Annotated in this window: 56 protein-coding genes; 29 read left to right on the forward strand and 27 right to left on the reverse strand. The window is 72.6% G+C overall.

Annotated elements, in window-relative coordinates; translation table 11 throughout:
• Positions 1-402 precede the first annotated feature (402 nt).
• Entirely contained in the window at positions 403-1,209 is an 807-nt protein-coding gene (locus AH6_RS33825; protein ID WP_067488377.1) for an ABC transporter permease, read from the reverse strand.
• Complete coding sequence (locus tag AH6_RS33830) at positions 1,206-2,195, reverse strand: ATP-binding cassette domain-containing protein (protein WP_067488379.1); 990 nt, start codon at positions 2,193-2,195, stop codon at positions 1,206-1,208. The genes AH6_RS33825 and AH6_RS33830 overlap by 4 nt, the downstream gene beginning before the upstream one ends.
• A 284-nt stretch (positions 2,196-2,479) precedes the next feature.
• Between AH6_RS33830 and AH6_RS33835 the strand changes: the two genes are divergently transcribed.
• A complete protein-coding gene (locus AH6_RS33835; RefSeq protein ID WP_067488381.1) occupies positions 2,480-3,040 on the forward strand; it encodes a PH domain-containing protein in 561 nt (186 codons plus the stop codon).
• A complete protein-coding gene (locus AH6_RS33840) occupies positions 3,037-4,479 on the forward strand; it encodes a PH domain-containing protein (protein ID WP_083983749.1) in 1,443 nt (480 codons plus the stop codon). Before AH6_RS33835 ends, AH6_RS33840 begins: the two co-directional genes overlap by 4 nt.
• 39 nt (positions 4,480-4,518) lie before the next feature.
• Here AH6_RS33840 and sepH read toward each other — a convergent pair whose 3' ends face one another.
• Complete coding sequence (sepH, locus tag AH6_RS46830; protein WP_067488383.1) at positions 4,519-6,357, reverse strand: septation protein SepH; 1,839 nt, start codon at positions 6,355-6,357, stop codon at positions 4,519-4,521.
• A 433-nt stretch (positions 6,358-6,790) separates the two neighbouring features.
• Here sepH and AH6_RS33850 point away from each other — a divergent pair, with 433 nt between their 5' ends.
• Both AH6_RS33850 and AH6_RS33855 read left to right on the forward strand, forming a co-directional pair.
• Complete coding sequence (locus tag AH6_RS33850) at positions 6,791-7,795, forward strand: hypothetical protein (protein ID WP_067488385.1); 1,005 nt, start codon at positions 6,791-6,793, stop codon at positions 7,793-7,795.
• A 120-nt stretch (positions 7,796-7,915) separates the two neighbouring features.
• Positions 7,916-8,326, forward strand: coding sequence for a hypothetical protein (locus tag AH6_RS33855; protein ID WP_157431892.1), 411 nt, complete (start codon positions 7,916-7,918; stop codon positions 8,324-8,326).
• A 58-nt stretch (positions 8,327-8,384) separates the two neighbouring features.
• Here AH6_RS33855 and AH6_RS33860 read toward each other — a convergent pair whose 3' ends face one another.
• Entirely contained in the window at positions 8,385-9,695 is a 1,311-nt protein-coding gene (locus AH6_RS33860) for a D-arabinono-1,4-lactone oxidase (RefSeq protein WP_067488389.1), read from the reverse strand.
• 43 nt (positions 9,696-9,738) lie between these two features.
• On the reverse strand, positions 9,739-10,914 hold the full coding sequence (locus tag AH6_RS33865; RefSeq protein WP_067488391.1) for an MFS transporter: 1,176 nt from the start codon (positions 10,912-10,914) through the stop codon (positions 9,739-9,741).
• Positions 10,915-11,053: 139 nt separating this feature from the next.
• On the opposite strand from AH6_RS33865, the gene AH6_RS33870 reads away from it, so the two are divergent.
• The 3 genes from AH6_RS33870 to AH6_RS33880 all read left to right on the forward strand — a co-directional run bounded on the left by AH6_RS33870 (position 11,054) and on the right by AH6_RS33880 (position 14,168).
• Positions 11,054-12,307 (forward strand): lytic transglycosylase domain-containing protein, encoded by a 1,254-nt coding sequence (locus AH6_RS33870; RefSeq protein WP_067488392.1) that lies wholly within the window; start codon positions 11,054-11,056, stop codon positions 12,305-12,307.
• 68 nt (positions 12,308-12,375) lie between these two features.
• Entirely contained in the window at positions 12,376-13,347 is a 972-nt protein-coding gene (locus tag AH6_RS33875; protein ID WP_067488394.1) for a ferrochelatase, read from the forward strand.
• Positions 13,344-14,168 (forward strand): inositol monophosphatase family protein, encoded by an 825-nt coding sequence (locus tag AH6_RS33880; protein ID WP_067488396.1) that lies wholly within the window; start codon positions 13,344-13,346, stop codon positions 14,166-14,168. Before AH6_RS33875 ends, AH6_RS33880 begins: the two co-directional genes overlap by 4 nt.
• A 67-nt stretch (positions 14,169-14,235) precedes the next feature.
• On the opposite strand, the gene AH6_RS33885 is transcribed toward AH6_RS33880, so the two are convergent.
• Positions 14,236-14,424: a hypothetical protein gene (locus AH6_RS33885; RefSeq protein ID WP_067488398.1), complete on the reverse strand. Its 189-nt coding sequence runs from the start codon at positions 14,422-14,424 to the stop codon at positions 14,236-14,238.
• Between the two features lie 154 nt (positions 14,425-14,578).
• On the opposite strand from AH6_RS33885, the gene AH6_RS33890 reads away from it, so the two are divergent.
• Both AH6_RS33890 and AH6_RS33895 read left to right on the forward strand, forming a co-directional pair.
• On the forward strand, positions 14,579-15,232 hold the full coding sequence (locus AH6_RS33890) for a response regulator transcription factor (RefSeq protein ID WP_067488400.1): 654 nt from the start codon (positions 14,579-14,581) through the stop codon (positions 15,230-15,232).
• Positions 15,229-16,554 carry a sensor histidine kinase gene (locus AH6_RS33895; RefSeq protein ID WP_067488402.1) on the forward strand — a complete coding sequence of 442 codons (1,326 nt, stop codon included), beginning with the start codon at positions 15,229-15,231 and terminating at the stop codon, positions 16,552-16,554. Before AH6_RS33890 ends, AH6_RS33895 begins: the two co-directional genes overlap by 4 nt.
• Positions 16,555-16,610: 56 nt before the next feature.
• On the opposite strand, the gene AH6_RS33900 is transcribed toward AH6_RS33895, so the two are convergent.
• Both AH6_RS33900 and AH6_RS33905 read right to left on the reverse strand, forming a co-directional pair.
• Positions 16,611-19,322: an ABC transporter substrate-binding protein gene (locus AH6_RS33900; RefSeq protein WP_067488404.1), complete on the reverse strand. Its 2,712-nt coding sequence runs from the start codon at positions 19,320-19,322 to the stop codon at positions 16,611-16,613.
• Between the two features lie 94 nt (positions 19,323-19,416).
• Positions 19,417-21,102: a serine/threonine-protein kinase gene (locus AH6_RS33905; protein ID WP_067488406.1), complete on the reverse strand. Its 1,686-nt coding sequence runs from the start codon at positions 21,100-21,102 to the stop codon at positions 19,417-19,419.
• 500 nt (positions 21,103-21,602) lie between these two features.
• Between AH6_RS33905 and AH6_RS33910 the strand changes: the two genes are divergently transcribed.
• Entirely contained in the window at positions 21,603-21,899 is a 297-nt protein-coding gene (locus AH6_RS33910; RefSeq protein WP_067488409.1) for a DUF4193 domain-containing protein, read from the forward strand.
• A gap of 112 nt (positions 21,900-22,011) precedes the next feature.
• Positions 22,012-22,803 (forward strand): hypothetical protein, encoded by a 792-nt coding sequence (locus AH6_RS33915; RefSeq protein WP_067488473.1) that lies wholly within the window; start codon positions 22,012-22,014, stop codon positions 22,801-22,803.
• A 62-nt stretch (positions 22,804-22,865) separates the two neighbouring features.
• Here AH6_RS33915 and AH6_RS33920 read toward each other — a convergent pair whose 3' ends face one another.
• Positions 22,866-23,465, reverse strand: coding sequence for a maleylpyruvate isomerase family mycothiol-dependent enzyme (locus AH6_RS33920; RefSeq protein WP_245679583.1), 600 nt, complete (start codon positions 23,463-23,465; stop codon positions 22,866-22,868).
• Between the two features lie 86 nt (positions 23,466-23,551).
• Positions 23,552-23,839 carry a DUF4235 domain-containing protein gene (locus tag AH6_RS33925; RefSeq protein WP_067488474.1) on the reverse strand — a complete coding sequence of 96 codons (288 nt, stop codon included), beginning with the start codon at positions 23,837-23,839 and terminating at the stop codon, positions 23,552-23,554.
• A 129-nt stretch (positions 23,840-23,968) separates the two neighbouring features.
• On the opposite strand from AH6_RS33925, the gene valS reads away from it, so the two are divergent.
• A complete protein-coding gene (gene valS, locus AH6_RS33930) occupies positions 23,969-26,512 on the forward strand; it encodes a valine--tRNA ligase (protein ID WP_067488413.1) in 2,544 nt (847 codons plus the stop codon).
• 26 nt (positions 26,513-26,538) lie between these two features.
• Here valS and AH6_RS33935 read toward each other — a convergent pair whose 3' ends face one another.
• Positions 26,539-27,165, reverse strand: a complete 627-nt coding sequence (locus AH6_RS33935; protein WP_245679584.1) for a TetR/AcrR family transcriptional regulator — start codon at positions 27,163-27,165, stop codon at positions 26,539-26,541.
• A gap of 90 nt (positions 27,166-27,255) precedes the next feature.
• Between AH6_RS33935 and AH6_RS33940 the strand changes: the two genes are divergently transcribed.
• The 4 genes from AH6_RS33940 to AH6_RS33955 all read left to right on the forward strand — a co-directional run bounded on the left by AH6_RS33940 (position 27,256) and on the right by AH6_RS33955 (position 31,391).
• A complete protein-coding gene (locus AH6_RS33940) occupies positions 27,256-28,167 on the forward strand; it encodes an alpha/beta fold hydrolase (protein WP_245679585.1) in 912 nt (303 codons plus the stop codon).
• The gene (locus tag AH6_RS33945; RefSeq protein WP_067488416.1) at positions 28,164-29,048 is read left to right on the forward strand and encodes a metal-dependent hydrolase; all 885 of its coding nucleotides are present in this window, start codon (positions 28,164-28,166) and stop codon (positions 29,046-29,048) included. Before AH6_RS33940 ends, AH6_RS33945 begins: the two co-directional genes overlap by 4 nt.
• Positions 29,049-29,121: 73 nt before the next feature.
• Positions 29,122-30,309 carry an acyl-CoA dehydrogenase family protein gene (locus tag AH6_RS33950; protein WP_067488418.1) on the forward strand — a complete coding sequence of 396 codons (1,188 nt, stop codon included), beginning with the start codon at positions 29,122-29,124 and terminating at the stop codon, positions 30,307-30,309.
• Positions 30,306-31,391 carry an acyl-CoA dehydrogenase family protein gene (locus tag AH6_RS33955; RefSeq protein WP_067488420.1) on the forward strand — a complete coding sequence of 362 codons (1,086 nt, stop codon included), beginning with the start codon at positions 30,306-30,308 and terminating at the stop codon, positions 31,389-31,391. The genes AH6_RS33950 and AH6_RS33955 overlap by 4 nt, the downstream gene beginning before the upstream one ends.
• A gap of 52 nt (positions 31,392-31,443) precedes the next feature.
• Here the strand turns inward: AH6_RS33955 and AH6_RS33960 are convergent, their stop codons facing one another.
• From AH6_RS33960 to AH6_RS34010, 12 genes are all read right to left on the reverse strand, one after another.
• On the reverse strand, positions 31,444-31,764 hold the full coding sequence (locus tag AH6_RS33960) for a hypothetical protein (RefSeq protein WP_067488422.1): 321 nt from the start codon (positions 31,762-31,764) through the stop codon (positions 31,444-31,446).
• Between the two features lie 58 nt (positions 31,765-31,822).
• Positions 31,823-32,650 (reverse strand): helix-turn-helix domain-containing protein, encoded by an 828-nt coding sequence (locus AH6_RS33965; protein ID WP_067488424.1) that lies wholly within the window; start codon positions 32,648-32,650, stop codon positions 31,823-31,825.
• 75 nt (positions 32,651-32,725) lie between these two features.
• Positions 32,726-32,911, reverse strand: a complete 186-nt coding sequence (locus AH6_RS43050) for a hypothetical protein (RefSeq protein ID WP_157431893.1) — start codon at positions 32,909-32,911, stop codon at positions 32,726-32,728.
• 77 nt (positions 32,912-32,988) lie between these two features.
• Positions 32,989-34,269, reverse strand: coding sequence for a cytochrome P450 (locus AH6_RS33975; RefSeq protein WP_067488428.1), 1,281 nt, complete (start codon positions 34,267-34,269; stop codon positions 32,989-32,991).
• Positions 34,270-34,349: 80 nt separating this feature from the next.
• Positions 34,350-35,045 carry a YidC/Oxa1 family membrane protein insertase gene (locus AH6_RS33980; protein WP_067488430.1) on the reverse strand — a complete coding sequence of 232 codons (696 nt, stop codon included), beginning with the start codon at positions 35,043-35,045 and terminating at the stop codon, positions 34,350-34,352.
• Positions 35,046-35,085: 40 nt separating this feature from the next.
• Complete coding sequence (locus AH6_RS33985) at positions 35,086-35,370, reverse strand: DUF6412 domain-containing protein (protein WP_067488432.1); 285 nt, start codon at positions 35,368-35,370, stop codon at positions 35,086-35,088.
• Between the two features lie 61 nt (positions 35,371-35,431).
• Positions 35,432-35,989: a hypothetical protein gene (locus AH6_RS33990; protein WP_067488434.1), complete on the reverse strand. Its 558-nt coding sequence runs from the start codon at positions 35,987-35,989 to the stop codon at positions 35,432-35,434.
• An 18-nt stretch (positions 35,990-36,007) separates the two neighbouring features.
• The gene (locus AH6_RS44880) at positions 36,008-36,175 is read right to left on the reverse strand and encodes a hypothetical protein (RefSeq protein ID WP_169807957.1); all 168 of its coding nucleotides are present in this window, start codon (positions 36,173-36,175) and stop codon (positions 36,008-36,010) included.
• Entirely contained in the window at positions 36,163-36,717 is a 555-nt protein-coding gene (locus tag AH6_RS33995) for a hypothetical protein (RefSeq protein WP_067488436.1), read from the reverse strand. Before AH6_RS33995 ends, AH6_RS44880 begins: the two co-directional genes overlap by 13 nt.
• Positions 36,714-37,178, reverse strand: a complete 465-nt coding sequence (locus tag AH6_RS34000; RefSeq protein WP_067488438.1) for a thioredoxin domain-containing protein — start codon at positions 37,176-37,178, stop codon at positions 36,714-36,716. The genes AH6_RS33995 and AH6_RS34000 overlap by 4 nt, the downstream gene beginning before the upstream one ends.
• A complete protein-coding gene (locus tag AH6_RS34005; RefSeq protein ID WP_067488440.1) occupies positions 37,175-37,702 on the reverse strand; it encodes a MauE/DoxX family redox-associated membrane protein in 528 nt (175 codons plus the stop codon). The genes AH6_RS34000 and AH6_RS34005 overlap by 4 nt, the downstream gene beginning before the upstream one ends.
• Complete coding sequence (locus AH6_RS34010) at positions 37,699-38,391, reverse strand: hypothetical protein (RefSeq protein WP_067488442.1); 693 nt, start codon at positions 38,389-38,391, stop codon at positions 37,699-37,701. The genes AH6_RS34005 and AH6_RS34010 overlap by 4 nt, the downstream gene beginning before the upstream one ends.
• Positions 38,392-38,513: 122 nt before the next feature.
• Here AH6_RS34010 and AH6_RS34015 point away from each other — a divergent pair, with 122 nt between their 5' ends.
• Genes AH6_RS34015 through AH6_RS34025 form a run of 3 tightly spaced genes read left to right on the forward strand, consistent with a single transcriptional unit; the run spans position 38,514 to position 40,345 of the window.
• Positions 38,514-39,059 carry a PaaI family thioesterase gene (locus AH6_RS34015; protein WP_067488444.1) on the forward strand — a complete coding sequence of 182 codons (546 nt, stop codon included), beginning with the start codon at positions 38,514-38,516 and terminating at the stop codon, positions 39,057-39,059.
• A complete protein-coding gene (gene dut, locus AH6_RS34020) occupies positions 39,056-39,532 on the forward strand; it encodes a dUTP diphosphatase (protein WP_067488446.1) in 477 nt (158 codons plus the stop codon). The genes AH6_RS34015 and dut overlap by 4 nt, the downstream gene beginning before the upstream one ends.
• Before the next feature lie 3 nt (positions 39,533-39,535).
• The gene (locus AH6_RS34025) at positions 39,536-40,345 is read left to right on the forward strand and encodes a DUF3710 domain-containing protein (protein ID WP_067488448.1); all 810 of its coding nucleotides are present in this window, start codon (positions 39,536-39,538) and stop codon (positions 40,343-40,345) included.
• Here AH6_RS34025 and AH6_RS34030 read toward each other — a convergent pair.
• The 3 genes from AH6_RS34030 to AH6_RS34040 are packed head-to-tail and all read right to left on the reverse strand — an operon-like array spanning position 40,329 to position 42,366.
• Positions 40,329-41,609, reverse strand: coding sequence for an RNA polymerase sigma factor (locus AH6_RS34030; protein ID WP_083983753.1), 1,281 nt, complete (start codon positions 41,607-41,609; stop codon positions 40,329-40,331). The genes AH6_RS34025 and AH6_RS34030 overlap by 17 nt on opposite strands.
• Entirely contained in the window at positions 41,606-41,977 is a 372-nt protein-coding gene (locus tag AH6_RS34035; RefSeq protein ID WP_067488451.1) for a YciI family protein, read from the reverse strand. Before AH6_RS34035 ends, AH6_RS34030 begins: the two co-directional genes overlap by 4 nt.
• Positions 41,978-41,979: 2 nt before the next feature.
• Positions 41,980-42,366 (reverse strand): VOC family protein, encoded by a 387-nt coding sequence (locus tag AH6_RS34040; protein WP_067488453.1) that lies wholly within the window; start codon positions 42,364-42,366, stop codon positions 41,980-41,982.
• Positions 42,367-42,505: 139 nt separating this feature from the next.
• On the opposite strand from AH6_RS34040, the gene AH6_RS47155 reads away from it, so the two are divergent.
• Positions 42,506-42,586 (forward strand): 50S ribosomal protein bL37, encoded by an 81-nt coding sequence (locus AH6_RS47155; protein WP_373861848.1) that lies wholly within the window; start codon positions 42,506-42,508, stop codon positions 42,584-42,586.
• Here the strand turns inward: AH6_RS47155 and AH6_RS34045 are convergent.
• Positions 42,583-43,287: a PIG-L deacetylase family protein gene (locus AH6_RS34045; RefSeq protein ID WP_067488455.1), complete on the reverse strand. Its 705-nt coding sequence runs from the start codon at positions 43,285-43,287 to the stop codon at positions 42,583-42,585. The two genes, AH6_RS47155 and AH6_RS34045, sit on opposite strands and share 4 nt — an antisense overlap.
• Before the next feature lie 251 nt (positions 43,288-43,538).
• On the opposite strand from AH6_RS34045, the gene kdpF reads away from it, so the two are divergent.
• From kdpF to murJ, 9 genes are all read left to right on the forward strand, one after another.
• Complete coding sequence (kdpF, locus tag AH6_RS44350) at positions 43,539-43,634, forward strand: K(+)-transporting ATPase subunit F (RefSeq protein WP_067488457.1); 96 nt, start codon at positions 43,539-43,541, stop codon at positions 43,632-43,634.
• Positions 43,631-45,295 (forward strand): potassium-transporting ATPase subunit KdpA, encoded by a 1,665-nt coding sequence (kdpA, locus tag AH6_RS34055; RefSeq protein ID WP_067488459.1) that lies wholly within the window; start codon positions 43,631-43,633, stop codon positions 45,293-45,295. The genes kdpF and kdpA overlap by 4 nt, the downstream gene beginning before the upstream one ends.
• The gene (kdpB, locus tag AH6_RS34060) at positions 45,292-47,358 is read left to right on the forward strand and encodes a potassium-transporting ATPase subunit KdpB (RefSeq protein WP_067488461.1); all 2,067 of its coding nucleotides are present in this window, start codon (positions 45,292-45,294) and stop codon (positions 47,356-47,358) included. Before kdpA ends, kdpB begins: the two co-directional genes overlap by 4 nt.
• A gap of 1 nt (position 47,359) precedes the next feature.
• On the forward strand, positions 47,360-48,238 hold the full coding sequence (locus tag AH6_RS34065; RefSeq protein WP_067488463.1) for a potassium-transporting ATPase subunit C: 879 nt from the start codon (positions 47,360-47,362) through the stop codon (positions 48,236-48,238).
• Positions 48,239-48,242: 4 nt separating this feature from the next.
• Positions 48,243-48,974, forward strand: a complete 732-nt coding sequence (locus AH6_RS34070) for a DsbA family protein (RefSeq protein ID WP_169807958.1) — start codon at positions 48,243-48,245, stop codon at positions 48,972-48,974.
• Positions 48,975-49,072: 98 nt separating this feature from the next.
• A complete protein-coding gene (locus AH6_RS34075; protein ID WP_067488467.1) occupies positions 49,073-49,843 on the forward strand; it encodes an ABC transporter ATP-binding protein in 771 nt (256 codons plus the stop codon).
• Positions 49,840-51,204, forward strand: coding sequence for an FtsX-like permease family protein (locus AH6_RS34080; protein ID WP_067488469.1), 1,365 nt, complete (start codon positions 49,840-49,842; stop codon positions 51,202-51,204). The genes AH6_RS34075 and AH6_RS34080 overlap by 4 nt, the downstream gene beginning before the upstream one ends.
• 119 nt (positions 51,205-51,323) lie before the next feature.
• Positions 51,324-52,181 (forward strand): hypothetical protein, encoded by an 858-nt coding sequence (locus tag AH6_RS34085; RefSeq protein ID WP_174555150.1) that lies wholly within the window; start codon positions 51,324-51,326, stop codon positions 52,179-52,181.
• A 148-nt stretch (positions 52,182-52,329) separates the two neighbouring features.
• Positions 52,330-54,108, forward strand: a complete 1,779-nt coding sequence (gene murJ / locus AH6_RS34090) for a murein biosynthesis integral membrane protein MurJ (protein WP_083983758.1) — start codon at positions 52,330-52,332, stop codon at positions 54,106-54,108.
• The last annotated feature ends 295 nt before the right edge of the window (positions 54,109-54,403 follow it).

A 54,403-nucleotide genomic window follows, 5' to 3' on the forward strand; every position in this document is an offset into this window, starting at 1 on the left:
CCGAAGGGCTTCGCCCTGCTGTGCTGGATTCAAGAGGCAAGGGGCTCTGCCCCCTGCACCCCCGTCCCCGGTGGCCGGGGTTGGTGGGATGGTGCGGGGCGCGGGGTTGCGGTTGGCGGTCACGCGCGGGGCGCGGGGCCGGGGTAGTTGCGCGGAGCGCGGGCTTGGCGCGGAGCGTGCCCTTAGCGCGGAGCGTGGCTTTAACGCGAAGCGCAGAGCTTTAACGCGAAGCGCAGAGCCTTGGCGCGAAGCGCAGAGCCTTAACGCAGAGCGCAGAGCTTTAGCGCAGAGCGTGGGGCCTGGGCGCGGGACCAAGGCCAAGACCAGGACCGGGACCGGGTAGCTGTTAGACCATGAAGTCGGGCCCATCAGCACCCGGCACCCAGCACACAGCAGCCCCGCCTACGCCCGTGCCTTGAACGCTCTCAGTGACAGTGGCGCGAACACCAGTGTGATCCCCACGCCCCACGCCAGCGAGATCCACGCGTGTTCCAGTACCGGGCCGCCTACCAGCAGGCCCCGCATCGCCTCCACCAGGTGCGTCACCGGGCTGTTGTCCATCACCCACGCCACCGGGCCCGGGATGCCCTGCGTCGACTTGATGAACGCCGTGCTCAGGAAGCTCAGCGGGAAGATGACCACGAAGCCGAAGATCTGCACCTTCTCGGGTTCGTTCACCTTCATCGCGATGTAGACCGACGTCCACGAGAACAGGACCGCGAACGTCAGCAGCAGGAGGAACGCCGCGATCAGGGCCAGCGGGCTCGTCTCCACCCGGAAGCCGATCAGGTAGCCCACCACCAGCAGGATCGTCATCGACCACGCCTGCTTGGCGGTGTCGGCGATGATCCGGCCGAGCAGGGGCGCGCTGCGGGCGATCGGCAGGCTCCGGAAGCGGTCGAAGACGCCCTTGGTGATGTCGGTGTTCAGGCCGAAGCCCGTGCTCATGCCCGCGAACAGGGCGTTCTGCGCGATGATGCCCGGGATCACGATCGGCAGGTAGCGCTCCACGCTGCCCTCCATCGCGGGGCCGAACACGTACGCGAACAGCAGCACGAACATGATGGGCTGGATCGACAGGTCCAGCAGTTCCATCGGGTTGTGCTTGATCTGCACCAGGTTCCGCCACGACAGGGTGCCGATGTGGCGGGCCGCGGTGGCGGGGGAGACGCGTTTGGTCAGGGGCGGGGTCAGGGCCGTGGTCGTCATGCCGAGGCTCCTTCCTTGGCTTCGTCGGCGAGTTCGCCGGCTTCGGCGTCGAGGTCTTCGGTGTGGTGGCCGGTCAGCGCGAAGAAGACCTCGTCCAGGCTCGACTTGCGCAGCGACAGGGCGCCGACCGTGACGCCCGCCTCGTCCAGGCGGCGGACGGCGGCCGGCATCAGGGCCGGGTCGGCGATCGGCACCGACACCAGGCCCTCGCGGACCTCGGGGGTCGCCCCGGCGAGGTCGCCCACGATGCGCGCCACCGACGCCGTGTCGGCGGCGTCCACCGGGGTCACCTCCAGCACCTGGTCGCCGACCTGGGCCTTCAGCTGGTCGGAGGTGCCCTGCGCGATCACCTGGCCGCGGTCGATGACGACGATGTCGTCGGCGAGCTGGTCGGCCTCCTCCAGGTACTGGGTGGTGAGCATGACGGTGACGCCGTCGCCGGTCAGGCCGCGCACGATGTCCCACAGGCCGTTGCGGCTGCGCGGGTCCAGGCCGGTGGTCGGCTCGTCCAGGAACAGGATCTGCGGGCGGCCGACCAGGCTGGCGGCGAGGTCGAGGCGGCGGCGCATGCCGCCGGAGTAGGTCTTGGCGGCGCGCTCGGCGGCCTCGGCGAGGTCGAAGCGGTCGAGCAGGGCGGCCGCGCGGCTGCGCGACTCGCGGCGCGACAGGCCCAGCAGGCGGCCGATGAGGATGAGGTTCTCGGTGCCGGTGAGCATCTCGTCGACGCCGGCGTACTGGCCGGTCAGGCCGATGAGCTGGCGCACCTGGTGGGCCTGCTTCACGACGTCGTGGCCGTTGATGGTGGCGTGGCCCTCGGTCGGCTCGATGAGCGTGGCGAGGATCCGGGTCGCGGTCGTCTTGCCCGCGCCGTTGGGGCCGAGGACGCCGAGGACCGTGCCCGGACGTGCGGTGAGCGAGACGCCGGCCAATGCCCGTGTGTCGCCGAACCGCTTCACCAGGCCCTCGGCCTGGATGGCGTAAGTCATGTGATCTCCCTGAGACTCCGGTATCGGACACTCCACCGGATTGACGCGACGGCATGTCAACGTAGGCAGTGCCCGGCGGAGAACGCATCCTGTTTTTGAAGGGTGCTGGCAATGTGCTGAAGACCGTTCCCAATCTCGCACGCGGGTCTGACAAAATGCGTCGCCCGTTATCTGTGCAGGTCAGCGCGGCGGTGAATTTTCTTCGCATTTTTGCCGGGCGGCGGATGCGGGGCTTGCCGGAGGCGGTCCGCCGCCCGCGCCGCCTGGGGATCTAGACTCCTGGTGTGACGTCGGTGCGGCGCACCCAGGAGACCGACGGCGGGACGCCGCGCCCGCCGCGCTTGCGGCCGCCCGCACACCGGGTCTCGCCGCGCGCCGTCGCGCACTGGATCATCGAGTACGGGCTGGTCTGGGGGCTGGGCTTCGGGCTCGCCTGGGGCGTGGCGGCCTGGGTCGAGGGCGCGGACTGGTCGGCGGTTCCCGGGTGGCTGTCCGAGCGGGTCTGGTGGTTGCCGATCCTGGTGGGCGCCGAGGGGCTGCTGATGGTCACCGTCGCCCCGGTGTGGCGCTACCGCGTGCACCGGTGGGAGGTCAGCGCCGACGTCGTCTACACCCGTACCGGCTGGTTCAGCCGCGAGTGGCTGCTGGTCCCGGTCGGCCGCATCCAGACCGTCGACACCCGGCAGGGCCTCATCGAACGCATGCTGGGGCTGGCCAGCATCGAGATCAACACCGCCTCGCACGCCGGCTCCTCCAGGGTCGAGGGGCTGCCCGTCGACGTCGCCACCCGGCTGGCCGAGCGGCTCGCGCACCGGGCCCACGACCTGCGGGACGACGCGACGTGACCGACGGGGCGGCGCGGGCCCGGCGGCTGCACCCGCTCACCTTCGTGGTCGGCGCCACCCGCGAGCTGATCGCCCTGCTGGCCGCCGGCGCGACCGGCCTGGTGGTGGGCGGGCTGTCCACCGCCTTCTATTTCACGCTGGTCGGGCTGGCGTTCGGATTCCTGTTCCACGTGACGACGTGGGCGACCTTCACCTACACGTTGTACCCGGACCGGATCGAACTGCGGCGCTCACTTATCGGACGTTCGGTAAAGACAATTCCGCTGGACCGTATTCGGGGCGTGGATATCAACGCGACTTTCCCGCACCGCCTGCTGGGCCTCGCGATCGTCCACATCGACGCCGGGGCCGACGGCGGCGAGGGGGAGCTGAACGCCGTCTCCCGGCAGGAGGCCGAGCGGCTCCGGAAGGTGCTGCTGACCCGGTCGGCCGCCGCGCCCCCCGCCGGGACGCCGCCGCCCCGCCGCACGCTCGCCCGGATGCGGCCGCGCTGGTACCTGTACGCGCCGCTGAGCGGCGCCTACCTGCTGACACCGTTCGCCCTGGCAGGCAGCGCCCTCGGCACCCTCTACAACCTCAGCGACGACCTGGGGCTGGTCACCCGCGAGCGCCTGGCCGATGTCGGCCACGAGGTCGTGGGGCTGCCGACGCTCGGGGTGATCGTGCTGGTCGTCCTGTTCGTGCTCGCCATGCCGGTCATGTCGGTGATCGTGTTCGCCGTCGTCAACTGGGACTTCACCGTGCTGGCCCGGGACGGCTCGGTCGTCGCCGAGCGCGGGCGGCTCTCCCGGCGCAGCGTCTCGCTGGAGCGCCGCCGCATCCGCGGCGTCGAGCTGGCCGACAACCCCTTCGAGCGCGTGGCCGGCGTCGTGCGCCTCACCGCGCTGGTCACCGGCCTCGGCGACGCCGCCCACCGGGGACGGCTCCTGCCCGCCGCGCCGCGCGGGTTCGCCGACTCGCTCGCCGTCTCCGTCCTGGGCCCGCTGCCCAGCGCGCTCATCCCGCATCCCAAGGCGGCGCGGGGACGTCGGGTGCTGCGCGCCGTCGGCCCGCCGCTGGGCGTCGCCCTGATCGCGCTGCTGGCCGGGCAGCCCTGGGTCGTCTACGGGTGCCTGGTGCTGGCGGTGCTCGCCGTGCCGCTGGGCCTGGACCGCTACCGGCAGCTCGGGCACGCCACCGACGCCGAGCGGCTGACCGTGCGGTCGGGGTCGTTGCGCCGCCACCAGGTCGTCGTCGAGCACGGCGCGGTCATCGGCTGGCGGGTCCGGCGGACGCTCTTCCAGCGGCGGCTGGGCCTGGCCACGCTCATCGTCGCGGTCGGCGCGGGGGAGGGCGCCTATCCCGCCATCGACATGGCCGAGCGGGACGCGGTGGCGCTGGCGGCGCGGATCACGCCCGAGTGGGTGCTGCCCTTCGTCGAGGGCCGCGAGGAGGGCTGACCCGCCGCCCTGCTCGCGCGGGCGGCGGGTCCGGGCCGGCTAGTCCGGGCGGCGGGCGCCGAACATGATCTCGTCCCAGGACGGCACCGAGGCGCGCTTGCCCTTGGCCTTGCGGCGGCCCCGGGCGGCACGCTGCGCCGCAGCGGCGGCGGCGGGCGTGCTGTCGGCCGCGGCGGCGGCCGCCGGCTTCTCCTGCTGCGCGGACTGCGCGGCCGGCATCGACGGGCGGGCCGTGCTCTTCTTCTTGGCCGGGGGACGCGTGTTCTCCCGGTGCGGCGGGCGCTGCGGCGGCGGGCCCGGCTTGGGCGCCTCCTTCGCGGCGGGACGCTCGGGCTGCTGCTGAGGCTGCTCGGGCTCGTCCGGCTGGTCGGGCTCCTCTGGACGCTCCGCGTCCTCGGGCTGCTCGGCCTCGGCCGTCTCGGTGGCCTCGTCCTCCGCCTTCTCCGCGGCGGGCTCCTCCGGCTCCTCGACCGCTTCGGGCTGCTCCGGCTCGGCTTCGGCCTCGACGGGCTCGGGCTCGGCGGCCGCGGCCGTCTCCTGCTCCTCGGGCGCGGCGGGGCGCTCCTGCTCGTGCGCGGCTTCCGGCTCGGCGGGCTCCTCGGCCTCGACGGCGGCGGGCTCCGGCTCCGGGCGCGGAGCGTCGGCCTTCGCGGCGGGCTCGGGCTTGGGCTCGGGGGCCTTGACCGGCTCCTCCGCCTCTTCCTCGTGCCGCTCGGGCGCGTACTCGGCCAGGCGCGGCGGCTCGACCGGACGCGGCTGCTCCGCCGGACGCGAGGGCTCCGGGGAAGGCGAGGGCTCCGACGAACGCGGGGACTCGACCGGGCGCGGCTGCTCGACCGGACGCGACGGCTCCGACGGACGCGAGGGCTCCACCGGGCGCGACGGCTCAGCCGGGCGCGAAGACTCCGGCGAGCGCCGGGACTCCATCGAGCGTGGCTGCTCGGCCGGGCGCGAAGACTCCACCGAGCGCGGGGACTCCACCGCGCGCGGCGGCTCGGCCGCGCGCGGTGCTTCCACGGAACGCGGCGCCTCGACCGGGCGCGGCGGCTCCGCCGGCGGCAGCGCCGACGCCGGGGCCGGCGGCGGCACCTCGCGGCCGCTGAACGCCGGGCGCGGGTCCACCATCCGCCCGCGCTCCACGATGTAGCCGTTCTGCAGCTCGTCCGGATGCTCGCTCTCGCTCGGGATGCCGCGCGCGGGCGCCAGGTCGCGGGGCGGCGGGGACGGCTCGCTCGGCACGACCTTCATCGCGGGGCGGCGCGGCACCAGCGGCGTGACGGTGTCCGACAGCGCCTCCTCGTCCCACTCCACCGCGGTCAGCCGCGCGGCGACCTCGTCCAGCGGGGACACCATGCGGCGGCGCGGGTCGAAGACCCACTCGGCGGCGTGCGGGCGGCCGCCCTCGAAGAACGACAGCCGGACCCGCCAGGTGCTGTTCTCGCACTTCCAGGAGTCCCACTCGACCTCTTCCAGGTCGATGCCGCCGCGGCCCAGGCGCTCCTCGACGGTCTCGCCGAGCGGCGGGCCGGGCGCGTTCTCGCCGGGGCGGCGGACCGCCACGCGCTGCGCCTGCTGGGCCATGTACTCGCGCTCCTGCAGGACCGGTCCCTCGAACCAGCGGACGCGCTCGACCGGGATGCCCGCCGACTCGGCGATCTCCTCCGCCGTCTCGCCGGACCGGATGCGAGCCTGGATCTCCTTGGGGCGCAAGGGACTCTCCACTTCGATCTCGAACTGGCCGAGGCGGGAGAAGTGCCCACGGACCGCGGCGCGCAGCCGGTCGTCGACGGGCAGCGTGAACCGGGTGCCTCGGCCCGCGGTGGCCAGGACGAGGTACGTACCGTCCTCGCTGACCGCGACGAGGCGCAGCTCCTGCATGCGTGTCCTTCCTGCCCTGTCCTGACGGCACGGAGGGCGCCGGGCCTCCGCCCGGTCACGAGCCCGCTCGCGCCGTCCGGTCGCCCGGTTCCCACCGAGGGCGCATGCGTGCCCTTCCCCCGGGTTCCCGAGTCTCTCTTTCGGACACACCTGCTGCCAGCACCGTACCCGGCATGTCCGAACATCGCCGCTCTCGAAGCCCTCTCCACGTGCTGGAAGAGGGCACCTGACCAAGCTTGCCCGTGCCGAGGTCCGGCGGGAGGCGCCCTACCCGATTCTTGTGCATCCTTTTCCACACTGTGCCTGACGGGCCCCCGCCGCTCCAGTGTTTTCGGGTTGTCATCCTCACGCCGGGGTACTGGAACACCTTCGCCGCCCCGTTAGTTCCGGTTGTGGGGGTAATTATGGTCGAACCGAATAGGGGGATTCGTCGATGCAGCGCAAGCTGCCCGATCTGAGCACGACCCAACTGATCGCCAGCGGCCTGGCCACGCTCGCCGCCGCCGTGGGCGCGTCCTTCCTGGGGGTGTACGGGACGATCCTCGGGGCCGCGTTCATGAGCGTGGTGTCCACGGCGGGGGCCGCGGTCGCCAAGCACTACCTGGACCAGGGCAAGGAGCAGATCAAGGAGCGCACGCATCTCCAGGCGGCGCTGCACGGGCGCGAGACGGCGCACGCCGCCGCCGGGCGCGCCACCAGCGCCGACCCGACCCGGACCGTCGCCTGGCCCGCCGAGGCGGCCGCCGGAGGCGATCCCAACGCCACCCGCATGGACCCCGGCGCCACCCGCCTGGACCTGCCGGTCGGCGGCGACCCGAACGCCACCCGGCTGGACGGCGGCGGGCCCGCCGAGGCCGTGGCCGGGGAGGTGGCGTCCGGGGCCGACGACGGGGCCGTCCGGCGCGCGGCGTGGCAGGCGGCGCTGGCCGCGACCCTGGTGTGGGCGCGGCAGCGCTGGAAGGTGCTGGCGGTGTCGTCGCTGGTGATCTTCGGGGTGGTGATGGGCGGCATCACCGTCGCCGAGAAGATCACCAACAAGCCGGCCTCGGGCTGGGTCGGCGTCACCCAGGGCACCGGCACCACCTGGAACAACCTCGGCCGCTCGCAGGGCGACACGACCGACCGGGACCCGGCGCCGTCGAAGAGCCCCGACGGCACGCCCTCCGAGGACGGCGACGCCCCGGCCCCCGGCCGCTCGTCCGAGCCGACCGGCGAGCCCTCGCGGCAGCCGACCGGCACGCCCTCGACCCCTTCCACCGGGGAGCCGAGCACGCGGCCCAGCGACCGGCCGACCACGCCGCCCACGAGCGCGCCGGTCACTCCGCCCAAGACGCCCGACGGCGGGCAGCCCCGCCCCGACGACGGGCAGGACGACCAGGAGGGCGGTGCGGGCGCGGGCGCGGACACGCAGAGCCGCCAGAACGTCCGGCCGTCCTGACGATCCCCGTGTGACGAGGCCCCCGCCGATCCGGCGGGGGCCTCGTCGCGTCTGGACGCCGGGCCGTCCCTGGCGGAAAGGTGGCGCTGTCGGGATCGGGCGGATATGGCAGAGGACGGTATGGCGAGGATCGATGTGGCGAAGCGCACGTGGACGGGCGTGGCGCTGGGGGCGATCCTGCTCGGTCTCCTGGGCCCCGCCGGGTTGTGGCTGATGGGAACGCTCCAGCAGCACGCCGACGACGCGACCCAGCGGATGTGCGCGCGGAACCCCGAGGCCGCCGAGTGGACCAAGGGCTACCCCTACGCCGTGGTCATCGTGGTGCTGGCCGTGCTGGTGGCGGCGGTCGTCGTCGCGGTGGTGTGCCTGGCGTTGCCGCAGGTCCCGGCATGGGCCAAGGTCGTGCTCGGGCTGCTGTTGTGCGTGAACGTGCTGGCGGGGTTCTTCGGCGGGGTGGAGGCCATCGACTACCACGACTATCCCGGCGCCGACATCTCGACGACGAACGGCAGCCCCTGCGGCGCGGGATGAACGGCGAACGCCGCCGCCCCTCGCGGGAACGGCGGCGTTCGGCGGTGCCGGTGTCGGCTCAGGCGCCGAAGACCTGCCGCGTGTACGGGTTGGCGAAGCGGCGCTCGGGGTCCAGTTCGTCGCGCAGTGCCCGGAAGTCGCCGAAGCGCGGGTAGACCGTCTCCAGGTAGGCGGCGTCGCGGGTGTGCATCTTCCCCCAGTGCGGCCGCCCGCCGATCGAGGTCATCAGGTCCTCCACGCCCCGGAAGTACTCCTCGTGCGGGTCGCGGTGGTAGACGTGCACCGCGATGAACGCCGAGCGGCGGCCGTACGCCATCGACAACCAGGCGTCCTCCTCCGGCAGCAGCCGCACCTCGATGGGGAAGCTGATCCGCCAGTCCCGCTTCTCGAACAGCGCGCGCAGGTCCCGCAGCGCGGGCACGAGCTGCTCGCGCGGGATCGCGTACTCCTGCTCCTTGAAGCGCACCGTGCGCGGGCTGGTGAACACCTTGTAGGAGGTGTCGCTGTAGGTGCGCGCGCCCAGGGCCTTGGCCGAGATGCCGTTGACGAACGGCGCCGCGCCCGGGACGCGGTGGGTGAGCTTGTTGATCCCGCCGAACAGGGTGTTGGACAGGAACTCGTCGTCCAGCCAGCCCTTGAACTTCGACAGCGGTTGCGCCGGGCCCGCCACGCGGTTGTTGCGCTTGGTCAGGCAACCCTCGGTGTGCGGGAACCAGTAGAACTCGAAGTGCTCGTTGGCCGCGTCGAACTCGTCCACCCGCGCCAGCACCTCGTCCCACTTCATCGGCGCCTCCTGGGCGCGCAGCAGGAAGGACGGGACGGTCTTCCAGGTGATCGCGGTCACGACGCCGAGCGCGCCGAGGCCCGCGCGGGCGGCGTCGAACAGCTCGGGGCGCTCGTCCGGCGAGCAGGTGACCACGCTGCCGTCGGCCAGCACCAGTTCCAGCGCCGCGACCTGGGAGGCGAGCCCGGCGGCGTCGCGGCCGGTGCCGTGGGTGGCGGTCTGGAGGGCCCCGGCGACGGTCTGCTCCTGGATGTCGCCCATGTTGGCCAGCGCCAGGCCGTGCTCGTCCAGCAGCTTGTTCATCCGGTGCAGCGGCAGCCCCGCCTCGACGGTGACCAGGCCCGAGGCGGTGTCCACCGAGCGGACGGCCGTGAGCCCGGTGGGCCGCAGCAGCAGATCCTCGGCGATGGCCGCGCCGGTGAAGGAGTGACCGGTGCCGGTCATCCGGACGGTCAGCCCGTCGGCGGCGGCCGTGCGGACGGCCTCGGCCACCTCGGCCGTGGAGCGCGGAACCTGGACGCGACGTGGCGTGACCTGCTGGTTTCCAGCCCAGTTCTGCCACTTTTCAGTGCTCACGGGGGACATGCGGTGACTCTATCCGGCAATCGTTCGTGAGGAAAGTTCACGTTTACTTACGGGTACCGAGCACGCCCAGCAGCGCCGCCACCGCCGCCGCCGTCAGCGGCACCAGGAACGCCGCCCCCGACCCGAACGCGTCCACCAGCCGCCCCGACAACGACGCCCCCAGCGCCACCCCGACCCCGACGGAGGTGGAGACCAGCGCCAGCCCCTCGGTGAGCTGCCGGGGCGGCACCCGCTGCTCGACCAGGCTGTAGCCGGGGATGACCGACGGCGAGATCGCCAGGCCGGAGAAGAACACCACGAACATCATCAGCCACAGGTCCCCCACCAGCACCGGCGGCACCAGCGCCACCGGCAGCACCAGCAGGCCGACCCGGAAGCGGTGGGCGAGTGGAGCGCTCCAGCGCCGCGCCCCGTACCAGAGCGCCGCCGAGCCGCTGCCCAGGGCGTAGCAGCCCAGCAGCACCCCGGCCAGCGCCTTGTGCCCGGTCTCCTCGGCGAAGGCGACGCCGCTGACGTCGATCGCGCCGAACACCACGCCCAGCATCAGGAACACCGGCGTCAGCACCCGCACCGCCCGGTTGCGCAGCACGCTGCCGGTCCGCACCCCCGGCTCGCGCGGGCGCGGGGGAGGTTCGGTGCCGCGCTGGGCGGCCAGCGCCAGGCAGCCGGTCAGCGTGCACGCCGCCGACGCCACCAGGCCCGCCGCCGGGTGCACGCCGGTGGACAGCGCGGTGACGACCATGGGACCGGTGACGAAGATGCTCTCGTCCACCACGCTCTCGAACGCGAACGCCGAATGGAGCCGCGCCGGGGTCTCGCGCAGCGCGTAGGACCAGCGCGCCCGCACCCACGCGCCGAGCGACACCTGCGTCAGCCCGGCCAGCACCGCGGCCGGAAAGAACGTCCAGCTCGGCAGGTCCAGTTGCACGCAGGTGATCAGGGCCGCGATGCTCGCGGAGTTGGCCAGCACCACCGGCACCAGCACCCGCCGCTGCCCGTACCGGTCGGCGAACCGGGCGCTCAGCGGCGACCCGGCCGCGTAGGACAGCGACAGCGTCGCCGCCACCGCCCCGGCGATACCGTACGATCCGGTGACCGCGGACACCAGGAGGACCACGCCGATGCCCGTCATGGCCATCGACAGGCGCCCGACGAACCCCGCGGCGACGAAGAGCCGGGCCCCGGGAACCGACAACAACTCCCGGTACGGACTGGGCACCGGCGTCTCCTTCACCCGGCCCCCGGGGGCGGGCGACCGGCGGTCCCCGGTCCGCGGACCTCGACGTCAAAACATGATCACGTTACCTGGGCGAATCACCTGCGAAGCCGTGTAACGCCCGTAGCGACACTCGTTGGGAATGGTTGTGGCTCCTTCTTCTCCACCGCGCACCGGCCGGCAGCCGGACGTGCCGCCCTCCTCCGGCGTCCCCGGGAAGAAGAAGCCCCCGCCCGACAAGTCGGCTAAATCCGCCAGGGGTGGACGTCGCCGGGGCCTGCCGGTCCTGGCCGCCGGGATCGCCGTGCTGGCGGCGGGCACCCTGGGCGGCGGCGTCTACACCGCCCTCACCAGCGAGAAGCGGTCCGGCGAGGAGACCGTCACCCCGCAGGCGGGCGCGCCCACGACCGGCCCCGGCGGTCCGGTGACCAATCTCACCGACGGCGGCGGCCTCGCGCCGCTGAAGCGCGTCGTCCCGCCGGACGTCCTGGCCGTCTCGGGCGGCAGGCCGATCACCGCCGCGCAGATCGCGAAGATCCGCAAGCTGGGCAAGGTGCGCGACGTGATCGCGGTGTCGGGCGGCGCGGTGCAGTTGCAGGGCCGCTCGATCAACACCTTCGCGGTGGACCCCTCCGCCTTCCGCTCCTGGACCCCGCCGGGCACCGCCAAGAAGACCGAGCTGTGGTCGGCGCTGGCGGGCGGCCAGTTCGTGGCCTCCAGCACCGCCGCCGAGCAGCTCCAGCTCGCCCGCGGCCTCCGGTACCCGGTGGTCGGCCGCACGATGCCCACGCTGGTGATGGGCGGCTCGGGCGCGCTCGGCCTGCCCGGCATCGACCTGCTGGTCGGCCGCAAGGCCGGGGCCGACATCGGCCTGGTGCCGAACGTGGCGGTCCTGGTGAACGCGCCCGGCGTCGACCCCGCCAAGCTCGTCCGGGCCGTCAAGAAGGTCCTGAGCGGCGGCAACGTCGTCAACCTGCACGAGGGCAAGTACCAGACGCCCGCCGACGGCGGCGGCCGTCCCGGCAGCTACCTCGACCTCTACAAACAGGCCGCCACCTCCTGCCCCGGCCTGTCCTGGACGGTCCTGGCGGCGATCGGGCAGGTCGAGAGCGACCACAACCGCAACCCCGGCCGCTCCAGCGCGGGCGCGCTCGGCCCGATGCAGTTCATGCCCGCGACGTGGAAGGCGTACGGGGTGGACGGCGACGGGGACGGCAAGGCCGACATCATGAACCCCTACGACGCCATCCCCGGCGCGGCCAAGTACCTGTGCGCCAACGGCGCCGGGCGCGGCGGCAAGCAGCTCTACCGCGCGGTCTGGCACTACAACCACGCCGACTGGTATGTGCAGAAGGTGCTCGCGCTGGCTAGGGCATACGCGGCCCGCTACACCTGAGCGACGCCGTGGACGGCGACGCGGCGGGGTGACACGGCCCACTGGAGACCGCCTGGTTGGATGGAAGCATGACGTCCTACGACGCGCTGCTCCTGCTGTCCTTCGGGGGGCCCGAGGGGCCCGAGGACGTGATCCCGTTCCTGGAGAACGTGACGCGCGGCCGCAACATCCCTCGGGAGCGCCTCGCCGAGGTCGGCGAGCACTACTACCTGTTCGGCGGGGTCAGCCCCATCAACCAGCAGTGCCGCGACCTCAAGGCGGCCATCGAAGCGGATTTCGCCGCGCACGGCGTGGACCTGCCGGTCTACTGGGGGAACCGCAACTGGGACCCCTACCTGGCCGACACCGTCCGCCAGATGACCGCCGACGGCGTCCGCCGCGCCGCCGCGTTCGTGACCTCCGCCTACAGCGGCTACTCCACCGCCCGCCAGTACCTGGAGGACATCGCGCGCGCACGCGAGGAGGTCCCCGGCGCTCCCGAGATCGACAAGCTTCCGGTGTACTACGACCGGCCCGGTTTCGTGGAGCCGTTCGTGGAGGCCACCCGCGCCGCGCTGGACCGCCTCCCGGACGACGTCCGCGACGCCGCGCACATCGCGTTCAGCGCCCACAGCGTCCCGCTGGACCAGCCCGGCCGCGAGCAGTACACCGCCGAACTCGAAGAGATCTCCGCGAAGGTCGCCGGACGCGCCGCGCCCGAGCAGCGCTGGGAGCTGGTCTACCAGAGCCGCAGCGGCCCGCCCAGCCAGCCCTGGCTGGAGCCCGACATCGGCGACCACCTGCGGAAACTGCACGCCGAGGGCGTGCCCGCCGTGGTGAACGTGCCGGTCGGGTTCGTGTCGGACCACATGGAGGTCATGTACGACCTCGACACCGAGGCCGCGAACCTGGCCGCCGAACTCGGCATGACGTTCGAGCGCGCCGCCACCCCCAGTACCCACCCGCGCTTCGTGGCGATGGTCCGCGAACTGCTCGCCGAGGCGCAGGACACGGCAGAGGACAAGGCGCGGGAGCGGACCCGAGTGGAGGAGACCCGATGAGCTTGCCCGAGCAGCTCCGCGACCTGGCCGTCGCCACCGCCCGCGAGGCGGGCCGCATGCTGGTCGACAAGCGGCCGGTCACGGGACCGGAGGTCGTGCAGACCAAGTCCAGCCCCACCGACGTGGTCACCCAGATGGACCGCGCCGCCGAGGCGCTGATCATCGAGCGGATCCGGGCGGTCCGGCCCGGCGACGCCTTCCTCGGCGAGGAGGGCGGCGTTCAGGAGGGCGGCGACGCCACCGGTGACGGCGCGGTGCGGTGGGTGATCGACCCCATCGACGGCACCGTCAACTACCTGTACGACCTGCCCGACTGGGCCGTCAGCATCGCCGCCGAGGTGGACGGCGTCACGGTGGCCGGGGCGATCGACATGCCGCGCCGCGGCGAGACCTACACCGCCGTGCGCGGCGGCGGTGCGCTGCTGCACACCGCCGCGGGCACGCGAGAGCTGCGCGTCAACGCGGAGGTGCCGCTGGAGCGGGCGCTGGTCGCCACCGGGTTCGGGTACTTCACTGAACGGCGCGCTCACCAGGCGCAGGTGCTGACCCACGTGCTGCCAGCCGTGCGCGACATCCGGCGCGGTGGCTCGTGCTGCGTGGACCTGTGCTCGCTGGCGGCGGGCCGGGTGGACGCCTACTACGAGCGCGGCGTGCAGGCGTGGGACGTGGCGGCCGGAGCGCTGATCGTCCAGGAGGCGGGCGGCCGCGTCGAGGGGCTGGACGGCGCGCCGGTCAGCCCGGAGCTGGCGATCGCCGCCGGGCCCGGCGTCTTCGCGGCCCTGCACGACCTGCTGGCCCCGCTGGACCCCGCCCACGACTGACCGGTCGTGGTCCGGGAATGACACGAGGCCGGGATCCGGAGGGGATCCCGGCCTCACCTGTCGGCAGTCAGGCTGGAACGTCGTCGCAGCGGGGGTTCTCGATGCCGATGTCGTGATTCGCCGCGATCCGGCGCAGTTCCTTGATCTCCTCCTGGCGCGCGTCCACCAGGTAGATGTCGCCGTCCGCGTGGGCGGTGCGGAGCGATGCGTAAGCGTCATCGAGCCGCTGCTGGATCGTGCGTGACAACTCGCCCAAGGGGCCTCCTCCCGGATCAGGCCCTCCCTACCCAGGGTCGTCGTTGCGGTAAACCTGTTCCTGGTGGGGAATTCGGGGCGTGTCCGGACCGGGACTTACAGGCGTCTTACGGCGGCCGTGGCATAGCTGGGGAAGACAGATTGAGGGGTGCCCTGTGCGGGTTCTAGTCGTCGAGGACGAGCGGGTGATGGCCGACGCCATCGCCACCGGGCTGCGCCGCCAGTCCCTGGCCGTGGACGTGGCCTACGACGGCGCCGGCGCGCTGGAGCGGGCCGGCGTCAACGACTACGACGTGATCGTGCTGGACCGCGACCTGCCCCGGGTGCACGGCGACGACGTGTGCCGCGAGCTGGTGGGCCGCCGCTACCCGGCGCGGATCATCATGCTGACCGCGGCCGGCGAGCTGGACGACAAGGTCGAGGGGCTGTCCATCGGCGCCGACGACTACCTGCCCAAGCCGTTCGCGTTCGCCGAGCTGATCGCCCGGGTGCGCGCGCTGGGCCGCCGCGCGGCCGCGCCGCTGCCGCCGGTCCTGGAGCGCAACGGCGTGACGCTGGACCCCTCGCGCCGCGAGGTGCAGCGCGACGGCCGCCCGGTCGAGCTGACCCGCAAGGAGTTCGCGGTGCTGGAGGTGCTGCTCAGCGCCGACGGCGCGGTGGTCAGCTCCGAGCAGCTGCTGGAGAAGGCGTGGGACGAGCACATCGACCCGTTCACCAACGTGGTGCGCGTGACGATGATGACGCTGCGCAAGAAGCTGGGCGACCCGCCGGTGATCGAGACGGTGCCCGGCGTGGGGTACCGGCTGTGAGCGCGGCGCAGCCCGACGGGGCCGAGCCGCAGGCCGCTCCGCAGGCGGCACCGCAGGCCACCTCGCCGACCAGCGCCCAGCAGACGGCTCCCCAGGCTCCGCAGGCCGCCCCGCAGGGCGCGCACTTCGGCCGGCTGGGCACCCGCATGGGCACCGGCCCCTACCCGCTGCCCGAGCGTCCCGCCGCGCCCTTCCTGGCCGACGTGAAGGCGCTGCCGAGCCGGGTCAGCGTCCGGCTCCGCCTGACCGTCCTGTACGGCCTGCTGTTCTTCATGGCCGGGGCGCTGCTGCTGCTGGTCACCTACATCCTGGTCGACTCGATCCTGGACTCGGTGTTCCCGCCCGGCTGGGGCTTCCGCACCCCCGACGGCACGTTCATCGACCCCGAGCCCATCAAGCACCTGGCGATGAAGCAGCTCATCGGCCGCTCGCTGCTGGCCCTCGCCGGGGTCGGCATCATCGCGCTGGTGCTGGGCTACTTCGTGGCCGACCGCGCGCTCAGCCCGATCCAGCGCGTCACCGTCACCGCGCGCCGGTTGTCGGAGAGCACCCTGCACGAGCGCATCGCGCTCCAGGGCCCCGACGACGAGATCAAGGAGCTGGCCGACACCTTCGACGCGATGCTGGAGCGGCTGGGCCAGGCGTTCGACTCCCAGCGCCGCTTCGTCGCCAACGCCTCGCACGAGCTGCGCACCCCGCTGGCGATCAACCGGACGCTGCTGGAGGTCGCGCTCGGCGACCCGGAGGTGTCGGACGACCTGAAGACCGTGGGCAAGACGTTGCTGGCCACCAACGCCCGGCACGAGCGCCTGATCGAGGGCCTGCTGCTGCTGGCGCGCAGCGAGCGCGAGCTGACCACCCGCACCCCGGTCGACATGGCCGACGTGGCGACCACGGTGCTGGACAACACCCGCCGCCGCGAGGCCGACGACGACCGCGGCATCACCGTCCACCAGGAGCTGACCTCCGGCGCCACCCAGGGCGACCCGGTGCTGCTGGAGCACCTGGTCTCCAACCTGGTGGACAACGCGATCAAGCACAACGACGACGGCGGCGAGGTCTGGATCCGCACCGGCGTGCTGGACGGCTTCACCACCGTCCAGGTCGAGAACACCGGGCCGGTGGTGCCGGGGTACGAGGTGGAGCGGCTGTTCGAGCCGTTCCGGCGGCTGAACTCCGACCGCGTGGAGTCGGCCAAGGGCGCGGGGCTGGGGTTGTCGATCGTGCGGTCGGTGGTGCTGGCGCACCGGGGCACCGTGTACGCCACGCCGCGCCCCGGCGGCGGCCTGATCGTCACGGTGCGGCTGCCGAGCGGCGGCTGACCCCGGCCCGGCACGTCAGGACGCGGCACGCCGGGACGCCGCGCGTCAGGAACGCGTCACTTCAGCGCGGCGTCCGCGAACGTCGGGTCGCCGTCGAAGTCGGTCCCGAGGCCCACGTACTTGTCCGACCGCAGCGCCGTGCCGCCGTAGTTCAGCAGCGGCACGATCGCCATGTCGTCCAGGGCCAGCTTCTCCGCCTCCTGGGCCATCTGGACGCGGCGGTCCTGGCCGGGCTCGCGGCGGATCAGCCCCATCAGCTCGTCGAACCGGGCGCTCTTCCAGCCCGAGTAGTTGTTCAGCGCGTTGTTGGAGGCGGCGATCTGGTTGCCGCCCAGCAGCGGCCACATCATCGCCGAGCCCGTCGGGTAGTCCGGCTGCCACTGGAAGATCGCCAGGCCGGACGCGTCCTTGGCGGTCAGCATCTTGCGGTACTCGCCGTAGTCGTAGGACTTGCCCGCCTTCAGCTCGACCTTCCAGCCCAGCGTCCGCTCCAGCTGCTCCTTCACCGCCTGCGCCACCCGGAGCTGGGTGGGCTGCTGCTGGGTGTAGAGCCGGACGGTCGTGCCGGTGCCCAGCTTGGCCTGGGTGGCGGCCTGCTTGGCCTTCTCCGGGCTGTGGGCGTCGCAGGAGGGGCAGAGACCGCCCTTGGTGGCGCCTTCCACCGGCGGCGGCACCAGGCCGTGAGCGGGCGTGTGAACGCCGCCGTACAGCTTGGTGCTCAGGGCCGCGCGGTCCAGCGCGTAGGAGACGGCGAGGCGGCCCTCCTTGGAGGACATCGGGCCGCGCTGGGTGAGCGGGACCAGCATCCGGAGGCTGGCCCGCTGGTACTTCAGCAGGCCGGGCTCGGAGGGCACCGACCCGCTCTCCTCGGAGGTGGTCTGGACGAAGCCGAACTCGCCCGACGCGAAGCCGGGGCGCGCGGCGGCGCCGGAGTCCAGCCTGATGTCGACGGTGTCGAGTTTGGTCCGCCCGAACGCCCAGTCGAGGTTGCGCTCCAGGACGAGCGACCGCTCCTTGGTGTAGCTGCGCACCTTGAACGGGCCGTTCCCGACGGGCTTTTCGTTGTAGGCGGCGTTGTCGTACTTTCCGGCGTCGCGCGGGGCGGGGTAGTAGACCGGGTCGGCCAGCCGGCGCGGGAACTCGCAGTCGGGGCTGGTCAGCGCCACCTGCAACCTGTCGCCGGTGGCGGACACGCCCGACAGCGTCTCGGCCTTGCCGTCGCGGACCTCGGCGTGGCCCCTGACGTCGCCCATCAGCACGCCCGCCGTGCCCGTGGGGTTCTGGGCGGCGCGGGCCCAGCCGCGCGCGAACGCCTCGGCGTCCACGGGCTCGCCGTTGCTGAAGCGGGTGCCGCCCTTGACGGTGATGGTCCAGTTCAGGCAGGTGCTGTCGGGGGTGAGCGCGGTGGCCAGGCGGTTGCGCAGCGCGCCGGCCGGGGTGGTCTCGGTCAGGCCGGTGAACAGCTGCTTGGCGATGCCCCGCTGGGTGCCGAAGTCGGCGTGCGAGGGGGCCAGCGAGCCGTTGGTGGAGGACGGCGTGAACAACATCGTGCGCAGCTCGCCGCCGGTGCGCCCGGTCTGCGGATCGATCTTGGGCTTCTCGTCGCCGCCCAAGTTCGCGACCAGGACGCTGCCGGCCAGCACCAGCGCGACCAGCCCGGCCGTGCCCGCCCCGGCCAGCACGCCGATGCCGCGCCGCGACCTGCCCCCGCCCTTGGGCCCGTGGGGTCCGCCGGGGACGGTGGGCGCGCCGGGCATCGGGTAGGCGAAGCCCGGCGGCCGGGGCGCCTGCTGCTGCGGAGGCGGGGACGGCGGCGCGAACCCCGGCCGGGGCCCGCCCCAGGGCGGCGCCGGGGGAGTGTCCACCGGGACGGCCTGCGCGCGGAACGTGCCGGTGACGGCCGCCTCGGCGCCCTGCCCCAGGACGGCGGACGCCTGCGCGCCCTGCTGCGGCAGGCTCCCGGCCAGGCTCAGCAGCCGGATCAGCACCTGCTGCGCGGTCGGCCGCCACGCCGGGTCCTTGGCCAGCGCGTCGGCCACGACCGAGCGCAGCGGATCGGCGAGGTCGCCGAGGTCGGGCGGCAGGTTGAGGATGCGGTGCATCACCGCCGGGATGGTGTCCTGCCCGAAGGCGGGCCGCCCGGTCGCGGCGTAGACCATCGTCGCGCCCCAGGCGAACACGTCGGCGGCGGGCCCGACCGGCGCGCCGGAGATCTGCTCGGGGGCCATGTAGGCGGGGGTGCCGACGGCGGTGCTGGACAACGTGCCGGTCGCGTCCAGCGCGCGGGCGATCCCGAAGTCGATCACGCGCGGGCCGTCGGCGGCCATCAGCACGTTGGCGGGCTTGAAGTCGCGGTGCGCCACCCCGGCCTCGTGGATGGCCGCCAGCGCCGTCATCGTGCCGATCGCCAGCCGGTCCAGCGCGGTGCCCCGGCGCGGGCCCTGCTCGGCCAGCACCTGCGACAGCGCGGGCCCGTCGATGTACTCGCTGACGATGTAGGGCCGGTCGCCCGCCACGTCGGAGTCCAGGATGCGGGCGGTGCAGAACGGCGCGACGCGCTGGGCGACCGCGACCTCGGCGGCGAAGCGCTGCCGGGCCTTGGGGTCGCCGCTGAAGCGCGCGTGCAGCAGCTTGACCGCCACCCGGTGCCCCGGCTCGTCCTCGGCCAGGTAGACCGCGCCCTGGCCGCCCTCGCCGAGCAGGCCGGTCAGGGTGTAGTCCCCGAGCCGCCGCGGATCACCCTCGCGGAGTGGGGCGACCTCGGGCATGGGACGGCTCCTTCCGGGGCGGGGGTGAAGGACGGCGGGACGTGGCGGCGGCCCCTGGCCCGTCACGGGCGCGGGGCCGCCGGACGGCGTCGCGTCAGGGCTTGGACACCAGCCCGGACGCCTGCGTGGTGCTGCTGGACAACGAGCGCCACTCCCACCGGGCGACGCGGCTGCTGGTGGAGACGCGCGTGAAGGTGAGGTAGCCCGCCGCGCACTCGTCCGCGTTGGCGGTGGTCAGCGGCTGCTCGCGGTACTCGACCTTGGTGCTGCCGGAGCTGTAGCTGCCGCTGGACAGGCTCAGCCGGGTGATGCAGGTCGCGGTGCCGCTGGGGTAGGTGTAGGTCGCGGTGCCGCTGCTGCCGACGATCGCGAACTTCACCCGGAAGGACGTGCGGCCGGTGCCCGCGTCCGGCTGGCTGCCGGTGCCGTCCCACACGCCGATGAACCCGACGTCGATGCGGCCGGTGCCGAGGGTCGGCGTCCGGAGGGTGGGCGGCGTGTAGTCGGGCTCGTCGTCGGTGTTGGCGCCGATCACGGCCAGCACCACGATCACCAGGACGGCCACCAGCACCAGCACGCCGCAGCCGATGCCGATCGCGAGGCCGGGGTTGCTCCCCGAGCGCTGCGGCGGCGGGCCGTACTGCGGGGGGCGCCCCTGCATCCCCATCGGCTGCTGCTGGGGCGGCGGGCCGGGCGGCATGCCGTGCGTGGGCTGCCCCTGCGGCGGGCCCTGCGGGGGCATCCCGCCCTGGTACATCGCCATCGGGGGCGGGGTGATCTGCTGCTGGGGCGGCGGCGGGGTGTGGTGCCCGGCCATCGGCATCGGCGGCGGCGTGATCGGCTGCTGCGACCGGGGTTGCGGGCGGGACGGCAGCGAGGTCGGCACCGGCAGCTGCGCGGCGACGCGGGTGCCCTGGTTCAGCAGGTCCTCGGAGTCGCCGCCGTGGCCCGGCTCCACCCCGGCCGCGCCGAGCAGGTGCAGCAGCAGCTGGGCGGCCGGCGGGCGCAGGCCCGCGTCCTTGGACAGGCAGCGGCCGATGAGGTCGCGCAGCGGCCCGGCCGGGAGCCGGGACAGGTCCGGCTCCTCGTTCAGGATCTTGTTGATGATGACCGGCAGCGTGTCGGCCTCGAACGGCGACTGGCCGGTCGCGGCGAACACCATCGTCGCGCCCCAGGCGAAGATGTCGACCGCGGGGGTGAGCGGCGCGCCGGTGAGCTGCTCGGGCGCCAGGTAGCCGGGGGTGCCCACCACCATGCCGGTGGCGGTGACCGCGCTCTCCTGGGAGTTGACGGTGCGCGCGATGCCGAAGTCCACCACGCGCGGGCCGTCGGCGGCCAGCATGACGTTGTTGGGCTTGAAGTCGCGGTGCACGATGCCGGCCTCGTGGATGGCCGTCAGCGCCGTCACCGTGCCGATCGCGAGGCGCTCCAGCTCGGCCGCGCCGAACGGGCCGTTGTGGGCGATGACGTCGTGCAGCGACGGGCCGTCGATGAACTCGCTGACCACGTAGGGCTGGTCGCCCTGGACGTCGGCCTCCAGCACCTGGGCGGTGCAGAACGCCTCGACCCGGCGCGCCGCCGAGACCTCGCGGATGAAGCGGGCGCGCGCGGCGGGGTCGGCGGCCATCTGCGCGTGCAGCAGCTTGACGGCCACGTACCGGCCGCCCTCGTCCTGGCCGAGGAAGACCGCGCCCTGGCCGCCCGCGCCGAGGCGCCCGACGACCCTGTACCGCCCCAGCTCCCGGGGATCGCCTGGCTCCAGGGGAGCGGCTTCCGGCATCTGACCCTCCAGTGGTGACCCGCAGTTGACTGGGGCCCGCCCCCAACCTCAGGACGGGCACGATATCGCGTTAGTTCAGACGTTTCACCGAAGGATCTGGTTCGCCCCTTCGGCGACCGGTCAGGGACGCCGCGGGACCGCCGTCCCGCGACCGCCGCCGGCGGCCCCGCGCGACCGGTCGCGGACCGCCGCCCACCGCCCGGCCCGGTCGGCGCGCACAACGCTCCGGGGACCGATATGATCCCGCCGCCGTGGGAAGCCCCGGCGGGCGTCGCGACCCGCTTCATATCGTGACTTTCCGCCGGTCTTGTGACGTAAGCCACATTATGCGGGTCAGGTCCGGGTGATCGGTGTCACTCGTGGGACCGGTCGCGCCTCGTGTGTCGCAGGTCACCGCCCGTGACAGAATTTCCCGCCCGGATCGGGCACAAGTTCGGCCCCTCGTGCGTTAGATCCGCGCGACGGGGCGCATAAAGCATCGAGGGGGATGGAGACAGAAGATGGCGACCGACTACGACAGCCCGCGCAAGACAGACGACGACCTCAGTGAGGACAGCCTCCAGGAGCTCCAGGCCCGGCGCGCCGACAAGGCCGCCAGCATCATCGACGAGGACCTGGACGCCGGGGAGGTCGCCGAGCTGCCGGGCGCCGACCTGTCCAACGAGGAACTGACCTTCCGGGTGGTGCCGCGGCAGGCCGACGAGTTCACCTGCACGCGTTGCTTCCTGGTGCACCACCGCAGCCAGCTGGCCGGCGAGAAGAACGGCCAGCCGATCTGCCGCGAGTGCGCCGCCTGACGAGGGAGGCGATGTGACGGGCGAGTTCGACCGCGACCCGGAGTACCGCAACGACGAGTACCCGAACGACGCACGAGACGACGAGGCACGGGACGAGAGGGACTCCTCGGCCGTGGAGCGGGCGCCGCAGGGCGACGGCTCCGCGGAGATCGGTGAGCTGGTCGGCCGGCTCACCGCCGAGGAGTCCATGGACCGCGAGACCCGCGGCCGCCTGCTCGGCCGGCTGGCCCGGCTGCTGGGCGACAGCGCGCGCCGGGCGGGCGCCTCGGGCGTCGCGCGCGGCCGCTGGCTGGCCGACCTGCTCATCGCGGCCGCGCCGCACATCCCGATCCGCGACCTGGAGACCCTGAGCGCCCACCACCACGGCCTGACCGGCGAGGAGCTGGCCGACAACCTGGTGCGGGTGGCGGCCAACGGCACCACCACCGTGGGCGCGGCCGGCGGGGCGCTGGCGGCGGTGCAGTTCACCGCGCCGCCCCTGCTGCTCACCGCGCCCGCCCAGATCGCCGCCGAGACCCTGGTGGTGGCGGCGATCGAGGTCAAGCTGATCGCCGAGCTGCACGAGGTCTACGGCGTGCGGGTGCAGGGCTCGGGCGCCGCCCGGGCCGCCGCGTTCCTGACCTCCTGGGCCAAGCGGCGCGGCATCAACCCCCTGGAGAACGACTCGTTCACCAACGCGCTCGGCTCGGCCGCGAAGACCGCCCTCCGCAAACGCCTGCTGCGCACCATGGGCCGCAGCATGACCACCATGGGGCCGTTCCTCACCGGCGCCGCCGCCGGGGCGACCCTCAACCGCACCGCGACCAAGCGCGTGGCCGCGACCGTCCGCAACGACCTCCGCAAGAGCACCGGGGGCCCGAAGCCCCTTCCGGGCGGCCCTCCTTCGCTGGGGTCCGCGGACTGACCACGGTTCCGCTCCGAGATCGGGGACCCGCTCCACGGTCCCGATCCCGGAGGGGCCGGTGTTCAGCCGAACTCCAGCTCGCCCGCGACCGAGTCCCGGCCGGTGAGCCACATGCCCAGCGCCTCCCGCGTGCCCCGCACCTGCGGGCCGCGTCCCACGGGGCGGTGGCCGTCGGTCGGCACCAGGCGGTGCCGCAACACCCGCCGGTTCAGCCACAGGCTGAGCTGGAGCCCTTCGCGGAAGACGGCGGTGGCGACCTCGTCGGGGACCTGGCGGTGCAGGCCCAGCCCGCGCACGACGTCCTGGTGGTGCACGCCCAGATCGCCCAGCAGCAGGCCCGCGGCAAGGCGGCTGGTGGTGCTGGGGCGGTCGGCCCAGTGACGGGCCCACTCCATCAGGCGCTCGCGGGAGACCTGCCGGGCGCGGTCGGCGTGCGCCTGGTTGGCGGCGTTGATGCGCGGCCCGTAGGGCAGGTACGAGGTGATGTAGTCCAGCCCGATGACGTGGCCCAGCACGTCGCGGGGCGCCCACTCGGCGCACAGGGTGGTGCCGGCGTCGAAGTCGTCGTCCGACAGCCCGTCGAGGGTGTCGATGAGACGGTGCCGTTCGGCGCGCAGCGCGTCCTCGTAGGGCAGGCGCATCGTGGTCGGTCCCTTTCTCACGGGGGAACGACCACGATACGCAGGCACCGCCGGGGGTACTTAATTGACCCCCGGTCCAATGGCCGTGCGGTCGCCGGACCCGCCCGTCAGACCTCGGCCTTCAGGTGCGCCGGCAGCTCGCCGGTGCCCTTGGCCCACTGCCGGGCCGCCACGCGGGTGGCCAGCAGCCGCGCGACCTCCATGCCGATGCCCATCACCACGACCCAGCCGATGGCCTCGCTCAGCGCGACCTCGGGGGATTCGGGGTTGGTCGGCGGCTCCTTGCCGGTGGTCTTCTTCCAGGCGAGCGCGATCGCCTTCTTGGCCGCGAAACCGCCCGCGAAGGCGGCGCCGCCGGCCAGGACCCGCCAGCCGATGTCGTTCTTGTCCGCCATCATCGTCCTCCCGTCGTCCAGCGTCGTCCCCGACGCTACCGGACCACCGTGCCCACCGAGCGGCGATGATCACTCCGGGCGCGGGGGTTAATCGCGTGCGCGCCGTGCCGGAGTCAATACGATTGGGGCATGACAGCACAGCCGCGTACGCCGAACGTTCCTCCCAAGCCCTCGCTGGACGGCCTGGAAGGCAAGTGGGTACGCCGCTGGGACGAGGACGGCACCTACCGCTTCGACCGTACCCGCCCGCGTGCCGACGTCTACTCCATCGACACCCCGCCGCCGACGGTCAGCGGGTCCCTGCACGTCGGGCACGCCTTCTCCTACACACATACCGACACCGTCGCCCGGTACCAGCGGATGCGCGGGCGCGCGGTGTTCTACCCGATGGGCTGGGACGACAACGGCCTGCCGACCGAGCGCCGCGTCCAGAACTACTTCGGGGTGCGGTGCGACCCGTCGCTGCCCTACGACTCCTCGTTCGAGCCGCCGGAGAAGCCCGACCCCAAGAAACAGATCCCGATCTCGCGCCGCAACTTCATCGAGCTGTGCGAGCAGCTCACCGAGGTCGACGAGAAGGCGTTCGAGGAGATGTGGCGCCGCATCGGCCTGTCGGTCGACTGGGACCACCTCTACACCACGATCGGCGACACCGCGCGCGCCGCGTCGCAGCGCGCCTTCCTGCGCAACCTGGCGCGCGGCGAGGCGTACATGGCCGAGGCGCCGACGCTGTGGGACGTCACCTTCCGCACCGCCGTCGCGCAGGCCGAGCTGGAGGACCGCGAGCAGCCCGGCGCGTTCTACCGGGTGCGGTTCGACGGCGGGGAGCGGCCCGTCTACATCGAGACGACCCGGCCCGAGCTGCTCCCGGCGTGCGTGGCGCTGGTCGCCCACCCCGACGACGAGCGCTACCGGGAGTTGTTCGGCACGACGGTCCGCACGCCGCTGTTCGGCGTCGAGGTCCCGGTCCTGGCGCACCGGCTGGCCGACCCCGGCAAGGGCTCGGGCATCGCGATGATCTGCACGTTCGGCGACGTCACCGACGTGGTGTGGTGGCGCGAGCTGGACCTGCCGACCCGCGCGGTCGTCGGCTGGGACGGGCGGCTGGTCGCCGACCCGCCCGCCGGGGTCCCGGCCGGGCCGTACGCCGAGCTGGCGGGCAAGACGGTCTTCTCGGCCAAGGAGCGCGTGGTCGAGATGTTGCGCGCGTCGGGTGATCTGGACGGGGAGCCGCGCAAGGTCACCCGGCCGGTGAAGTTCTACGAGAAGGGCGCCAAGCCCCTGGAGATCGTCACCACCCGGCAGTGGTACATCCGCAACGGCGGGCGCGACCAGGACGTCCGGGCGGCGCTGCTGGAGCGGGGTCGCGAGCTGCGCTGGCACCCGGCCTACATGCGGGCCCGCTACGAGAACTGGGTCGAGGGCCTGAACGGCGACTGGCTGATCTCGCGGCAGCGGTTCTTCGGCGTGCCGATCCCGGTCTGGTACCCGCTGGACGGGGCGGGCGAGCCGGACTACTCCGCGCCGATCGTCCCGGCCGAGGCGGCGCTGCCGGTGGACCCGGCCGCCGAGGTGCCGCCGGGCTACACCGAGGAGCAGCGCGGCAAGCCGGACGGGTTCCTGGCCGACCCCGACATCATGGACACCTGGGCGACCTCGTCGCTGACGCCGCAGATCGCCGGGGGCTGGGAGCGCGACGCCGACCTGTTCGGCCGGGTGTTCCCGTTCAGCCTGCGGCCGCAGGCGCACGACATCATCCGCACCTGGCTGTTCTCGACGGTCGTGCGCGCGCACCTGGAGAACGGCTCGCTGCCGTGGAGCGACGTGGCGCTGTCGGGCTGGATCCTGGATCCCGACCGCAAGAAGATGTCCAAGTCCAAGGGCAACGTCGTCACCCCGATCGCGCTGCTGGAGGAGTACGGCTCGGACGCGGTGCGCTACTGGGCGGCCAGCGGGCGGCCGGGCACCGACACCGCCTTCGACACCGGGCAGATCAAGGTCGGCCGGCGGCTGGCCATCAAGATCCTGAACGCGTCGAAGTTCGTGCTGGGCTTCGGGGAGGTCGGAGCGGACGCGCGCGTCTGGCATCCGCTGGACCTCAGCATGCTGGCGGCGCTGCGCACGGTCGTCGCCGAGGCGACCGAGGCGTTCGACGACTACGACTACACGCGGGCGCTGGAGCGGACCGAGCGGTTCTTCTGGGAGTTCTGCGACGACTACCTGGAGCTGGTCAAGCAGCGCGCCTACGGGGAGGGCCCGGAGGCCGAGTCGGCGCGCGCGGCGTTGAACACCGCGCTGTCGGTGCTGCTGCGGCTGTTCGCGCCGGTGCTGCCGTTCGTGACCGAGGAGGTCTGGTCGTGGTGGCGGGAGGGCTCGGTGCACCGCGCGGCGTGGCCCGCGGCGGCCGAGCTGCCCGACGGCGGCGACGCCACGCTGCTGCCGGTGGCCGCCGAGGCGCTGCGGCAGATCCGCAAGGCCAAGTCGGAGGCGAGGTTGTCGATGCGGGCCGAGTTGTCGCGGGTGGAGGTCACCGGGGCCCGCGCCGGTGACCTGGCGGAGGTCGCCGACGACCTGGAGGCCGCCGGGCGCATCGCCGACCTGGTGCTGGACGGGTCGGAGCCGAGCGTGCCGCTGGCGGTGTCGGTGACGTTCGCCGAGCAGCCGCAGGACTGATCCGCCGCTGACGCCGGCCGTTCCTCTCACGGGGAGCGGTCGGCGTCGTCGTGCGCGGCGGCGCCGACCGCCTGCAGCACCCCGCCCAGCACGCGGACGGCCATGTCGCGCACCTCGTCGCGGTCCAGGTCGCCGCCCGCGAGCCACGACACCGTCGCGCCCTCCACGAACGACAACCAGCCGTCCAGCGCGACGCGCAACGTCGGCGGCGGGACGCGCTCGCCGGTCAGGCCGAGCGAGAGCGCGGCCTGGAGGCGGTGCCGCACCCGGTGGTAGAAGTCGATCACCTCGGCGTCCACGCCGACGCCGCCGCTGGTGATGGTCTGGAACGCCGAGCGGTGCGCGTCGGCCCACCACAGGAAGCCGTCCAGGGTGCGGGTCAGCCGCTCGGTGGGCGACAGGTCCCCGAACTCCTCGGCCAGGGTGTTCAGCGCCTCGGCGGCCTGCTGGATGACGGCCAGGAACAGGCCGCGCTTGCTGGCGAAGTAGTAGTAGATCAGCCCCTTGGCCACCCCCGCGGCGGTGGCGATCTCGTCGATGGACAACGCGTCGTAGGGGCGGTCGGCGAACAACCGCCCGGCGGCCTCCAGGATCGCCGCGCGGCGCGCCTCGCCGCGCGGGACGGGCCCGGGGCCCTCTTGACTTTCGTTCAAACGGCTCTCCATATTAGATCCGAGTCTAATTGGGTGGTGGTCGCGGTCGTGAAGTCACGCAAGGTCAAATCCAGCGGGGTGCGATTGTCGGTGCGTGAGCACGGGGCGGCGGGGCGGGCGGCTCCGACCATCGTGCTGGTCCACGGCTATCCCGACAACCAGGCGGTGTGGGAGCCGGTCGCCGAGCGCCTGGCCGGGCGCTTCCACGTGGTCACCTACGACGTGCGCGGCGCGGGCGGCTCGACCCGGCCGCGCCGGACCCGGGCCTACGCCATGGAGCACCTGAACGCCGACCTGCGCGCGGTGGTCGACGCGGTGTCGCCCGACCGGCCGGTGCACCTGGTCGGGCACGACTGGGGCTCGGTGCAGGGGTGGGGCGCGGTCACCGGCGACGCGCTGGAAGGGCGCGTCGCGTCGTTCACCTCGATCTTCGGACCGTGCGTCGAGCACTTCGGGCAGTGGGTGCGCGACCGGCTGCGGCGGCCGACGCCCCGGCACGTCCGGGAGCTGGCGGGGCAGTTCGCGCGGTCGTGGTACCTGGTGTTCGGCGCGGTCCCGGGTGTTCCGTGGCTGGTGTGGCGGCTGGGCGGGGCGCGGCTGTTCCCCGTCCTGATCGAGCGGATGGAGGGCGTCGAGCGCAGGCCCGACCCGGCGTTCCTGAAGGACGCGCTGTACGGGACGAAGCTGTACCGGGCCAACGCGCTGCGCTTTTTGCGGCCGGGCCACCTGTGCCGCACGCAGGTGCCGGTGCAGGCGATCGCGCCGACGCGGGACGCGTTCGTGTCGCCGCACCAGTCGCGTGACCTGACCGCCTACGTGGACCGGTACTGGCGGCGCGAGATCCCCGCCGGGCACTGGGGCGCGGTGCGCAAGGACCCGGCGACGGTCGCGTCCATGATCGCCGAGTTCGTCGAGCACGTGGAGGGCGCGCCGGAGACGGCGGAGTTGCGGGCCGCGCAGGTGCCCGCCGTCGGCGAGATCCTGGCGGGGAGCGCGACGTGAGCGAGATCGACGAACGGCACCCGGCCATCACCCCGAGGCGAGTGAAGTTCGACTGGGCGGACACCCCGCTGCACTGGATCCCGGGCGAGCCGGTGGCCACGCACTTCATCAACGTCCTGCACCTGCTGCTGCCCGCCGGGGAACGCTGGTTCGTGCACGTCTACAAGCAGACGTTGCCGCTGGTGGAGGACGAGCGGCTGCGCAAGGAGATCAAGGGGTTCATGGGGCAGGAGGCCGTGCACGCCTACTCCCACCAGGGCGTGCTGGACCGGCAGATGCTCGCCCAGGGGCTGGACCCGCGCCCGCTCACCCGCCGCGTCGAGTGGATGTTCCGGCACATGCTGGGCGACCGGCCGCCGCTGCCGGTCCTGACCCGGCGGCAGTGGCTGAACTTCCGGGTCGGGGTGATCGCGGGGATCGAGCACTACACCGCCGTGCTCGGGCAGTGGATCCTGGACGCCCGCGAGCTGGACGAGGCGGGCGCCGACCCCACGATGATGGACCTGCTGCGCTGGCACGGCGCGGAGGAGGTCGAGCACCGGTCGGTGGCGTTCGACGTGTACCAGTACGTGTCGGGGGCGTACTGGAGGCGGTTCGTCACGTTCTTCGTCGGGGTGCTGGCGATGCCGCTGATGGTCTACGCGGGCGCGGCCTACCTGTGCCGCGCCGACCCCACGTTGAAGGGCGTGCGGCCGCGCGTGCGCGACTACCGGCGGGCGGTGCGGCGCGGGATCTTCCCCGGCAACCGCTTCATGGTGGCGGCGGCGCGGGCCTACCTGCGGCGCGACTACCACCCATCGAAGGAGTGCTCGACGCGGAAGGCGCTGGACTACCTGGCCACATCTCCGGCCGCCCGCGCCGTGGGGCACAAACCGGAGTAGTCCTTACGTTCCTCGCGGGCAGCCGTTAACGTAAGTGGTCACTGACAAGCGTCTGCCCGCGAGGAGCCGCCCCGTGACGGATCTGGACACCTACCGGGACCGGGCGCGGTCCTGGCTGGAGGAGCGCGCCGCCGGCCTGCGGCCCGACCCCGGCCTCGCCGAGGCCCGCGCGTTCATGGCCGAGCTGTACGACGCCGGGTACTCGGGCATCACCTGGCCGGCCGAGTACGGCGGGCAGGGCCTGTCGGCCGCCGAGGAGCGCGCCTTCCAGCAGGCCAGCCGGGACGTGGTGCTGCCGGTCGGGGTGTTCGGCATCGGCCTCGGCATGTGCGGGCCGACGCTGCTGTCGATCGGCACCGAGGAGCAGAAGCGCCGCTACGTCCGGCCGCTGCTGCGCGGCGAGGAGATCTGGTGCCAGATGTTCTCCGAGCCCGGCGCGGGCTCGGACGTGGCGTCCCTCCAGACCCGCGCGGTGCTCGACGGCGACACCTGGGTGATCAACGGCCAGAAGGTGTGGACCTCGGTCGCCCGGCAGGCCGACTTCGGGCTGCTGATCGCCCGCACCGACGCCGAAGTGCCCAAACACCAGGGCATCACGATGTTCGTGGTGGACATGCACGACCCGGGCGTGACGGTGCGGCCGCTGCGCGACATGACGGGGGAGTCGCACTTCAACGAGATCTTCTTCGACGACGTGCGGGTCGCGCCGGACCAGGTCGTCGGCGAGGTGAACGGCGGCTGGTCGGCGGCGGTGACGACGCTGCTGCACGAGCGGGTGTCGATCGGGATGGGCGCGGCGCGCACCGAGCGTCCCGCGTCGTTCGCGGCGCTGAAGACGGCCGCGGCGGCGCGGGGCCTGCTGGCGGACCCGGCCGTCCGTGACCGCCTGATCGACCTCTACCTGCAAGAACGGGCCTTCGACCTGCTGAACGCGCGGATGTCGCAGGAGGTGAAGGCGGGGATCATGCCGGGGGCGCGGGGCTCGGTGTCCAAGCTGCTGCTGGCGGACCTGACGCTGGACAGCGCCGACGCCGCGAGCGAGATCCTCGGCCCGGACGCGGTGGCCTTCTCCGACGAGGGGAAGATCGCCCGCGCGCTGTCCTGGGGGCCGGGCATGGCCCTGGGCGGCGGCACCAACGAGATCATGAAGAACATCATCGGCGACCGCGTCCTGGGCCTGCCCCGCGAACCGCAGGTGGACCGGGCCGTCCCGTTCAAGGACCTGAAGGTCGGGACGCAGGCGAAGGAGGCGGGCGCGTGAGGCTGATCCCGACCGACGAACAGAAGGACCTGGCAACGACGGTCCGCTCCTTCCTGGCGTCCAACGCGCCCATGGCGAAGGTGCGGGAAACAGCAGAATCCCCGACTTCCTACGACCGCCCCCTCTGGGAACGCCTGTCCGGCGAACTGGGCCTACCGGGCTTGCTGATCCCGGAAGAGCACGGCGGCTCAGGCGCAGGCCACGCAGACCTGGCGGCGGCCCTAGAAGAACTAGGCGCGGCCCTGACCCCGTCACCCCTCCTGGCGTCGATCTTCGCAACGAACGCCCTCATCGCATCCAACGACGACGAGGCAGCAAAAGACCTCCTACCAGGCATAGCAGCAGGCACGACGATCGCGACGTTCTCGACACCAGTCCCCGGCGACCCAACAATCCACGCCGCCGCTGACAAACTGACAGGAACCCTGCCCCGCGTACTGAACGGCGCAGACGCAGACCTGATCCTGTGCACAGCGATCGCAAGCGACGATTCCCCGCCCTCCCTCTATGCGATAGAAGGCACCGCAGGCACCCGCACCCCGCTGACCACGCTGGACCTGACCCGTCCCCAAGCACGTGTGGAGCTAGACAACGTCCCCGCCCGCCGGATCGGCCCGGAAGACGCGTCCGAAGCAATCGCCCGCGCCCTGGCCCTGTGCTCGGTGGCCCTGGCAGCCGAACAGCTCGGTGGCCTGCGCCGCTGCCTGGACGTGATCGTGGAGTACGCGAAGCTGCGCGTGCAGTTCGGCCGCTTCGTGGGCTCGTTCCAGGGCGTCAAGCACAAGCTGGCCGACATGCACTGCACGCTGGAGCAGGCGGAGTCGATCGTCCGCTACGCCGCGTGGGCGGCCGACGAGGACCCGGCCGAACTCCCGGTGGCCGCCGCGCTGGCGCAGTCCTACCTGGGCCGCGCCTACTTCCAAGTGGCGAAGGACCACCTGCTGCTGCACGGCGGCATCGGCTTCACGTGGGAACACGACGCGCACCTGTACTACAAGCGCGCGAAGACCGACGAACTACTGCTGGGCGCTCCACGCCACCACAGGGCACGCCTGGCAGAGCACCTGGGCCTGTTGGCCTGACCAAGACCCCCGGACGGGGCGGCGGTTCGCACCCTGCCGCCCCGTCCGGGTCTTACAGCCGGATGCCCATGATGCTCGCCACAGCCCGCGCCGCCCGCATGATGTCGTCGGCAGGGCAGATGGGGTCGCCCCACTCATAGAGGAAGCACCACGTGCCGTCGCGCCGCCGCTCACACGCCACGGTCTCGCGCGCGTCGCTGCTGTAGGCAGGGGTCACATACAGGATGAGCCCTTGGTCGGCGGGCTCCTGAACGACGGCCCGCAGGGGCGTCAGTTCCTCTACGGCCCGGCCGAGGGCGGCCAGCCGTCCTCGCCGGTAGTCGGCGTCAGAAGGCGGCTTGGTCCGCCGGGTCTCTTGCTTCGCCACGTCCATGGCCAGAGCATGAGGGCGGCGCGTTCGAGCAGGTAAGAGGGCTTGCAGGTTATTGCGGCTACAGGTAGCCGCCGATGATGGCGCGGGCGTCGTCGCCGTAGACGGCGGACCCGGCGAGGTCCTCGAAGGTGCGGCTGTACTCCTCGACGTCCCCGGGGGCGGCGGCGATCCAGCGGCCGGGGATGAGTTGCACGCGCGCCGGGCCGTCGTCGTAGAGGTAGAACGCCTCCATGGGCCACCACTTGCGCGGCCGGTCCAGGGGGATGATGCCGAGCGCGGTGTTGGGGCGGGCCGTCTCCTCCAGCAGGCGTTCGAGTTGGGGACGCAGCACGTCGGCGGAGCAGAACGGCGCGCGGAAGACCGACTCCTCGACCACGAACGCGAACGTCTTCGCCGGGACGTCCAGGATGCTCTGGTGCTCCTGCCTGACCTGCACCAACGCGTTGACGTCGTCGGTGGGCGCGCCCCGGAACTCGGCGATCGTGGCCAGGATGCGGGCGGCGTACTCGGCCGTCTGCAAGATGCCCGGGACCACGCGGGACTCGTAGATGCGGAAGCGGCTCGTGCGCTCGAACAGCGCCGTCGTCTCGTGCTGAGTGCGGCGCAGCCCTTCCACACGCCACTGCGTGTAGGCGCGCTCCGCTTCAGCGGCCTCGGCGACCAGGTCCTCGGCCTGCTCCTCCGCCGAGCAGAGGACGGCCCAGCGCCGCAGATCGTCGGCGGCGACCGCCACCGTCCCGCTCTCGATGCGGCTGACCTTCGACGGAGAGCACCCCAGGGCGTCCGCCAGCTGCGCTCCCGTCAACCCGGCGCGCAGCCGCAACGCGCGCAACCGGGCGCCGAGGTCTCTGCGCGTTCGGGCGGGAGCCGGAGCGGTGATGGTCATGGCTCTCAGTCTGACCCTTCCGCCCGTCGCGCGCAGCACCTTCCGAGGACGGGCCAGACGCACTGACATCCGCTTTCAGGAGGGGATGTTGTGACGTTCGGAGTGAGTGAAAGCCAGGAACTCGTCCAGTTCCTCATCGTCCTCAAAGGTGTCGGCCACCAGTTCTTCGACCGACTGCAGCGGATGATCGCGTTTCGTCCGGATCAGCCGATCCAAGGGGGCACAGCGGGACGGCGCGTAGCAGGGTGCATTCTCACTCACGGCTATTCCTCGTGATAACTCACTGGGAAAACAAAAATACCGTGCGTGATGGGACGCTGCTCTGGCTTTCGGAACCGTCAGAAGGTGCAGGGGAGGTGTTTGATGCCGTTGATGAAGTTGGAGTAGAGGCGATCAGGACGACCTGTGGAGCGTAGGTCGGGGACTCGGGTGAACAGTTCGCGGAACATCACCGTGATCTCGCGGCGGGCCAGGTTCGCGCCCAGGCAGAAGTGGGGGCCGGGGCCGCCGAAGCCCACGTGGGGGTTGGGGGAGCGGGTGATGTCGAAGGTGTCGGGGTTGTCGAAGACGGCCTCGTCGCGGTTGGCCGAGTTATAGAACAGCAGGACCTTGTCGCCCGCCTTGTATTCGTGGCCGTTCATCTCGTGGTCCCGGGTCAGCGTGCGGCGGAACTGGATCACCGGGGTCGCCATCCGCACGATCTCCTCGACCGTGCCCGGGATGCGGGCCTCGAAGTCGTCCAGCAGCAACGCGCGCTGGTCCGGGTTGCGGGTCAGCAGGTGCAGGCCGTGCGCCATCGCGTTCCGGGTCGTCTCGTTGCCCGCCGCCACCAGCAGGATGAAGAACGAGCCGATCTCCTGGTCGGTCAGGGACTCGCCGTCGATGTTGGCCGTCACCAGCGCCGACACCAGGTCGTCGCCCGGGTCGCGACGTCGGCGGCGGGCCAGCTTCATCGCCAGGTGGTTCAGCTCGTAGCCCGCCGACAGGCCCTGCGCCAGGCCGTACAGCACGCTGCTGCGGGTGATGCCGTGCTCGGCGAAGCGGTGGCCGCCGCTGTACTCGGGGTCGCCGATCCCCAGGATGATGTTGGTCCGGTTGTAGACCATGGGGCGCACGGCGGCCGGGATGCCCATCATGTCGCAGATGACCTGCACGGGAAGGCGGGCGGCCACCTGCGTCACGAAGTCGCCGGGGCCGGTTTGTCGCAGGTCGTCCACGATCTGTGTCGCCGTTGTCTGGAGGTCGGTCTCCAGTTTGGCCAGCACGCGCGGGGTGAAGGCGCGGGAGACGATGCGGCGGATCTTGGCGTGCCGCGGGTCGTCCATGTTGATCATTGAGCCGAAGTACTTCGCCAGGTAGGGCGGCAGGTCGGCGATGCTGTTGGAGCACGGTTCGCTGCTGAACACCTCGGGGTTGCGGCTCGCCCCCACCACGTCGGCGTGCCTCACCAGGGCGTAGTAGCCCGCGCCGTTCTTGATGAACGGCAGCTTCAGCTCCGGGAAGAACGCCGGGTGCTCGCGGGCGCGCAGCGCCGCGAACGCCGCCTGGCGCTCGCGGCGGGGCAACGACCAGAAGCCCAGATCCGACAGGTTGATCTCGTCGTGCGCCAGCGTCGTCACGCCGCACCGTCCTCGGGGCCGGGAAGCCAGAACCTGGTTCGGTTTCCATGCAACCCAGGCCCCGGGGCGGCGTCAAGGGATCAGGCGGGGGCGATGATCCGGCGGTGCAGCACCGCGCGCTCCACGGCGGTCCACGTGGTGCTGGTCAGCAGGTAGACGCCCGCCGCCAGCGGCACGAACGCCGCGAAGACCACCGTGCCGAACGGCATGGCGCGCGCCACCCGCCCCATCGGGCCCTCGGCGGTCACGCGGCTGGACGTCCACCACGCGACGGCCGCCAGCAGCACGAGCAGCGCCAGGAACGTCAGCGACGGCGCGGAGAACACACCCATGCCCAGCACGCCCATCCAGTTCTGGCCCAGCGGCGCGGCCAGCAGCGTGTGCCCCAGCAGCAGGTTCTGGTGCCCGGCGATCGTCGCCGACATGAACACCCGGTACAGCACCATGAAGAACGGCGCCTGCGCGAACGCGGGGCCCATCCCCGCGAACATCGACACCCCTTCGGCGCGGTAGAGGGCCAGCGTCTCCTGCTGGAGCCGCTGCGGGTTCTTGGCGTACCTCTTCTGCAACTTCTGGATCTTGGGCATGAGCAGGGTCCGGGCGCGCTCGCCCTTGGCGGCCCGGATCGCGAGGGGGATCAGCAGGGACCGCACCGCCAGCGTGCAGATGATGATCGCGGCGGTGGCGGCCAGCTCTCCCGCGACGGGCGTCAGCGCGTCGGACAGGCCGTTGACCAGGGAGTACGCAGCGGACACGGGGGCGTCGAGCAAGAACATCGAGGGCCTTTCGGGAAAGGAAGAACAGGGCGCGTGCCGCTCAGGCGGCCGTGCTCTCCAGTCCCGGTGCCCTCGGCCGTGGCCGCCCCGCCGCGTCCGGGTCGCGCTGCGGCAGGAACGCCGTGCGCAACGTGCGTTCCCGCAGTGTCGTGCGCAGCCGCGCCAGCGCCGAGCGCGGCTCGCGCCCTGCGGCGGCCAGGTGCCGGGCCGCGAGCAGCAGCAGGCCCGCGACCGTCAGCGTGGCCAGCGCGGTCAGCACGCTCTGGCCCATCAGGAAGTCGCCCACGCCGATCAGCCGCAGCAGCGCGGCGAGGATCAGCGGCATGGCGGGCCCTTTCCCGGAGGCGGGTTCGTCCTATCGACGCGCCGGGGCGGCCGATGGTTCCTCACAGTAGTAGCAGCGACGAGAGGGCCGCCAGGACGGTGACGGCGGTCGTGCCGGTGATCCACGGCATCCGCGCGCCGATCGCCGCGTCCCGGTCGGGATCGCGGGCCCAGAACGTCAAGGCCGAGCTGAGCGCCCGGCCGCCGCCGAACGCCACGCCCGCCAGCACGCAGGCCACCGGCCCCTGATGGCTGAGCAGCAGGCCCAGCGCCAGCACGTAGGGGCTGCTCGCCGACACGTACGTGCGGACGCCCGTGCCCATCTCGAAGCCGAACTGCAACGACCCCCGCCGCAGCCGGAACTGCAACACCTCCTGCGGGATCTGCCGCGCGTTCTGCGGCAGCGGGATCGCCAGCCAGCCCAGCTCGCGCGCCACGCCCAACGCCGCGACCAGCACGATCGCCGCCGTCCTGACCCGTTCGGGCAGCGGTTCCGCCAGCCCGGACAACAACCAGATCACCGTCGCGCTGAGTGCGCCCCCGGCCAGCAGACCGAGGGTGAAAACGGCCAGGACCTCGCCCTGCCGTACCGGAGCCCGCCAACCTGGCGAGAACAGCACTGATTCGCTGTTACGCGTTCAAACGCTGCCCGACAGCGCGAACCCCGCCAGCGCCCCGACCGCCGCCCAGCACAGGACCGTCGCGTCCAGCGCGGCCGCCGCCACCGCCAGCAGCGCCAGGACCGCCACCGGCAGCAGCGGCTCGGTCAGGCCCCGGCGCAACCGCCCGGCGGTCAGTTGCGGCACGAGGTCGCCTTGCGGCAGATCGTCTTGTACCAGTTGCCGCGCTTGGACTTCTTCCAGCCGTCGTGGCAGCGCCAGGTCACGCCCCGGCGGCAGCTCCCGCAGCGGCTGGAGTACGACCACAACCAGCCGTCCCATCCGCTGCCGTAGCACTGGCTGGGACGCAGCTTGTAGCGGCCCGGGTCCGACACCCCGGACTTGTGGAAACCCTTGTACTTGCCGCTGGTCCGGCAGCACACCGAGCACACCAGGCTGGGCCCGCAGCCGGGGGAGCAGTTGTGGTTGCTCGCGTACGACGGGCAGCGCGGGTAGATGTCGTAGTAGCCGCGCGCGCTGTACCCGGCGGCGATCGCCTGCCGCGCGGGCGGGAACACCCCCAGCGCGTTCAGCCCCACCGTCGCGCCCGCCGCCGCCAGCCCGGCCAGCACGCCGCGCCGCGCCGGACGGAACCGGGGCGCGTCCTCGTGCAGCGCGCGCCGCCGCACCCGCTCGGCCCCGGCCGGACGCGGCCCGCTCAGCGGGGGCACGTCCTCCAGCTCGATCATCTCGCCACCTCCAGCTCCGTCAGCTCGCGCAGCGCCTCGGGCGAGCCCACCGGCTCGGCCGCGCGCACCCGCCCGGCCGCGTCCACCAGCACCGCGAACGGCGTGGCGGGCACCCGGTAGTCCTCGAACAATCCCGCCTGCTCGCCCGCCAGCACCGTGACCTCGGGGGCGAGGCCCTCCGGCGCGGCCCCGGCGAAGATCGCGTGCAGCGGGCGGCCCAGCCCGTCGGCCGCCGCCAGCACCTCGGCGCACACCCCGCAGTCGCGGTCCAGGAACAGCAGCAGCCCGGGGCCGAGCCGCTCGAACGCCGGGGCGCGCGTGCCCGGCGGCGGCCCCAGCTCCGACGGGCGCGGCGCGCCCTGCGACAGGGCGTGCACCTGCCGGACGAGACCGGCGACCACCAGGGCCAGCAGCCCGATCGCCAGCCACGACAGCAGCAGCGCGCTGGTCTGGAAACTCATCCGGCCGCGCTCCTCTCCTTGACGGTCAACGCTTGCGGGAGCGTCCACAGCAGCACCGCCAGGGTCGCGCCCGCGACGGCGACCACGGCCAGCTCACCGGCGCGGGACGGGAGCGTCCCGGCCGTCCCGGCGGCGGCGAGGACGGCCAGCGCGGCGGCCCGCACCGCCACCCACACCGTCATCGGCGTCCTGGCCCCGGCGCAGCCGCAGGGGACGCCCCGGCGCGTGCGCGCCACGTGCCCGCTGTAGGCGGCGTAGGCGACCAGCAGCGCCGCGCTCGCGATCAAGCCCGCGCGCAGCAGGACGGTCTCGCCGAGCAGAGCCCCGGCCGCGCCCGCGCCACCCGCCACGGCCTCCGCCACGATCACGACGGCCGCCACCGGGACGATCAACGTGTCCGGCACCGTGCGCTGGGCCCGCAGCGCCGCCGCCAGCGACCCCGGCCGCCGCAGCTGCCCGGCCAGCGACGCCAGCAGCACCAGCGGGACCGCCACCGCGGCGACCCCGGTCAGCAGCCCGCTCAACCCCGGACCGCCTCGATCGTCAGCTCCGCCAGCCGCCGTGGGGCCTCCCGCACCCGGTCCTCCTCCGGCAGCACCGTCACCAGCAGCGACCGCAGCGCCAGCAGGAAGTAGGGTCCCTGGCCCTCCACGGTGTCCTGGAACAGCTCGCCGCCCGCCACCGACGCGCCCCGCCAGCCCGGCAGCCGCCGCCGGGACCGCGCCGTCAGCGCGCTGATCTCCAGCAGGCCGAGGCCCGGGACCTCCTTGACCAGCTCGGCGGGCTCGGGCACCACGGCCCGGCCGCGCGGGACAGCGGTGATCCCGTCGTCGTGCTCGGTCAGGCGCAGCTTGCCGAAGAACGCCACGGCGTCGGCCGGGCGGCCGTGGTAAAGGTGCGTGAACACCGCGTGGCGGCGGCCTTCCCAGACGGCGGCGAGCACCGGGTCGTTGACGCCGGTGTCGGGGTCGCGGGCGGCGGTGTGGCCGACCCGCAGCCGCCCGCCCTGCACGCGGAACTCCTGCCGGAACCGGTCCACGCCGACGTCGTCGGCCCACGCCTCGGCGTCGGCGCGCGTCCCGCTGGAGATCTCGTGCAGCCGCTGCCCGTCGGCGACCTGCGCCACCGAGGTCCAGGGGCGGCCGAGATCGTGGGTCCCGGCCAGCCGGACGCGGGTGCCGTCCAGGGAGCGGTGTGTGACCTGTCGCCGCACTGCCAGGCCCTCCCAAATCGGGATGAATTGGTGTGACGCGGCTGACGGTACGCGCCCCGGGAGGCCCGCGGGCCAAACCTGCCGGAAGTGGCCACAGCGCGTTGAGCAGGTAAAGTCACGCCGTGAATCGTTCCAACCTCACCGTTCCCCCGGCCGGCACGCCCGCGCCCCAGCCGCACCCCGAAGCGCTGATCGGGGAGAAGCTCGGCCCGCACTACGCCCGCTGCTTCGGCTGCGGCCCCGACCACCCCACCGGGCTGCACCTGGAGGCCGTCAGCGACGACGGGCTCAGCGTTTCCGCGGAGTTCACCGTCGGCGCGGAGCACCAGGGCGCGCCCGGACTCGCCCACGGCGGCGTTTTGGCGACGGCCATGGACGAGGCGCTCGGTATGGTCGTCTGGCTGCTGCGCAAGCCCTATGTCACCGGGCGGCTGGAGACCGACTACCTGCTGCCGGTGCCGGTGGGCACCACGCTGCACATCCGGACCCGCTGCACCGGGGTCGTCGGCCGCAAGGCCTACCTGGAGGCCGAGGCCCGGATGGGCGCGCCCGACGGCCCGGTGGCCGTCCGGGGCGCGGCGTTGTTCGTCGAGGTGCCGGTCTCGCACTTCAGCGAGCACGGCGACGGCAGCGGCGGAATGGACCCCGAGCGTGAGGTGAACCCGTGAGCAAGGTGGACGTGCTGATCCGCCGCTTCGACCCCGACCTGCCGCTGCCCGCCTACGCCCACCCCGGCGACGCGGGCGCCGACCTGGTCGCGGCCGTGGACGTCGAGCTGCCCCCCGGCGAGCGCGCCGTCGTCCCCACCGGCATGGGGATCGCGCTGCCCGACGGGTACGCCGCCTTCGTGCACCCGCGGTCCGGTTTGGGCGCTAGGTTGGGGGTGACCATCGTCAACGCACCCGGTACGGTCGATGCCGGTTATCGGGGTGAGATCAGGGTGACCCTGCTGAACACCGACCCTCGCGAGACCGTCCGGCTGCGCCGCGGCGACCGCATCGCGCAGCTGGTCGTGCAGCGGGTGGAGCATGCGGTCTTCCACGAGGTCACCGAACTTCCCGGATCGTCTCGGGGCGCCGCTGGGTTCGGCTCCACCGGGGGATTCTCCCGGGATGATGAGCACAGTCGAGAAGGAGCGTGAGTCGTGGCTTTTGGACGTCGCCGGCAGGCCGATGAGCCCGCCAAGGAGCCCGAGCTGACCGACGAGGAGACCGTCGTGGAGGACGAGGCCCCCGCCAAGGCGGCTCCTGCCGAGGGCGGCCCCTGGGACTCCGAGGAGGAGCACCCCGAGTTGCAGCGCCTGGACTTCGGTTCCATGCAGGTGCCGATCGCGCCGGGGCTGGGCTTCCAGGTCAACTTCGAGGCCACCCAGGTGGACGAGGAGGGCAACCCCCTCGACGGCCGCCCGGTCGCGGTGCTGGTGCAGTACGAGGAGAGCGCGATGCAGCTCCAGGTGTTCGCCGCGCCCAAGCGCAGCGGTATCTGGGCGGACGTGCGGCGCGAGACGGCCACCGACATCCAGGAGGAGGCCGGCGGCCAGACCCAGGAGGGCGAGGGCCCGTTCGGTCCCGAGCTGCTGGCGATGGTCCCCGCCGCGCTGACCGAAGAGGTCCTGGCCGAGATGCCGGACGAGGTCAAGGAGCAGATCCCGGCCGAGTTCGTCGAGCAGGGTTGGGCGCCGCAGATCATCCGCTTCCTGGGCGTGGACGGCCCGCGCTGGTTCCTCCAGGCCGTGGTGCAGGGCGCCGCGATCGAGGACGAGGAGCAGTGGCAGGTCCTGGAGGACGTGTTCCGGGGCATCGTGGTGGTGCGCGGCGACGCGCCGATGCCGCCGCGCGAGCTGCTGGAGCTCCAGATCCCCAAGGAGTTCTCCGAGGCCGCCGAGGAGGGCGAGGAGAACGAGGAGACCTTCAACCCGTTCGAGCGCGGCCCGGAGATCACCGAGGTCCGCTGAGCGTGTCGCCTTCCGCCCGTCCCGGCCGTTCGGCCGGGGCGGGCGTCGGCTTTTCCAGGGCGCGGGCCCGGAGGTAGCGCTGCTCGGGGATGCTGGTGGTGAGGCGCGCGGCCGTCCGGTAGGCGGTCCGGGCCGCCTGGTGATCACCGGCGAGTTCCAGCAGGTGGGCCCGCACGGCGTGCAGCCGGTGGTGGGCGGCGAGACGCTCGTCGGCGGCCAGGGGCTCCAGCAGGGCCAGCCCGGCGCGCGGGCCCTCCGCCATGGCGACGGCCACGGCGTGGTTGAGGGTGACGACGGGGTTGGGGGCCATGCGCTCCAGCAGCCGGTACAGACGGACGATCTGGGGCCAGTCGGTGGCGGCGGCGTCCGGGGCGTCGGCGTGCACGGCGGCGATGGCGGCCTGGAGCTGGTAGGGGCCGAGCGGCCCGTGCGCCAGCGTCTCGCTGATCAAGGTAATGCCCTCATCCAGGGCGTCCCGGTTCCAGCGGGTGCGGTCCTGCTCGGCGAGGGGGATCAGGTCGCCGCCGGGGGTGGTGCGGGCCGGACGGCGAGCGTCGGTGAGCAGCATCAGGGCCAGCAGCCCGGCGACCTCGCCGTCACCGGGCAGCAGTTTCCGCAGGTCCCGGACGAGCCGGATCGCCTCCCGGGTGAGGTCGGCGCGGTGCAGGTCGGGGCCGGACGAGGCGGTGTAGCCCTCGTTGAAGATCAGGTAGAGGACGTGCAGGACGGCGGCCAGCCGTTCCGCCCGCTCGTGCTCGGGCGGCGGCCGGAACCGCGCGCCGGCCGCGCGGACGCGCTGCTTGGCGCGGCTGACGCGCTGCGCCATCGTCGCCTCGGGCACCAGGAAGGCACGGGCGATCTCGGCGGTGGTGAGGCCACCGACGGCGCGGAGCGTCAGCGCGATCTGCGACGGGACGGTCAGCGCCGGGTGGCAGCACAACATGAGCAGGGTCAACGTGTCGTCCGCCGGGAGTTCCTGATCAGCAGGCGGGGCCAGCAGCTCGTCGGCCGGGGTGCGGGCGGCCAGGGCGCGCTCGCGGTCGCGGGAGGCGCGCTCGCTGCGCAGCCGGTCGATCATCCGGCGGGAGGCGGCCCTGATCAGCCAAGCGAGCGGGTCGTCCGGCGTCCCCTCCGTCGGCCAGTGCAGGGCGGCGGCCAGCAGCGCCTCCTGCACCGCGTCCTCGGCGGTCTCGAACTCCCCGTACCGCCGCACGAGGGCGGCGAGGACCTGCGGCGCGAGGCGGCGCAGCAGGTCCTCGGTCATCCCGCGTCCACGATCGGGCGGATCTCCACCGCGCCGAACCGCGCGTCGGGGAAGCGCGCGGCGATCTCGGCGGCGCGCTCGGGAGACGCGCAGTCCAGCACGAAGTACCCGGCGAGCTGCTCCTTGGCCTCCAGATAGGGGCCGTCGGTGACAACCGTCGCCCGCACCGTGACGGTGCCGGCGGGATCGGCCAGCGCGACGCCGCCGACCAGCTCACCGGACTCGGAGATCTCCGCGAAGACGTCCTCGGCCCCCTGAATGATCTCCTCGCGCTCGGCCTGTGCCAGCGCCAGGAACTCCGGGTCCCGCTCGAACATGGGATGCTCCCAGCTCTCGGGATTGCTGTAGATCAGCAGGAGGTACTTCATCCTCACCCCATCCCGGCGACCCCGACGAGGTTGCCCTCGGGGTCGGTGAACCAGCCGACGACCAGGCCGCCGTCCGGCCCGCGCTCGGGCCCCAGCGCCCGCTTGCCGCCGAGGCTCTCGGCCTTGCGGAGGGCCTCCTCGACGTCGGGGACGGCGACGTAGAACATCGCGCGCGGCGTGACGTCCCCGCCCCCGCAGACACCACCGTAGATCCCGACGCCGTCCTCGGTGGTGAGCCGCCCGACGCCGCCGTACTCGCCGGGCGCGGACACGGCATCGGAGACGGCGTCGCCCATCTGGAACTCCCAGCCGAACAACTCGCCGTAGTAACCGCGCAGCCTGGCGGCGTCGGCACCGGCGATCTCGAAGTGCACCACGGGATGTCCCATGACCATGCTCCTCTCACAGACGCCCCGGATGGGCGCCCTGGTGCAGAGGACGGAGCCGCCGGGCCGTTCTCGACACCTCGCCCGGAGAAATCTTCGGCGGGGGATTGCCGGACGCCGCTCGCGGGAGGTCAATCGAGACATGTCGAAGAAGACCCGCAAACGCCGTTCCCGCAAGCGCAACAAGGCGAACAAGGGCAAGCGGCCCTGCGCCCGCCGCTAGCCGGAGATCATCTCGAAGGGCATGGCGTGGGTGACCCCGACCTGCCGCCCGGCCTCCGCCACGATGCCGCCCAGGAACGCCTCGGGGTCGAAGTCCTGTCCGAGATTGTCGAAGTAGACCTTGTGCGCCTTCAGTGAAGCGACGCCCGCCGCGAGATGCCCGGTCACGTCCACGTAGTGAGTGGGGTTCGGGGACGAGGCGAACAGCGCGAACCGGGTGCCCTGCCACGGCTCCAGCCCGAGATCGCGGAAGACCCAACGGTTGGCGGCGTCGCGGATAGCGTCGGCGACGGCGAGCCCCAGCACACGATGATCGGCCATGTTGAAGCCCTGCCCGCCGGGCCAGGTCTCGCGGTAGTTGAGCGAGATAACGACGTCGGGCCGGTGCCGCCGGATGGCCTCGGCGAGCACGCGGCGCAGCGGGAGCCCGTACTCCAGCGTGCCGTCGGGAAGATCCAGGAATTCGACGGTCTCGACGCCGACGGCCCGCGCGGCCTGCACCTGCTCGGCACTGCGGACGCGCGCGACCTCCTCGGGCTCCATCGAGTCGATCCCGGCCTCTCCGCGGGTGGCGAGGACCTCGACGACGGACTTGCCCTGCGAGGTCCACTTGGCGACGGCCGTCGAGCCGCCGTACTCCAGGTCGTCGGGATGCGCGACGATCGCGAGCGCCCGCTCCCAGTCCTCAGGTACCGGTTCCATGCCGCCATTCTGGCCGATCTTGTCCGCGCGACACGTGTTAGGGACGCGTTAAGGGGCGGGGCAGGGGCGCTAAGGGGGCGTTAAGAGGGGCGAAAGCGCAGGCAGGGGGCGTTTTACTCCTGGTGGCTCCGGCGATCCGGGGCCGGTGGATGTCCGGAGAGGAAAACGACCATGCACGACGTTGCCTTCGTCCTGCTGACGGTGGCGGTCTTCGCCCTGCTCGGCCTCGTGGTGAAGGGCGTGGAGAGGCTGTGAGCGCCGCGAACCTGGTCGGGCTGGTGCTGGCCGCCGGGCTGATCGTCTTTCTGATCGTCGCCCTGCTGTTCCCGGAGCGCTTCTCATCATGAGCAACGATGTCGCGGGGATCGTGTTCGTCGGGTCCCTCGTGCTCGCCCTGGCCGTGGTCTACCGGCCGCTGGGCGACCATATGTACCGCGTCTACGCAGGCACCCGGCACGCGCGGGTGGAGCGGGTGCTCTACCGCCTGATCGGGGTCCGGCCCGATGCCGAGCAGGGGTGGGCCGCGTACGCCCGCAGCGTGCTCGCCTTCTCGGCTGTGGGGATTCTCTTTCTGTACCTGTTCCAGCGGGTGCAGCAGTGGTTGTTGTTGTCGCTGGGGTTCGACGCCGTCAAGCCCGACCAGGCGTGGAACACCGCCGTCAGCTTCGTCACCAACACCAACTGGCAGTCCTACTCCGGCGAGTCCACGATGGGGCATCTGGTGCAGATGGCCGGGCTCGCCGTGCAGAACTTCGTGTCGGCGGCCGTCGGCATGTGCGTCGCCATCGCCCTGGTGCGCGGGTTCGCGCGCAGGAAGAGCGCGCAGCTCGGCAACTTCTGGGTCGATCTCGTGCGGGGGACGTTGAGGATCTTGCTGCCCATCGCGTTCGTGGGGGCCGTGCTGCTCATCGCCGGGGGCGTCGTCCAGAACTTCGGGGGTGGCGACGTTGTCCGGGGGCTTGGGGGCGGGCAGCAGGTCATTCCTGGTGGGCCGGTGGCTTCGCAGGAGGTCATCAAGGTCTTGGGGACGAACGGGGGCGGCTTCTACAACGCCAACTCCGCCCACCCCTTCGAGAACGGGACCGCCTGGACCAACTGGTTGCAGATCTTCCTCATCCTGCTGATCCCCTTCTCGCTCTGCCGCACCTTCGGGCGCATGGTCGGGCAGAACCGGCAGGGGTACGCCATCGCCGCCGTGATGGGTGTCATCGCCCTGGTCAGCGTGGGGTTGACGGCGGTTTTCCAAGCGCTGCACCACGGGACCGTGCCGGTGGCGGTGGGGGCCGCCACGGAGGGCGTCGAAGCCCGGTTCGGGGTCGTTGATTCGGCCGTCTTCGCGGCCGCGACAACGTTGACCTCGACCGGTGCCGTGGACTCCTTCCACGACTCCTACACCAGCCTCGGCGGCATGATGACGATGATCAACATGATGCTGGGCGAGGTCGCGCCCGGCGGCACCGGCTCCGGCCTGTACGGGATGCTCGTGCTCGCCGTCCTCACCGTCTTCGTCGCCGGGCTCATGGTCGGCCGCACGCCCGAGTACCTGGGCAAGAAGATCGGCGCCCGGGAGGTCAAGCTCGCCGCCGCCTGCTTCCTCGTCACGCCGCTGCTGGTGCTGACCGGCACCGCCGCCGCCATGGCCACCGAGAGCGGACGCGCCGGGATGCTCAACGACGGCGCGCACGGCTTCAGCGAGGTCCTCTACGCCTTCACCTCGGCCTCCAACAACAACGGGTCCGCGTTCGCCGGGCTCACCGTCAACACCGTCTGGTACGACACCGCGCTCGGCCTCTGCATGGCGCTGGGCCGATTCCTGCCGATCGTCTTCGTGCTGGCGCTCGCCGGTTCGCTCGCCCGGCAGGGGCACGCCCCCGCCTCCGAGGGCACGCTCCCCACGCACCGGCCGCAGTTCGTCGGCATGGTCGTCGGCGTGACCGTCGTGCTGGTCGCGCTCACCTTCCTCCCCGCGCTCGCGCTCGGGCCGCTGGCCGAAGGGATCCACTCATGACGACGCCGACGCTGAGCCCGGCCCTGCTGCTCCGGGCGCTGCCCGACGCGCTGCGCAAGCTCGACCCGCGCACCCTGTGGCGCAACCCCGTCATGCTGATCGTCGAGATCGGCGCGGCGTGGACCACCGTCCTCGCCGTGACCGACCCGAGCGTGTTCGCCTGGCTGATCGTGGCCTGGCTCTGGCTCACGGTGCTCTTCGCGAACCTCGCCGAGGCCGTCGCCGAGGGGCGCGGCAAGGCCCAGGCCGACTCGTTGCGCCGGGCCCGGCGCGACACCATGGCCCGGCGGCTGACCGGCGACGGCGAGGAGACGGTCGCCGCGTCCGAGCTGCGCCAGGGCGACCGGGTCGTCGTCGAGGCCGGGGAGGTCGTCCCCGGCGACGGCGACGTGGTCGAGGGCATCGCCAGCGTGGACGAGTCGGCCATCACCGGCGAGTCCGCGCCGGTGATCCGCGAGTCGGGCGGCGACCGCTCGGCGGTGACCGGCGGCACCCGGGTGTTGTCGGACCGCGTCGTCGTGGAGATCACCCAGCGGCCCGGCGAGAGCTTCGTCGACCGGATGATCGCGCTGGTGGAGGGGGCGAGCCGGCAGAAGACGCCCAACGAGATCGCGCTCAACATCCTGCTCGCCGCGCTGACCGTCATCTTCCTGCTGGCGGTCGCCACCCTCCAGCCGATGGCGATCTACGCCAAGGGCGGCAACCCCGGCGTCCCCGACACCGTGGCCCTGGACGGCGACGGCATCACCGGCGTGGTCCTGGTGTCGCTGGTCGTCTGCCTCATCCCCACCACGATCGGGGCGCTGCTGTCGGCGATCGGCATCGCGGGCATGGACCGCCTGGTCCAGCGCAACGTGCTGGCGATGAGCGGCCGCGCCGTCGAGGCCGCCGGGGACGTCGACACCCTGCTGCTCGACAAGACCGGCACCATCACGCTGGGCGACCGGCGGGCGTCGGCGTTCGTCCCGGTCGGCGGCGTCGGTGACAAGGAACTGGCCGACGCGGCACACCTTTCCAGCCTGGCCGACGAGACGCCCGAGGGCCGCTCGGTCGTCGCGTTCGCCCGGGAGCACCACGGCCTGCCCGAACGTTCGCCGGACGAGCTGGCCGGCGCCGTCTGGGTCCCCTTCTCCGCGCAGACCCGCATGTCGGGCGTGGACGTGGACGGCCGGACGCTCCGCAAGGGCGCGGCCGCCGCCGTCGCCGACTGGGTCCGCGCGTCCGGCGGCGACGTCCCCGCCGAGCTGGCCGCGCTGGTGGACGGCGTCTCGGCCTCCGGCGGCACCCCGCTGGTCGTCGGCGAGGCCGCGGACGGCGCCGCGCGCGTGCTCGGCGTCGTCCACCTCAAGGACGTCGTCAAGGACGGGATGCGCGAGCGCTTCGACCGGATGCGCCGGATGGGCATCCGCACCGTCATGATCACCGGCGACAACCCGGTGACGGCCCAGGCCATCGCCGCCGAGGCCGGGGTGGACGACTTCCTCGCCGAGGCGCGGCCCGAGGACAAGCTCGCGCTGATCAGGAAGGAGCAGGAGGGCGGGCGGCTGGTCGCGATGACCGGCGACGGCACCAACGACGCGCCCGCGCTGGCCAAGGCCGACGTCGGGGTGGCGATGAACACCGGCACCTCGGCCGCCAAGGAGGCCGGGAACATGGTCGACCTGGACTCCGACCCCACCAAGCTCATCGAGATCGTGGAGATCGGCAAACAGCTCCTCATCACCCGCGGCGCGCTGACCACCTTCTCCATCGCCAACGACGTCGCCAAGTACTTCGCGATCGTCCCGGCGCTGTTCACGGCCGTGTACCCGGGGCTCGCCGCCCTCAACGTCATGCGGCTGCACAGCCCGCAGTCGGCGATCCTGTCGGCGGTCGTGTTCAACGCGCTGGTCATCGTCGCGCTGATCCCGCTGGCGCTGCGCGGCGTCCGCTACCGGCCCGGGGGCGCGGCCGGGCTGCTCAGCCGCAACCTGTCGGTCTACGGGCTGGGCGGCGTCGTCGTCCCGTTCGCCGGCATCAAGCTCATCGACCTCGTCGTCCAGTTCCTTCCGGGGATGTCCTGACATGTTGCCCACGTGGATTCGCCACCATCTCGCCGCGCTGCGCGCGCTGCTGCTGTTCACCGTGCTGCTTGGCGTCGTCTATCCGCTGGCGGTGTTCGCCGTCGGGCGGGTGCCGGGGCTGGCGGCGAAGGCCGACGGCTCGGTCGTCACGGTGGAGGGGAGGGTGGTTGGCAGCTCAAGCCTCGGCCAGTCGTTCACCGACGCTGATGGGAAGCCGCTCAGGCAGTACTTCCAGAGTCGTCCGTCCAACGCCGGTGACGGCTACGACCCCACCGCGTCCTCGGCGGGCAACCTCGGGCCGGAAAGCGTCGTCGACTCCACAGAGGCCCCGAGCCTGCTCACCCAGGTCTGCGCGCGCAGCAAGGCCGTCGGTGAACTGGAGGGGGTGAGCGGCGCGCGGCCGTTCTGTACGCCGGGCGGCGTCGGCGCGGTGCTGGCGGTGTTCGGCGACCGCGCCAAGGACGGCACCGTTCCGCGCCCGACGCGCGTGGTCAGCGTGAACGAGCAGGAAGGTGTGGCGAAGGCTCCCTTCGCCGCGACCTACCGGGGCGTGCGCGTCGAGCTGGCCAGGGTTGGTGAGGACTACGCGAAGGGCCTGGTCGTTCCGATCAAGGGCGACGCTCCCGCGCGGCCTGCTGTGCCCGCCGACGCGGTCACCGCCAGCGGCAGCGGCCTCGATCCGCACATCTCGCCGGAGTACGCCGCCCTCCAGATCAAGCGGGTCGCGCAGGCCCGAAGAGTCGCTCCGGCGCAGGTGGCCGCGCTCGTCAGGAACAACCGGACGGGTCGGGCGCTCGGCTTCATGGGCGAGCCCGCCGTCAACGTCCTCACCCTCAACATCGCCCTCGACCGGCGCTTCCCAGTGAATGGAGCAGACTGATGGCATGGGGGAGACGAGGAGAAGCCGTAAGCGACTCGTGCTGGCGCTGGTGGTGCCGTTCGCCGTGCTGGCGGTGATGCTCGCCGCCACGCTCACCCGGGGTGGTGACGACAGCGCCGAGGACGACGGGGGAGCCGCGATCGAGGAGGTCGAGGCGCCCTCGTCGCCGCAGGCCACCCCCACCTGGGCAGGCCCGACGCCCCCGCCCGACGACCGGGCCCTGTTCAGCGGCAGCGACTCCGCGCCGGTCACGATCGTCGAGTTCGGCGACTTCCAGTGCCCCAAGTGCGGCACGTTCGCCCGCACGATCAAGCCCGAGCTGAAGCGCCGCTACGTGGACACCGGCGTGGTGCGGTTCATCTGGCGGGACTTCCCGACCTTCGGCAAGGAGTCCGAACGCGCCGCCCGCGCCTCGCGCGCGGCGGCGCGGCAGGGGAAATTCTGGCAGTTCCACGACGCGCTGTACGCGCGCCAGTCCAAGCGCATGAACAGCGGAAAGATCGACGACGGGTTCCTGCGCGACATCGCCCGTACCGCCGGGCTGGACGTGGCGCGCTTCGACACCGACCGCCGGTCCGCGGCCGTCCGCAAGGCCGTGGAGGACGACTTCGGGTTCGGGCAGCGGCTCGGCGTCCCCGGCACGCCCGCCTTCCTCATCAACGGCTCGCCGTTCTTCGGCGCGCAACCCCTCAAGGAGTTCGAGAAGGCGATCGAGAAGGCCCGCGTCGAGAAATAGGGGACTTTCCCCTACCTCACCAGGAGGGTTGAGCCCATCGGCCCGCGCCCGCGCCGTCCATAGCGTCGTTCCCACCAGCCCACAGGGAAGGAACGGCGATGTACGAGGGAACAGGTGAGGCGCTCCGCCTGGAGGCGGTGCGCAAGGTCTACGGCGACGACGCCAACCGGGTGACCGCGCTGGACGGCGTCTCGCTGGCGCTGCCCGCCGGGTCGTTCACGGCGGTGATGGGGCCGTCCGGCTCCGGCAAGAGCACGCTGCTGCACTGCGCCGCCGGGCTCGACCGGCCCGACGGCGGCCGGGTGTTCGTGGACGGCGCGGAGCTGCCCGGCGGCTCGGAGGCCGCGCTGACCAGGTTCCGGCGCGGCCGGGTCGGGTTCGTGTTCCAGCACTTCAACCTGCTGCCGACGCTGGACGTGCTCCAGAACGTGACGCTGCCGCTGCGGCTCGCGGGCCGCCGCGCCGACCGCACCCGGGCCCGCGCCGTCCTGGAGCGGGTCGGCCTCGGCGACCGGCTGCACCACCTGCCCGCCGAGCTGTCGGGCGGCCAGCAGCAGCGCGTCGCCATCGCCCGCGCGCTGGTCACCGAGCCGAAGGTGGTCTTCGGCGACGAGCCGACCGGCGCGCTGGACACCCGCAGCGCCCGCCAGGTGCTCGGGCTGCTCCAGGAGGCGGTGCGGGTGCACGGGCGGACCGTCGTCATGGTCACCCACGACCCGGTCGCCGCCTCCTACGCCGACGCGGTGCTGTTCCTGACCGACGGCCGGATCGTCGGGCACGTGGCGCGTCCCACCGCCGAGCAGATCGCGGAGCGGATGACCCACCTGGCCGAGGCCGCCGAGCGGTCCGCGTTCGCGACGGAGGCATGACGATGGTCGCGCTGGCCCTGCGCACCCTGCGGCACCGCGCCGGAGGTTCGGCCGCGAGCTTCCTGGCGCTGCTGTTCGGCGCGACCGTGCTGATGGCGTTCGCCTCGATGCTGGACGTGGCGATCGCGGGCGACGCGCGCGGCTCGGCCCGCGAGACGCTGGTGCTGATGGCCACCGTCGTCGGCGGCTGGGGACTGATGCTGGTGGTGCTGGCCGTGGTGTCGACGCTGACGCTGGCGGTGCGGCAGCGCGCCGCCGAGACCGCGCTGCTGAAGAGCCTCGGCGCGACCCCGGCGCGGCTCGCGCGGGCGATCGTTGGGGAGGCCGCCGTGCTGGCGCTGCTCGCCGGGGCGCTGGCCGTCGTGCCGGGCGTGCTGGCGGGACGCGGCCTGCTGGCGCTGCTGCACTCCACCGACCAGGTGCCGGAGGACATCGGCTACACGTTCGGGCCGCTCGCGCCCGTCATGGGGATCGGGATCGTGCTGGTCGCGGCGGTGCTGGCGGCGCTGGTCACCGCGCGCCGCACCACGCGCGGCCCGGTCGTGGAGTCGATCAACGACGCCGAGACCGGCCGCACGCGGATGAGCAAGAAGCGCATGGTGGCGGCGGGGCTGTTCCTGGCCCTGGGCGTGGACCTGGCGGTCGTCACCGCGACCGTCATGCGCGACGAGGCGGAGGCCGCCATAGCGACGGCCGGGCAGGCCGACATCCTCGCGTCGATCGGGCTGGCGCTGCTGGCCCCGGTGCTGGTGCGGCGGGCGGTGGGGCTGCTGGCGGGGCCGCTGCGCCTGGCCGGGGTCGCAGGCGAGCTGGCGGCGGCGGGGCTGCGCCGCCGGACGGGGCAGGCCGCGGCCGTGGTGACGCCGATCGTGCTGTTCACAGGCATCGGGATCGGGACGTTGTACATGCAGGCGACCGAGAACGCGGCGGCGAAGGCGGCCGGGACGGCGGCCGCCGCCGAGCAGGAGAACGTGCAGACCCTGAACCTGGTGGTCATCGGGATGATCGTGGCGTTCACCGCGCTGATGGTGGTCAACACGCTGATCGCCGCGACCGCGCACCGCCGCCGCGAGTTCGGGCAGCAGCGGCTGGCGGGGGCGACGCCGGGCCAGGTGCTGGGCGCGGCGGCGGTGGAGGGGACGGTGCTGGCCCTGGTGGGGCTGGCGTGCGGGACGGTCGCGTCGCTGTTCACGATCATGCCGTTCGGGTCGGTCCGGGGTGGGAGCGTGGTGCCGGAGGGCGGTCCGTGGATCTATCTGGGCATGGCGGCGGTGGCGTTCGCGCTGACGCTGGGGACGGCGCTGGGAGCGACGCGGCGGGCGTTGCGGACTCCGGCGGTGGTGGCGGTGGCGGCGTCCTGATGTTGCTTTCGCGCCCGTCTCTCGCCGCCAGGTGAGGGGCGGGCGCAGCCGTTTCCCTTGTGCTCTTCTTGTCTCGCTCGCATACTGGGTGAGTACTCACTCAGTGAGGGGAGCGGGCCATGACCGACACCGTCGAGGCCGCGCACGGCATGCGTCCGGGTCCGGGGGCACGGCTGGTCTCGGGCGTGCTGGGCTTCTGGACGCACGGTCGGCGCGTCGAGCGTGTCTGCTACGTGGTCGGCGGGCTGCTCCTGCTCTCCGGGCTGCTGCATCTGGGCGTGTTCGCGGTGGACGGCGGGCCGTGGGAGGGGCCGGTGTCGTGGCGGAAGCCCGTCACGTTCGGGCTGTCGTTCGGCCTGACGCTGATCACGATCGCGTGGGTGGCGTCGTTCGTGCCGCTGGGGGAGCGGGCGCGCCGCGTGCTGCTGGGGGTGTTCGCGGGTGCGTGCGTCGTCGAGGTCGCGCTGATCACGTTGCAGGGCTGGCGGCGCGTGCCGTCCCACTTCAACATGGAGACCGGCTTCGACACGGCCGTGTCGCGGGTGCTGGCGGCGGGCGGGGCCGTGCTGATCGTGACGCTGGTCTGGCTCACCACCGCCGCCTTCCGCCGGGACGGCAGGGATGGCCGGGACGGCCGGGACGGTTGGGGCGCGCCCAGCATGCGGCTGGCGGTCCGCGCGGGTCTGGCGGCGCTGATGGTGGCGCTGGCCACCGGCGCGGCGATGATCGCGCGCGGGGTCGTCCAGGTGACGACCGGCCACCAGGAGACCGCCTACCACGTGGCGGGGGCGCTGAAGCCAGCGCACGCGGTCACGATGCACGCCGTGCTGGTGCTGCCCGCACTGGCGTGGTTGCTGACCTTCACCCGCCTGCCGGAGGCGCGCCGCGTCCGCGCGGTCGCGCTCACGACGGGGCTTTACGCGGCCGTCGCGGTGGTGGTGACGGCCTGGTCGCTGGTCGCCTTCGTCACGGCCTGAGTGCGGCATACTGCGCACTCACCGACGTGGGGGTGGGTGCGCGATGGCAGGGGAGCGGGCGAGACCGGGAGAGCCGGAGGGGTCGGGGGAGACGCAGCGGGAGAGGCCGGGAGAGCAGGAGCGGCTGAGGGAACGGGGCCGGATCGTGATGCCGGCGGTCTTCGAGGCCGCCGAGCGGGCCGAGCCCACGAAGAAGGCGCAGCGCGGCCTGGAACCGGTCCGCGACCCGTCCGAGGTCGCCGCGCCCGGCACCGCCGACCGCCCCGGCTGGGACGACGACGAGATCGGCAGCGCCGCGCAGGCCGCGCCGCCCGGCGTCGCGCACTCCAGCGCCGTGATGGCGGTCGGCACGGTCTTCTCCCGGCTCACCGGCTTCCTGCGCACCACCGTGATCGCCGCCGCGCTGGGCGGTGACCTGCTCGCCGACTCCTACCAGGTCGCCGAGATGATCCCCTACCAGGTGTACGAGCTGCTACTCGGCGGCTTGCTGGCCAGCGTGTTCGTGCCGTTCCTGGTGAAGCGCCGCAAGCTCGGCGCGGCGGACGGCGAGGCGGCCGAGCAGCGGCTGCTCACGGCCGCGCTGCTGGGCCTGACCGTGCTGACGGCGCTGGCGGTGGCGCTGGCCGGGCCGCTGGTGGCCGCCTACGCCGACGGCTACACGGGCCGCCAGCGCGAGGTGACGGTGCTGCTGACGCGCTGGTTGCTGCTTCAGGTCCTGTTCATCGGGATCAGCGGCATCGCGAGCGCGATGCTGAACGCGCGCAACCGGTTCGGCAGCCCGATGTGGGCGCCGGTCGTCAACAACCTGATCACCATGGGCGCGGGGCTGGTGTTCCTGGCCGTCGCGGGACCGGGCCGTGACCTGAACACGGTGACCGACGGCGAACTGAGCCTGCTGGCGGCCGGGTCCACCCTCGGGACCGTGCTCCAGGGGCTGGTGCTGGCGTGGGCGTTGTGGCGGGCGGGGTTCCGGTGGCGGCCGAGGTTGGATCTGCGGGGTTCAGGCTTCGGGGAGGCGGTGCGGAACGCGGCCTGGATGCTGGTCTACATCGGGGTGTCGCAGACGGCGCTGCTGGTGACGGTGAACGTGGCGACGCGAGCGGGCAAGCGGGCGGCGCTGGAGGGCCACCAGTTCGCGGGGCCGGCCGTCTACAAGTTCGCGATGGTGGTCTTCCAGCTGCCGTACGCGATCATCGCGGTGTCGGTGATCACGGCGCTGCTGCCCCGGATGAGCGCGCACGTGGCGGACGGCCGCCGCGACCTGGTGCGGACGGACTTCTCGCGGGGCGTGCGCTTGTCGGCGGCGTTGCTGGTTCCGGCGGGACTGGGGTTGTTGGTGCTGGCGGTGCCGGTGTGCGTGCTGCTGTTCGCGCATGGGCGGATGCCGGTGGCAGGGGCCGAGCGGGTCGGGCACATCTTGATGGTGTTCGCGGTGCTGCTGATGCCGTTCGTGCTGTTCCAGCTGCAGATGAGGGTGTTCTACGCGCTGGGCGACACACGGACACCGGGCTTGCTGGCGATTCCAGCGGGCCTGGTGCAGGTGGCGGTGGCGCTGGCGGCGTTGAAACTGGCACCGCCGGAGGATGTGGTGTTGTGGCTGCCGGTCGCTTATGGGTTGTTCTATTTGGTGGGGACGGCTGGGGCGACGTGGGTGCTGCGGCGGAGGTTGCGGGGGATGGACGGACGCCGGATTTTGCGGTCGTTGGGGTTGCTGCATTTGGCGGCGGTGCCGGGGGTGGTTTTCGCGGTGGGGGCTGTGTGGGGGTTTGGGCAGGCGGGCGAGGGTTGGTGGTCGGTGGTGGGGGCGATTGTGGTGGGTGGAGTGGGGGGTGGATTGTTGTATTTGGGGGTGGCGAAGGTGTTGAGAATTGCGGAGGTTGGTTACTTTTTGGGCATTGTGCGGAGTCAGGTGGGGAGGATTGGTTAATGGGAGAACTTTGGGTTCTGTGCTCGACCCACGACTCCAGCCCTGCGCCCTTTTGCCGGTGCCGTGCGCTCCGCGCCAAAGCCAGCGCTCCGCGCTAAAGGCACGCTCCGCACCAAGCTCACGCTCCGCGTTAAAGGCACGCTCCGCGCCACTACCTGAACCCGCGCTGCGCGCGTGTCCAAAGACGCCAGCCCCGTGCCCTGCACCCGACCAACAACCCCAGCCCGCGCCCCGCGCGTGACCAAGAACCTCAGCCCCGTGCCCGAACCCATCACAGCGACCCTGGCCCCCGGGG

Source organism: Actinomadura hibisca NBRC 15177 (assembly GCF_001552635.1).
Lineage (GTDB): Bacteria > Actinomycetota > Actinomycetes > Streptosporangiales > Streptosporangiaceae > Spirillospora > Spirillospora hibisca.

What these genes read in the sequence shown, in the direction of transcription:
- AH6_RS33825 (WP_067488377.1), bottom strand. Translation starts at nt 1,209, where the DNA reads ATGACGACCACGGCCCTGACCCCGCCCCTGACCAAACGCGTCTCCCCC.
- AH6_RS33830 (WP_067488379.1), bottom strand. Translation starts at nt 2,195, where the DNA reads ATGACTTACGCCATCCAGGCCGAGGGCCTGGTGAAGCGGTTCGGCGAC.
- sepH (WP_067488383.1), bottom strand. Translation starts at nt 6,357, where the DNA reads ATGCAGGAGCTGCGCCTCGTCGCGGTCAGCGAGGACGGTACGTACCTC.
- AH6_RS33850 (WP_067488385.1), top strand. Translation starts at nt 6,791, where the DNA reads ATGCAGCGCAAGCTGCCCGATCTGAGCACGACCCAACTGATCGCCAGC.
- AH6_RS33855 (WP_157431892.1), top strand. Translation starts at nt 7,916, where the DNA reads ATGGCGAGGATCGATGTGGCGAAGCGCACGTGGACGGGCGTGGCGCTG.
- AH6_RS33860 (WP_067488389.1), bottom strand. Translation starts at nt 9,695, where the DNA reads ATGTCCCCCGTGAGCACTGAAAAGTGGCAGAACTGGGCTGGAAACCAG.
- AH6_RS33870 (WP_067488392.1), top strand. Translation starts at nt 11,054, where the DNA reads ATGGTTGTGGCTCCTTCTTCTCCACCGCGCACCGGCCGGCAGCCGGAC.
- AH6_RS33875 (WP_067488394.1), top strand. Translation starts at nt 12,376, where the DNA reads ATGACGTCCTACGACGCGCTGCTCCTGCTGTCCTTCGGGGGGCCCGAG.
- AH6_RS33880 (WP_067488396.1), top strand. Translation starts at nt 13,344, where the DNA reads ATGAGCTTGCCCGAGCAGCTCCGCGACCTGGCCGTCGCCACCGCCCGC.
- AH6_RS33900 (WP_067488404.1), bottom strand. Translation starts at nt 19,322, where the DNA reads ATGCCCGAGGTCGCCCCACTCCGCGAGGGTGATCCGCGGCGGCTCGGG.
- AH6_RS33905 (WP_067488406.1), bottom strand. Translation starts at nt 21,102, where the DNA reads ATGCCGGAAGCCGCTCCCCTGGAGCCAGGCGATCCCCGGGAGCTGGGG.
- AH6_RS33910 (WP_067488409.1), top strand. Translation starts at nt 21,603, where the DNA reads ATGGCGACCGACTACGACAGCCCGCGCAAGACAGACGACGACCTCAGT.
- AH6_RS33925 (WP_067488474.1), bottom strand. Translation starts at nt 23,839, where the DNA reads ATGGCGGACAAGAACGACATCGGCTGGCGGGTCCTGGCCGGCGGCGCC.
- valS (WP_067488413.1), top strand. Translation starts at nt 23,969, where the DNA reads ATGACAGCACAGCCGCGTACGCCGAACGTTCCTCCCAAGCCCTCGCTG.
- AH6_RS33960 (WP_067488422.1), bottom strand. Translation starts at nt 31,764, where the DNA reads ATGGACGTGGCGAAGCAAGAGACCCGGCGGACCAAGCCGCCTTCTGAC.
- AH6_RS33965 (WP_067488424.1), bottom strand. Translation starts at nt 32,650, where the DNA reads ATGACCATCACCGCTCCGGCTCCCGCCCGAACGCGCAGAGACCTCGGC.
- AH6_RS33980 (WP_067488430.1), bottom strand. Translation starts at nt 35,045, where the DNA reads ATGTTCTTGCTCGACGCCCCCGTGTCCGCTGCGTACTCCCTGGTCAAC.
- AH6_RS33985 (WP_067488432.1), bottom strand. Translation starts at nt 35,370, where the DNA reads ATGCCGCTGATCCTCGCCGCGCTGCTGCGGCTGATCGGCGTGGGCGAC.
- AH6_RS33995 (WP_067488436.1), bottom strand. Translation starts at nt 36,717, where the DNA reads ATGATCGAGCTGGAGGACGTGCCCCCGCTGAGCGGGCCGCGTCCGGCC.
- AH6_RS34000 (WP_067488438.1), bottom strand. Translation starts at nt 37,178, where the DNA reads ATGAGTTTCCAGACCAGCGCGCTGCTGCTGTCGTGGCTGGCGATCGGG.
- AH6_RS34030 (WP_083983753.1), bottom strand. Translation starts at nt 41,609, where the DNA reads ATGACCGAGGACCTGCTGCGCCGCCTCGCGCCGCAGGTCCTCGCCGCC.
- AH6_RS34035 (WP_067488451.1), bottom strand. Translation starts at nt 41,977, where the DNA reads ATGAAGTACCTCCTGCTGATCTACAGCAATCCCGAGAGCTGGGAGCAT.
- AH6_RS34040 (WP_067488453.1), bottom strand. Translation starts at nt 42,366, where the DNA reads ATGGGACATCCCGTGGTGCACTTCGAGATCGCCGGTGCCGACGCCGCC.
- AH6_RS47155 (WP_373861848.1), top strand. Translation starts at nt 42,506, where the DNA reads ATGTCGAAGAAGACCCGCAAACGCCGTTCCCGCAAGCGCAACAAGGCG.
- AH6_RS34045 (WP_067488455.1), bottom strand. Translation starts at nt 43,287, where the DNA reads ATGGAACCGGTACCTGAGGACTGGGAGCGGGCGCTCGCGATCGTCGCG.
- kdpA (WP_067488459.1), top strand. Translation starts at nt 43,631, where the DNA reads ATGAGCAACGATGTCGCGGGGATCGTGTTCGTCGGGTCCCTCGTGCTC.
- kdpB (WP_067488461.1), top strand. Translation starts at nt 45,292, where the DNA reads ATGACGACGCCGACGCTGAGCCCGGCCCTGCTGCTCCGGGCGCTGCCC.
- AH6_RS34065 (WP_067488463.1), top strand. Translation starts at nt 47,360, where the DNA reads ATGTTGCCCACGTGGATTCGCCACCATCTCGCCGCGCTGCGCGCGCTG.
- AH6_RS34070 (WP_169807958.1), top strand. Translation starts at nt 48,243, where the DNA reads ATGGGGGAGACGAGGAGAAGCCGTAAGCGACTCGTGCTGGCGCTGGTG.
- AH6_RS34075 (WP_067488467.1), top strand. Translation starts at nt 49,073, where the DNA reads ATGTACGAGGGAACAGGTGAGGCGCTCCGCCTGGAGGCGGTGCGCAAG.
- AH6_RS34080 (WP_067488469.1), top strand. Translation starts at nt 49,840, where the DNA reads ATGACGATGGTCGCGCTGGCCCTGCGCACCCTGCGGCACCGCGCCGGA.
- AH6_RS34085 (WP_174555150.1), top strand. Translation starts at nt 51,324, where the DNA reads ATGACCGACACCGTCGAGGCCGCGCACGGCATGCGTCCGGGTCCGGGG.
- murJ (WP_083983758.1), top strand. Translation starts at nt 52,330, where the DNA reads ATGCCGGCGGTCTTCGAGGCCGCCGAGCGGGCCGAGCCCACGAAGAAG.